This is a genomic window from Mycolicibacterium xanthum, assembly GCF_019710635.1.
Lineage (GTDB): Bacteria > Actinomycetota > Actinomycetes > Mycobacteriales > Mycobacteriaceae > Mycobacterium > Mycobacterium xanthum.
Window position 1 is genome coordinate 1 of sequence record NZ_JAIFZS010000031.1, and the last position, 46,348, is coordinate 46,348.

Annotated in this window: 43 protein-coding genes and 3 pseudogenes; 28 read left to right on the forward strand and 18 right to left on the reverse strand. The window is 67.7% G+C overall.

The annotated features are described in order from the left end of the window. From JDV09_RS13520 to JDV09_RS13545, 6 genes and pseudogenes are all read left to right on the forward strand, one after another. Positions 1-278 (forward strand): annotated as a pseudogene (locus tag JDV09_RS13520) (IS5 family transposase); the annotation flags it as partial. 20 nt (positions 279-298) lie between these two features. Beyond that, positions 299-519, forward strand: a pseudogene (locus JDV09_RS13525) (hypothetical protein); the annotation flags it as partial. A 380-nt stretch (positions 520-899) separates the two neighbouring features. Further along, positions 900-1,148 (forward strand): type II toxin-antitoxin system Phd/YefM family antitoxin, encoded by a 249-nt coding sequence (locus JDV09_RS13530; protein WP_221369655.1) that lies wholly within the window; start codon positions 900-902, stop codon positions 1,146-1,148. Beyond that, positions 1,133-1,525, forward strand: a complete 393-nt coding sequence (locus JDV09_RS13535; RefSeq protein WP_308124121.1) for a type II toxin-antitoxin system VapC family toxin — start codon at positions 1,133-1,135, stop codon at positions 1,523-1,525. The genes JDV09_RS13530 and JDV09_RS13535 overlap by 16 nt, the downstream gene beginning before the upstream one ends. Before the next feature lie 484 nt (positions 1,526-2,009). Continuing rightward, a complete protein-coding gene (locus JDV09_RS13540) occupies positions 2,010-2,399 on the forward strand; it encodes a type II toxin-antitoxin system VapC family toxin (RefSeq protein ID WP_308124122.1) in 390 nt (129 codons plus the stop codon). A gap of 662 nt (positions 2,400-3,061) precedes the next feature. Beyond that, positions 3,062-3,691: a nitroreductase family protein gene (locus JDV09_RS13545; RefSeq protein WP_221369656.1), complete on the forward strand. Its 630-nt coding sequence runs from the start codon at positions 3,062-3,064 to the stop codon at positions 3,689-3,691. Between the two features lie 198 nt (positions 3,692-3,889). On the opposite strand, the gene JDV09_RS13550 is transcribed toward JDV09_RS13545, so the two are convergent. Beyond that, positions 3,890-5,416, reverse strand: a complete 1,527-nt coding sequence (locus tag JDV09_RS13550; RefSeq protein WP_255605322.1) for an LLM class flavin-dependent oxidoreductase — start codon at positions 5,414-5,416, stop codon at positions 3,890-3,892. 1,022 nt (positions 5,417-6,438) lie between these two features. On the opposite strand from JDV09_RS13550, the gene JDV09_RS13555 reads away from it, so the two are divergent. Then, positions 6,439-7,134 (forward strand): cutinase family protein, encoded by a 696-nt coding sequence (locus JDV09_RS13555; RefSeq protein WP_221369657.1) that lies wholly within the window; start codon positions 6,439-6,441, stop codon positions 7,132-7,134. A gap of 217 nt (positions 7,135-7,351) precedes the next feature. On the opposite strand, the gene JDV09_RS13560 is transcribed toward JDV09_RS13555, so the two are convergent. Further along, positions 7,352-8,620: a cytochrome P450 gene (locus tag JDV09_RS13560; RefSeq protein ID WP_372452912.1), complete on the reverse strand. Its 1,269-nt coding sequence runs from the start codon at positions 8,618-8,620 to the stop codon at positions 7,352-7,354. A gap of 357 nt (positions 8,621-8,977) precedes the next feature. On the opposite strand from JDV09_RS13560, the gene JDV09_RS13565 reads away from it, so the two are divergent. From JDV09_RS13565 to JDV09_RS13575, 3 genes are all read left to right on the forward strand, one after another. After that, a complete protein-coding gene (locus JDV09_RS13565) occupies positions 8,978-12,277 on the forward strand; it encodes a helix-turn-helix transcriptional regulator (protein WP_221369695.1) in 3,300 nt (1,099 codons plus the stop codon). A 399-nt stretch (positions 12,278-12,676) separates the two neighbouring features. Beyond that, positions 12,677-13,861 (forward strand): alpha/beta hydrolase family protein, encoded by a 1,185-nt coding sequence (locus JDV09_RS13570; protein WP_221369659.1) that lies wholly within the window; start codon positions 12,677-12,679, stop codon positions 13,859-13,861. Between the two features lie 29 nt (positions 13,862-13,890). Continuing rightward, the gene (locus JDV09_RS13575; RefSeq protein WP_221369660.1) at positions 13,891-15,405 is read left to right on the forward strand and encodes a wax ester/triacylglycerol synthase family O-acyltransferase; all 1,515 of its coding nucleotides are present in this window, start codon (positions 13,891-13,893) and stop codon (positions 15,403-15,405) included. A 56-nt stretch (positions 15,406-15,461) separates the two neighbouring features. On the opposite strand, the gene JDV09_RS13580 is transcribed toward JDV09_RS13575, so the two are convergent. Next, positions 15,462-16,481 (reverse strand): zinc-dependent alcohol dehydrogenase, encoded by a 1,020-nt coding sequence (locus JDV09_RS13580; RefSeq protein ID WP_221369661.1) that lies wholly within the window; start codon positions 16,479-16,481, stop codon positions 15,462-15,464. A gap of 117 nt (positions 16,482-16,598) precedes the next feature. Between JDV09_RS13580 and JDV09_RS13585 the strand changes: the two genes are divergently transcribed. The 7 genes from JDV09_RS13585 (at position 16,599) to JDV09_RS13615 (ending at position 20,626) form a co-directional block, all read left to right on the forward strand. Continuing rightward, entirely contained in the window at positions 16,599-17,234 is a 636-nt protein-coding gene (locus JDV09_RS13585; protein ID WP_221369662.1) for a TetR/AcrR family transcriptional regulator, read from the forward strand. Positions 17,235-17,351: 117 nt separating this feature from the next. Then, positions 17,352-17,579, forward strand: coding sequence for a type II toxin-antitoxin system VapB family antitoxin (gene vapB, locus JDV09_RS13590; RefSeq protein WP_221369663.1), 228 nt, complete (start codon positions 17,352-17,354; stop codon positions 17,577-17,579). Continuing rightward, on the forward strand, positions 17,570-17,983 hold the full coding sequence (locus JDV09_RS13595; protein ID WP_221369664.1) for a PIN domain nuclease: 414 nt from the start codon (positions 17,570-17,572) through the stop codon (positions 17,981-17,983). The genes vapB and JDV09_RS13595 overlap by 10 nt, the downstream gene beginning before the upstream one ends. Positions 17,984-18,055: 72 nt before the next feature. Then, the gene (locus JDV09_RS13600) at positions 18,056-18,424 is read left to right on the forward strand and encodes an ArsR/SmtB family transcription factor (protein WP_221369665.1); all 369 of its coding nucleotides are present in this window, start codon (positions 18,056-18,058) and stop codon (positions 18,422-18,424) included. Then, positions 18,421-19,530: an ACR3 family arsenite efflux transporter gene (gene arsB / locus JDV09_RS13605; protein ID WP_221369666.1), complete on the forward strand. Its 1,110-nt coding sequence runs from the start codon at positions 18,421-18,423 to the stop codon at positions 19,528-19,530. The genes JDV09_RS13600 and arsB overlap by 4 nt, the downstream gene beginning before the upstream one ends. A gap of 5 nt (positions 19,531-19,535) precedes the next feature. Then, positions 19,536-20,204, forward strand: a complete 669-nt coding sequence (locus JDV09_RS13610) for an arsenate reductase ArsC (RefSeq protein ID WP_221369667.1) — start codon at positions 19,536-19,538, stop codon at positions 20,202-20,204. A gap of 2 nt (positions 20,205-20,206) precedes the next feature. Beyond that, on the forward strand, positions 20,207-20,626 hold the full coding sequence (locus tag JDV09_RS13615) for an arsenate-mycothiol transferase ArsC (RefSeq protein WP_308124123.1): 420 nt from the start codon (positions 20,207-20,209) through the stop codon (positions 20,624-20,626). Positions 20,627-21,105: 479 nt separating this feature from the next. On the opposite strand, the gene JDV09_RS13620 is transcribed toward JDV09_RS13615, so the two are convergent. Then, on the reverse strand, positions 21,106-22,764 hold the full coding sequence (locus JDV09_RS13620) for a cation:proton antiporter domain-containing protein (protein ID WP_221369668.1): 1,659 nt from the start codon (positions 22,762-22,764) through the stop codon (positions 21,106-21,108). A 191-nt stretch (positions 22,765-22,955) separates the two neighbouring features. On the opposite strand from JDV09_RS13620, the gene JDV09_RS13625 reads away from it, so the two are divergent. Continuing rightward, positions 22,956-24,230: an MFS transporter gene (locus tag JDV09_RS13625; RefSeq protein WP_308124124.1), complete on the forward strand. Its 1,275-nt coding sequence runs from the start codon at positions 22,956-22,958 to the stop codon at positions 24,228-24,230. Positions 24,231-24,248: 18 nt separating this feature from the next. Here the strand turns inward: JDV09_RS13625 and JDV09_RS13630 are convergent, their stop codons facing one another. Beyond that, positions 24,249-24,461: a BBE domain-containing protein gene (locus JDV09_RS13630; protein WP_308124125.1), complete on the reverse strand. Its 213-nt coding sequence runs from the start codon at positions 24,459-24,461 to the stop codon at positions 24,249-24,251. A 406-nt stretch (positions 24,462-24,867) separates the two neighbouring features. Here JDV09_RS13630 and JDV09_RS13635 point away from each other — a divergent pair. Next, a pseudogene (locus tag JDV09_RS13635) lies at positions 24,868-25,052 on the forward strand (MFS transporter); the annotation flags it as partial. A gap of 21 nt (positions 25,053-25,073) precedes the next feature. Here the strand turns inward: JDV09_RS13635 and JDV09_RS13640 are convergent. The 4 genes from JDV09_RS13640 to JDV09_RS27490 form a co-directional block, all read right to left on the reverse strand. After that, positions 25,074-26,147 (reverse strand): MBL fold metallo-hydrolase, encoded by a 1,074-nt coding sequence (locus tag JDV09_RS13640; protein ID WP_255605324.1) that lies wholly within the window; start codon positions 26,145-26,147, stop codon positions 25,074-25,076. A 58-nt stretch (positions 26,148-26,205) separates the two neighbouring features. Further along, positions 26,206-27,033: an adenylate/guanylate cyclase domain-containing protein gene (locus tag JDV09_RS13645; RefSeq protein WP_221369670.1), complete on the reverse strand. Its 828-nt coding sequence runs from the start codon at positions 27,031-27,033 to the stop codon at positions 26,206-26,208. Positions 27,034-27,719: 686 nt separating this feature from the next. Next, a complete protein-coding gene (locus JDV09_RS13650) occupies positions 27,720-29,717 on the reverse strand; it encodes a DUF7064 domain-containing protein (protein WP_221369671.1) in 1,998 nt (665 codons plus the stop codon). Beyond that, positions 29,669-30,055, reverse strand: coding sequence for a hypothetical protein (locus tag JDV09_RS27490; protein WP_372452914.1), 387 nt, complete (start codon positions 30,053-30,055; stop codon positions 29,669-29,671). The genes JDV09_RS13650 and JDV09_RS27490 overlap by 49 nt, the downstream gene beginning before the upstream one ends. Before the next feature lie 359 nt (positions 30,056-30,414). On the opposite strand from JDV09_RS27490, the gene JDV09_RS13660 reads away from it, so the two are divergent. Together JDV09_RS13660 and JDV09_RS13665 are read left to right on the forward strand one after the other, a co-directional pair. Then, positions 30,415-30,666 carry a hypothetical protein gene (locus JDV09_RS13660; RefSeq protein WP_255605332.1) on the forward strand — a complete coding sequence of 84 codons (252 nt, stop codon included), beginning with the start codon at positions 30,415-30,417 and terminating at the stop codon, positions 30,664-30,666. Positions 30,667-30,680: 14 nt separating this feature from the next. Beyond that, positions 30,681-31,493, forward strand: a complete 813-nt coding sequence (locus tag JDV09_RS13665) for a siderophore-interacting protein (protein ID WP_221369674.1) — start codon at positions 30,681-30,683, stop codon at positions 31,491-31,493. A gap of 4 nt (positions 31,494-31,497) precedes the next feature. Here the strand turns inward: JDV09_RS13665 and JDV09_RS13670 are convergent, their stop codons facing one another. From JDV09_RS13670 to JDV09_RS13690, 5 genes are all read right to left on the reverse strand, one after another. Next, positions 31,498-32,316, reverse strand: coding sequence for an acyl-CoA thioesterase domain-containing protein (locus JDV09_RS13670; protein ID WP_221369675.1), 819 nt, complete (start codon positions 32,314-32,316; stop codon positions 31,498-31,500). Next, entirely contained in the window at positions 32,317-33,015 is a 699-nt protein-coding gene (locus JDV09_RS13675; RefSeq protein ID WP_221369676.1) for an SDR family NAD(P)-dependent oxidoreductase, read from the reverse strand. After that, on the reverse strand, positions 33,012-33,593 hold the full coding sequence (locus JDV09_RS13680) for a TetR/AcrR family transcriptional regulator (protein ID WP_221369677.1): 582 nt from the start codon (positions 33,591-33,593) through the stop codon (positions 33,012-33,014). The genes JDV09_RS13675 and JDV09_RS13680 overlap by 4 nt, the downstream gene beginning before the upstream one ends. Positions 33,594-33,697: 104 nt before the next feature. Then, positions 33,698-34,180, reverse strand: coding sequence for a TspO/MBR family protein (locus tag JDV09_RS13685; RefSeq protein ID WP_221369678.1), 483 nt, complete (start codon positions 34,178-34,180; stop codon positions 33,698-33,700). A gap of 68 nt (positions 34,181-34,248) precedes the next feature. Further along, a complete protein-coding gene (locus JDV09_RS13690) occupies positions 34,249-35,649 on the reverse strand; it encodes a purine-cytosine permease family protein (RefSeq protein WP_221369679.1) in 1,401 nt (466 codons plus the stop codon). A 172-nt stretch (positions 35,650-35,821) separates the two neighbouring features. On the opposite strand from JDV09_RS13690, the gene JDV09_RS13695 reads away from it, so the two are divergent. The 5 genes from JDV09_RS13695 to JDV09_RS13715 all read left to right on the forward strand — a co-directional run bounded on the left by JDV09_RS13695 (position 35,822) and on the right by JDV09_RS13715 (position 41,783). Then, on the forward strand, positions 35,822-37,294 hold the full coding sequence (locus tag JDV09_RS13695; protein ID WP_221369680.1) for an MFS transporter: 1,473 nt from the start codon (positions 35,822-35,824) through the stop codon (positions 37,292-37,294). 386 nt (positions 37,295-37,680) lie between these two features. Then, positions 37,681-38,769: an ABC transporter ATP-binding protein gene (locus tag JDV09_RS13700; protein ID WP_372452915.1), complete on the forward strand. Its 1,089-nt coding sequence runs from the start codon at positions 37,681-37,683 to the stop codon at positions 38,767-38,769. 59 nt (positions 38,770-38,828) lie between these two features. Beyond that, positions 38,829-40,010: a polyamine ABC transporter substrate-binding protein gene (locus tag JDV09_RS13705; protein ID WP_221369682.1), complete on the forward strand. Its 1,182-nt coding sequence runs from the start codon at positions 38,829-38,831 to the stop codon at positions 40,008-40,010. Between the two features lie 55 nt (positions 40,011-40,065). After that, complete coding sequence (locus tag JDV09_RS13710; RefSeq protein WP_221369683.1) at positions 40,066-40,941, forward strand: ABC transporter permease; 876 nt, start codon at positions 40,066-40,068, stop codon at positions 40,939-40,941. After that, positions 40,938-41,783 carry an ABC transporter permease gene (locus JDV09_RS13715; protein WP_221369684.1) on the forward strand — a complete coding sequence of 282 codons (846 nt, stop codon included), beginning with the start codon at positions 40,938-40,940 and terminating at the stop codon, positions 41,781-41,783. The genes JDV09_RS13710 and JDV09_RS13715 overlap by 4 nt, the downstream gene beginning before the upstream one ends. A 7-nt stretch (positions 41,784-41,790) precedes the next feature. Here JDV09_RS13715 and JDV09_RS13720 read toward each other — a convergent pair whose 3' ends face one another. The 3 genes from JDV09_RS13720 to JDV09_RS13730 all read right to left on the reverse strand — a co-directional run bounded on the left by JDV09_RS13720 (position 41,791) and on the right by JDV09_RS13730 (position 43,962). After that, positions 41,791-42,147 carry a hypothetical protein gene (locus tag JDV09_RS13720; RefSeq protein WP_221369685.1) on the reverse strand — a complete coding sequence of 119 codons (357 nt, stop codon included), beginning with the start codon at positions 42,145-42,147 and terminating at the stop codon, positions 41,791-41,793. 33 nt (positions 42,148-42,180) lie between these two features. Further along, complete coding sequence (locus JDV09_RS13725; RefSeq protein WP_221369686.1) at positions 42,181-43,047, reverse strand: EamA family transporter; 867 nt, start codon at positions 43,045-43,047, stop codon at positions 42,181-42,183. A gap of 99 nt (positions 43,048-43,146) precedes the next feature. Continuing rightward, positions 43,147-43,962 (reverse strand): enoyl-CoA hydratase-related protein, encoded by an 816-nt coding sequence (locus JDV09_RS13730; RefSeq protein ID WP_221369687.1) that lies wholly within the window; start codon positions 43,960-43,962, stop codon positions 43,147-43,149. A gap of 48 nt (positions 43,963-44,010) precedes the next feature. Between JDV09_RS13730 and JDV09_RS13735 the strand changes: the two genes are divergently transcribed. Beyond that, on the forward strand, positions 44,011-44,934 hold the full coding sequence (locus JDV09_RS13735) for a LysR family transcriptional regulator (RefSeq protein WP_221369688.1): 924 nt from the start codon (positions 44,011-44,013) through the stop codon (positions 44,932-44,934). A gap of 16 nt (positions 44,935-44,950) precedes the next feature. Here the strand turns inward: JDV09_RS13735 and JDV09_RS13740 are convergent, their stop codons facing one another. Next, entirely contained in the window at positions 44,951-45,655 is a 705-nt protein-coding gene (locus JDV09_RS13740) for an MBL fold metallo-hydrolase (RefSeq protein ID WP_221369689.1), read from the reverse strand. 69 nt (positions 45,656-45,724) lie between these two features. On the opposite strand from JDV09_RS13740, the gene JDV09_RS13745 reads away from it, so the two are divergent. Beyond that, positions 45,725-46,348, forward strand: a 624-nt coding sequence (locus JDV09_RS13745; protein ID WP_221369690.1) for a DoxX family protein, incomplete at its 3' end; no start/stop codon positions are given.

Genomic DNA, 46,348 nt, shown 5'->3' on the forward strand with positions numbered 1-46,348 from the left:
TACGTTCTCGCAAGATCAAACACACTATTCCTGAACGATCCGACCAGATCGCTCGACGTAGGGCCAAAGGACCCGACGGTGGGCGACCGCCCACGTTCGACCCCGCGCGCTACGCATTGCGCAACACCGTCGAACGAGGCTTCAACCGACTCAAGCAGTGGCGCGGCATCGCCACCCGCTACGACAAGTACGCCCTGACCTACCTCGGCGGCGTTCTGCTGGCCTGCGCCGTCATCCATGCCCGCGTCGGCACCCCACAATCGGGAGACACGCCCTAGCCTCTCGACGATGATCTTGAACCTTCCGACCGGACGAAGACACACGTCTAAGGCGCTGGAGGTCCTGACCAAAGGCGGTACGGCCGTGTCAGCCGCCGTGCGATCCGCTCTCATCGATGCCGCACGACGGAAAGCCGGCGCAGCCATTCGCGCCGACGCGGAAAGGCTCGCCAACGACGAGTCCGATCGCACTGAAGCCATGCAGGTGCTGCGCGACATGGAGACGCTGCGTGCGTGGTGAGGTCTTTCGCTTACATGCCCCGCGGGGGAGTCACGGCCACGAGCAGCCCGGTACCCGATACGCCCTAGCGATCCTTGGTCGCTAGGACTGGCGTCGCGAATGAGGACGCAGGGGCGCACGCAGGCTGAGCTGGTCCGCACAGCGCCGGCGCCCGCATGCTCACTGACTGGGAAAATGACAAACTTCACCGATGTCGTGATAGCTGTCGCCGCCGCGATCGCGACGCAGGCGACAGGCTCACTCGTGGCGAAGATCGAGGGCTGACCACCGTGATCACCGTCCGGATGCACACCCATAGCCCGACTCGGGGTTACGTCACCCGGTGGCGAGACCAAGCACCGTCGCAAGCACCGGTGTAGCATATGTGCTACATTCAGGGTATGGAGACTGTCGGACTACGCGAATTGCGCCAAGACGCCTCAGATCTTGTGCGCCGCGTCCAGGCGGGAGCAGAAATCGCCATCACCGTGGCGGGTAGGCCTGCCGCCCGGCTGGTTCCCGCCGCACCGCGGACCTGGCGGAAGTGGCCCGAGGTGGCTGAGCTGTTCGCTGGGTCCGCCGATACCGCCTGGACTACGGATCGCGATGAGGTCGTTCACGAGGTACAGGACCCGTGGGGGAGTCGGTGAGGGCGCTACTGGACACCAGCGTAGTCATTGCCTCCGACCTCGATCCCTTGGCCGGTGAGTTGGCGATCAGCAGCATCACGCTGGCCGAGATGCATTTCGGTGTCTTGGTGGCCAAGGACGGGGGCGTACGCGCCGAGCGGCTGCGACGCCTGCTGATATTGCAGCGCACCTTCGATGCGTTGCCGATCGATGATGCAGTGGCGGCCAGTTATGGCCGGGTGGCCGCCGCCGTAGTCGAGGCCGGTCGTCGGCCAAGGGCGCGATCGATGGACCTGCTCATCGCCGCAACTGCGCACGCACACTCGGCCCGGCTCTACACCCGCAATGTCGACGACTTTCGTGGCCTCGACGGTCTCGTCGACGTCGTCGAGGTATAGCTGCACCGCCACTCGACTGGTATTCGGACTCCAATCCACACCCCGCCAGCCCTATTGCGATAGCCGCCACAAATAGACCGAACAGAGAACATCCGGACATCCTGAATCACCAGGTGAGGACGGTATCGCTTTTTGGTAACCCGCCATATTCGATTCCTGCATATTCCCACCCGTAGCCGATCAACTCGGTGTACCACTTTAATATTGGGTGGTACACTTGCGGCGTGCCGACAACTCGTCCCCGATATCAGGTAACAGAGACACCGGCCGTTGCCCGCGCCTTGGATAGGGCGGCGAAACGATGGCCCGGAGAGCCTCGATCACGCCTGCTCGTACGACTTGTCGAAGCGGGCGGCGACATGCTCGCGAATGACGACTCCGCCGACAAACAAGATCATCGATCTGCGGTACTGGCCAGCGCGGGCCGTTACGCCGAGGCATTCGGACCTGACTATCTCGCCGAGCTGAGAGCGGACTGGCCGGCGTGATTGCAGTGGATGCGAGTGTGCTCATCGCTCATTTCAATCCAGCCGATCCGCATCATCGAGCAGCCACCGAAGTTCTTCTGGCCGGCACGCCCGGGGAGATGCTCGTGCACATGATCACAATGGCGGAAGTGTTGGTCGGCGGCGTCCGGATAGGACAGGGCGCCTCGATGCGCGATGACATCCACGCCGCCGGAATGACGGTCGCGCCTCACGACAACGGGGAGCCATTACGACTTGCCGAACTGCGTGCCAGCAGTGGGCTGAAGTTGCCCGACTGTTGCGTTCTTGACGTCGCGATACGACACCAAGCAAGCCTGGCAACCTTCGACCACGCACTGGCCGCAGAAGCTGCAAAACGCGGCGTACCTGCTGCCCCCAATGCGTGAATGCGAAACCCGTTGGGCGGCAAGCCGATATGCAGTGGTTTAACTTGACATAATGTGGCTTATCGGCAATAAATGGTGACGCGTTGCCTTAGATCAAGAGACTCGCGCCCCTGACGATTGGGTGAATTTGTCAGCGGATCCAGCGCCGCCGCGACCCCCTGAACAGCGCGGAACACATTTGCCGAGGAGGGATGCTGCCGAATCCGTTGTGCGTCGGCAAAGATTGTCGTATAGCTCAACCCCCGCCGGCCGGCCACGGAGTCGGTGACCGATCAGCCCCCCTCCCTCTTTCCCACACCGCTAGCAATACGTCACTGTGACGGATTGCGCTGGGGCGCTTGGGCGTTCCGATCAATGCGTTGAATGCTCTTTGGGTGGCCGCCGACATGGCTGATGAGCTTCCCGGTAATCCCGGCGCTACCTTGAGGAAACCCCGCGGCGCTGACCGCCAGAACAATCACGACGAAGAATCACACGACGACGTCGTACACCACGCGCCCGGACTTGCCCCCGTCACCGGCCATCCGTCCGTGACCACCGTGCAATCCCTTCCGCGATCTTCAGTCACGCCTCGCCGCGATTAGCTGCAAAACCATCGTGACGCCGGGTGGCGATACTATGCGGTCGTACAGTCCTGATGTCCCGATGAGGAGGTTGATGCCATGCACCTCGATCTCACTGTCGACGAGCTGCTGTCGACCACTCGATCAGTCCGGCGGCGACTGGACTTCGACAAGCCAGTGCCCCGAGAGGTGTTGACGGAGTGCTTGCGGCTCGCGTTGCAGGCGCCCAGCGCCGCCGACGCCCAGGGGTGGCGGTGGGTGTTCATCGACGAACCACAGAAGAAGGCTGCGCTTGCCGACATCTACCGATCCAATCTCCGCAGCTATCAGTCTGTTTCAGCGCTGCACGCTGGTGAACCGTCCGCTCGGATGGCGGCGTCGGGTTCCTATCTCGTCGAACACCTACAAGATGCACCCGTGTTGCTGATCCCCTGCCTGCGCGGGCGCGTTGAGAATGGCCCGCCGGGGCTGAGTGCGACCCATTGGGCGTCGGTGATGCCGGCGGCGTGGAGCTTCTGTCTGGCGCTTCGCTCCAGGGGACTGGGCAGCTGCTGGACCACGCTGCACTTGTTCGGCAACGGCGAGAAGGCCGCCGCGGAGTTGCTCGGAGTTCCGTATGACGAATACAGCCAGGTGGGGCTGTTTCCCATTGCCTACACCAAAGGCACCGACTTCACACCCGCCCGCCGGTTGGCGCCCGAACAGGTGACGCACTGGAACGGGTGGTAGCGCGGCCTCCGAGGAGCCCTGGACACGGCACCCGAAAGCGACGCCTGCTGTTAGGGCCCGGGTACGAACCCGCGGGGCACGATCAGCGGCAGATCGCAGATCGCTTGATTGAAGCGTCGGCCCCTGAGCCCGTCGCTTCCTCGGCGATCGCCTGAGAACCAGATCTAGCTCGCCTGCTGCAGAATGCGGGCGCCGCCGTCAGCAGAACATCCCTCGGTAGCCACGCGCGGGATGACGTTCCGAGATATGTGGGTCGTTGGTATCAAATAGCTTCTCCCGCAGGGTGCCCGGTCGATACTCACGCTGCATGAGGCCCTGTTCCTGCAGCACTGGCACCACGTGATCGAAGAAATCTTCGTAGGTCTCGGGAAGCAAGGCGTTCATCAGCTGAACTCCGTCTACCCCCGCGGCCTGCAGCTCGACGAGTCGCTTGGCGATCCGTTCTGGCGAGCCCGCCACCGTTTGCATGCGGGGCAGCGACGTCAGGAAGTCGCGCACGGTGGGTTTGCGTCCGGCGGGCCAGCCGTTGATCAGCGCGCCGAATGCACCCCTGATGCCAGGAAGGTGCTCCACCAGGTCTTCGAGAGGCGTCTCCGGATCGTAGAGCCCGAGATCGAGCCCGCTCAGACTGGAGAAGTATGCGGTCTGCGCCTCAACGCTCCGATACTCCTCGAGGTCGGCCCACTTGCGCTTCGCCTCTTCGTCGGTCGAGCCGACGATCACCATCATGCCGAGGAGGAACTTGATGTCCTCGTCCCACCGTCCCCGCTCGTTCGCCTTGCTACGCACAGTCCTAACCTGTGCCGCAATCGATTCCGGCGTCGAGGCCGACAGGAACATCAGTTCGGCGTTGCCACCGGCGAAGTCCAGTCCTGCCGGCGAGCCGCCCGCTTGTGCCAGTACTGGAACGCGTTGCGGCGACGGCTGCATCAAGTTGAAGCCCTCTACGTCGTACCACTTGCCGACGTGATTGATGTCGTGAACCTTGCGCGGGTCCGCGTAGACACCCCGGTCAGGGTCATTGACGATGGCGTCGACGTCCCAGGAGCCCTCCCACAACTTGTACACCACCTCGGCGTACTCTTCGGCCCAGGCGTACCGCTCCTCGTGCGACGGGCTGCCTGGCAAGCCGAGGTTGCGGAAGGCCCGCTCGTTGGCCGAGGTGACGATGTTCCAGCCGATGCGTCCCTTGCTGAGAGCGTCGAGCGTGGATGCCATACGCGCAAAAACAAAGGGGTGGTGCTGAATCACGGAACTCGTGTATAGAAAACCTATGTCGTTGGTCTCTCGCGCCAGCGCAGGTATCAGCATCGTGCAGTCGCCGACCGGAACGTTCATCGCCTGTTCGAAGATGACGTCACGGGAGCCATTGAACTCCCCCTGAACACCCATGATGTCGGTGAAGAAGAATGCGTCGATCTTGGCCTGCTCAGCCTTCCGCGCAAGATCGACCCACATGTCGAACGAGTCGAACTCAAGGTTACGGGCACGCGGGTGGCGCCAGATACCGTGAAAGTTGTGGCCGATCGACATGTTGACCAGCAGAGTGAAGATCATCCGTTTGGGCACTGAACTACTTCCTGTTCGACGTTTGTGCTGACCTGAAATCCAGTATTCAGAGAGGGCTATGCCGATGCCGCCGCCAAGCACGGTGACGCCTCGTTCGCCCCTGCCCATCGGCTCCCCGGCGACTTCGCCAAGGACCGTGGCACCGCGCGGCGACATCACCCTTTGCGCCGAGCGAGCCCAACTCCCGAGCTGTTTCGCGCCGCAGTCCTCGGCTTGCGTCGCCGGTGACTACTACAGGTCGCGACGCCTGGGTGGCGCTGATCGCGCGGGTCTTCATGCCCGCGGGCTCACTGCAGGCCGCGTCTTAGGTCCGCGCATTCCACTGCGGCGAGCCGGTCGGCATCCTGGCTGTACATTTCTTGCTGCACATTCGTACAGTGTCGCACGCTCGCCTGACCGGGCCTCGTGAACTGGTCCACTAGATCTGCACCCGTGTTATTGGTGCACGTGATCTGCGGTCGCCTTGAATCGGCGAGAAAGGAAACGACACGCTCGATTTTCCCTCCAGGAGACCATGGCGCACGACCAGTGGCGGGCGGCGGCGCCACTACGGTCTGTAGTATCTCGGCGGGCGAAACCCGAACGTCTGATTTTTCAGAAGGTGCGAAGCCCCCGCCCAAACCGGGCGGTGAGTGCCAACAACATGGACGCGACAAGGCGGAATCGGCCCCGCGCGGAGATGCGGAGCGACTCGCACCTGATAAACACGCACCGGTACCAACAGGTCAATGTCGGCTCCGCCTTGCTGTACCGCGCCTAATGGCGATCGACGACGAGGAAGGCCTTGTCGTTTTCCCATTGATCCTTGATTTTTCACTTGGCCCGCTGGTCCGCAAAATAGAGTTTTCAGTCATTCGCCTTCGAGGCTCGCCCGACTTGCGACACTTCCTCACCTCCCAAACAGCGATGTCCGGACTGCAGCGGAAGCGTTCACAAACCGTCGGGTCGTCGGATTCGCGCATCGCCCCCCGCGCAACCCGGGTAATACGTCACTGTGACCAAATGGCCGGACGGAGAAAAACCTGGGTGAATCGACGACTTTGGGCTTGCCTGCTCACGTCGGTGACTACGCTCTCGAATCGAGGGAACGCGCCTGCATCGTCGCCGCCAAATGATTTCAGGGGGAACGTCTGACCAGAAGGATGCGAGTCGCCTGGTCTCTGTTCGTGGCGACCGTCATGACATTCACGGCATGGAACTTCCCGAGTCCTCACGCATCGGCGCAACCATGTCCGGACATCGGGGTGGCCTTCGCGCGGGGCACGTCGGAGCCACCGGGCGTCGGCATCATCGGACAGGCCTTCGTCGAATCATTGCGCACCCAGGCGTTTCCACGCACCGTCGGAGTGCACGGCGTGAACTATCCGGCGAGCAACGACTTCTTCGGCCCGGGCTTCACGCTGAACGTCGTCGACGGCAGCCGCGACGTCCTCGACCACATCCGCGGCGTGGTGTCCGTGTGCCCGCACACACAGATGATCATCGGCGGTTACTCGCAAGGCGCGATGGTCAGCGCATTCGCGACGTCGGACGTCCTGCCGGGCGATGTAGCGCCGGAATCGGCACCCATTCCGCTCCCGGCCGATGTCGCCGACCATGTCGCCGCGGTCGTGCTCTTCGGCAAGCCCACCGGCGTGTCACTGGCCAAGTACAAAGCGCCCGCGGTCGGCGCCAGCCCGATCTACGCCTCGAAGCTCCTCGAGCTGTGTGCACCCGGCGACTCGGTCTGCTCCACCGACCCCTCCGCGCCGGTCGATCTCGTCGCACACGGAGAATATGCGCAAAACGGGATGGTCGGCACCGGGGCCACCTTCGCTGTCAGCAGGTTACCTGTGCCGCCACCCCCTCCCGGTCCGCCGCTGTCGCTCCCCTGATCTCCCACCATCCCAACGTATTTCGTCACCGTGACGCATTGCCGCCTGGTGTGGGCTCGGCAATTCGGGTGATCCGGCGTCGCGTCAGTCGATCCGAGGATCTGGCGCACTTCGCCTGTGGCGGCTGAGGGTTTGAAGCTTCCGCTTCACAATCGCCCAACCGTCGCCCATCATCGATTCGACGAGGCAGATAGGCCGAACAGCTTCGGTTGTCGAACTACCGCCCACACTCCTCTGCGTCTCTGGGACGCATCCGAGCCGGGATGGGTTCGGCGGCGATGGTGGTGAACGGCACTGCGATCGGGAAATCCGTTTTCTCGGAATGGATTTCAGCGCGTCGGATGATGGTGGCCAGCGCGAGTGTCGCTTCCAGCATGGCGAAGTGGTCGCCGATACAGGAGCGAGGTCCCGCACCGAACGGCAGGTACTGCCAGCGGTCGCGTCCCGCGGATTTGGCCGGGCTGAACCGGTCGGGATCGAAGGTCAACGGATGCTCCCACAGGGCGAGATCGCGCTGCACGGCGTAGATGCCGAACGACAGGATCGTTCCGGCTGTGACGCGGTAGCCGTCGACTTCGATGTCTTTGAGTGCCAGCCGGCTGGTCGCCGCGGCGGGCGGGCACAACCGCAGCGCTTCGTGCAGTACCTGCACCGTGTAGCCCAATCGGGGCACGTCTTCGGAAGTGAGCTCCCGGCTACCGATTGCAGCGGCCTCTGCCGCAACGCGTTGTTGCAGGTCGGGGTGGCGCCCGAGCGCCCACATGGCGTATGCCAGGGCGGTGGCGGTGGTGTCGTGGCCAGCGAACATGAACACAATGAGTTCGTTGCAGATGTCGTCATCGCTGAGTCCTTGCCCGGTAGCGGGGTCGCGGGCGGCGATCAGCGCATGCACCAGGGGGGCGTCGCGGCCCGGATCGGCCCGGCAGGCCTGCAGCACCTCGTAGGCGAGACGGCGCAGGTCGGCGGTGGCAGCGCGGGCGCGCCGGCGGGCCGGGGTGGGCAGCCAGCGCGGTGCGCGCACCGGTCGTGTGCTTCGGTTGGCGACATATCTCAGCGCCACCCGCATCGGTGCGGCTATCTCCTCGGCGCGCTCGTCGAGATTCAAACCGAGCACCGACCGGCCCAGCGCCCGCAGCGTCAACCGTCGGCATTCGGCATCGAGATCCACCAGCGTCCCGTCCGTCCACGCACCGGCGACCGCTTCGGCGGCGTGGACCATGTGTCCGGCGAACTCCCGCACACGCTGCTTGGTGAAGACCGGTTGCAACACCCGCCGGCGCGGTATCCAACGGTCATTGGGCAGGTCAAACAAGTTGCATCCGAACAGATGACGCATCTGGTCGTGAACCACGGTCCGTTCGGCGGACCCGTCTGTGCGGCCCAGGATGTCTCGGCCCGCCTGCGGGGAGGATGCCACCACGACGTCGGGAAACAGTCCCCCCGTCACAAGCTTCAGCCACTTCGGGACGAGGTCGAGCCGAGTCACGGGTCCTCCAGCGTCGCGCAGGTCCTCGATGCCGGTGTGAAACACGCGGATCGCCCGTCGCTGCCGGGCAGGCGGCAATGGGTTGATCGGTGCCAGTGGCAACTGCGCGACGTCAACTGGCCGGGCTACCCGCGAAGAGTCAGGCTCTCGGCCCTCGGCAGTCCGGCGTTGCGGACGCTGCAGGCGGTCCTGCTGAGTGGTGATCATGGGCCTCTCCTCGGCTGTGCGTGATTCGACTATCCGTCGGTCGGCGGTCCAGACCATCGGTCGTAGCGCGTAGATCGGCACGGTGGGGGGTCGTATATCTGTGCGGCCCCGGCCGCGGTTTCCTGGTATCGGATGCGGCTGCTGACTACCATGGGGCTATTGGGGCAGATGCCGCTGAACTGGGGCGATCTAGTTGTGAGCGAGCTACCGACGGGAACCGTGACGTTGCTTTTGGCCGACGTCGAGGCGTCTACGCGGTTGTGGGAGAGCCAACCCGACGAGATGACTGCCGCGATAGCCCGGTTCAACCAGACGGTGGATGACACGATCGCCGCACACCGTGGTGTGCGGCCGGTGGAGCAGGGTGAGGGCGACAGTTTCGTGGCCGCCTTCTCCCGGGCCAGCGATGCGGTGGCCTGTGCGCTGGATCTGCAGTGCGCGCCGTTGGCGCCGATCCGGGTACGCATCGGCCTGCACACCGGCGAGGTGCAGCTGCGCGACGGCAGAAACTACGCCGGACCGACGATCAACCGCACCGCCCGGCTGCGGGATCTGGCCCATGGCGGGCAGACGGTGCTCTCGGGTGCCACTGAGTCGCTGGTTGCCGATCAACTGCCCGACGGGGCGTGGTTGATCGATCTAGGCAGTCACCGGTTGCGCGATCTACCGCGTCCCGAACGGGTCTTACAGCTGTGCCATCCCGATGTGCGCACTGAGTTCCCAAACCTGCGGGTCGCTGGTTCGGCTGCCGCGCAAAACCTTCCGGTCCGGTTGACCAGATTTGTGGGGCGTCAAGACGAGATTGCGCAATTGCGCGAGCTCGTCATTGAGAACCGGCTGGTCACCTTGACCGGCGCCGGGGGTGCTGGCAAGACACGGTTGGCGTTGGAGGTCGCGGCGCAGTTGGCAGACGAGCTCCCGGATGGGGTGTGCTACGTCGACCTCGCGCCCCTCACGAACCCGCTGTTGGTACCCGTGACCGTCGCGCGCGCGCTGGGGCTGCCCGATCAGCCGGGCCGCTCCACCGTGGACACCGTTTTGGGGTTCGTCGGGCAGAAGGCGATGCTGCTGGTGGTCGACAACTGTGAACACCTGCTCGACGAATGCGGGTGTCTGGTGGTGGACCTCCTACAGGCATGCCCGCGGGTAGGGGTGCTGGCCACCAGCCGTGAGTCACTCGGAGTGGCAGGTGAGCTGAGTTGGCGGGTGCCGTCGTTGTCGGTGGTCGATGAGGCGGTCGAGCTGTTCGCCGACCGGGCCCGCCATGTGCGGCCCGACTTCGATGTCGACGAGGACGACGCCGCGCTGGTGGCCGAGATCTGTCAGCGGCTTGACGGGATGCCGCTGGCGATCGAGTTGGCCGCGGCGCGGGTGCGGGCGTTGTCGGTGTCCCAGATCGCGGACGGTCTGCATGACCGGTTCCGGTTGTTGACCGGGGGTGCGCGGGGCGCGGTGCGCCGCCAGCAGACGCTGCGCGCCTCGATGGACTGGTCGCATGCGTTGTTGACCGAGCCGGAGCGGGCGGTGTTTCGGCGGCTGGCGGTGTTCGCGGGTGGGTTCGATCTCGATGCCGTCCACGCCGTCGGCGCGGCGAGCGACTCCGAGCGCTATCAACTGCTGGATCAACTCAGCCTGTTGGTCGACAAGTCGCTCGTACTCGCCGAGCAGGGCCCCGGCGGGCCGATGCGGTATCGGTTGTTGGAAACGGTGCGCCAGTTCGCGATGGAGAAACTCGGCGAATCCGGTGAGGCAGACGAGGTGCGATCTCGTCACCGGGACCACTACACGACCACGGCTCTGACGCTGGAATCGGACGTGCAGGCCGACCAGAAGTCCAAGGCGCTGCTGCATTGGGCCGATCTCGAGACGGACAATTTGCGGACCGCACTCACCTCGAGCCGGGAGACTGGCGACCACGAGAGCGCCCTGCGGCTGGTGTCCTTACTGCAGCCGTATTGGATAAGGCGCGGCCGATTCCGGGAGGGGCTGGCGGGCTTCGAGGCGGTGTTGACCGACCGGCCCCCGCCCGATGTCGCGCCGGATGTGTGGGTCCGCGCGGTCGCCGACCACAGCGTCTTCGCGGCGTCGACGGGCCTTCCGGCGAGCCGGGACCGGGCACGCGTGGCGTTGGCCACCGCCCGTGAGCTCGACGACCCGGCACTGATCACAAGAGCCCTCACAGCGTGCGGGTTGCTCGCCGTGAACAGCGCCGAGGTGGCCGGGCCCTACTTCGTCGAGGCGAGCGGCCTGGCCCGCACGATCGGCGATCGGCGAAGTCTGTGCCATCTCCTCTCCTATCAGGCGGCCATGCGTGTCTACGCCGGTGAACCGATCGGAGCGCGCGCTGCCGCCGCGGAAGGAGAAGGTCTCGCCGACGCGCTGGGCGACCGGGGCCCGTCCAGAATCTGCCGGTACTGGCTGGGCACAGCGCTGTGGATGCAGGGAGAACTCGCCCCCGCCGGAAGCGTTTTCGGATCCCTGGCCGAGGAGTCCGAAGCGACCCGGGACCTCGTCATGACGGTCTATGGGCACGTCGGCCACGGCTTGGTGCTCGCTCACCAGGGGCAGGTCGCTGCGGCGCACGCCGCTGCGGAATCCGTGCTGGAGGCCGCTGAGGCGCTGGGCGGGGTTTACTCATCGATGGTGTACTGGGTGATCGCCTATGCTGCGCTGGCCGGTGGCGACGCTGCTGCGGCGCGGCAGGCGTCGGAGGAGGCCCGCAGACGCAGCACTCCCCAGATCGAGGGTTTGATCGGAAGCATGAGTCCGATGGCTGAGGCTGCGCTGGCTGATGACGATGTGGCCGCCGCCCGCCGCTGGGCCGACGGCACCGCGGCGGTAGCGCCGGGGTGGTACCAGATGGTTCTCCTGTCCGTGCGAGCACAGGTCACGCTGGCGCAGGGTGAGCCCGACCAGGCCGTGCGCGACGCCCACGACGCGCTGGGGATCGCCGCCCGCACGGGAGGATATCTGCGGGTGCCTGACACGCTGGAATGCCTGGTGCGGCTGGCCGCCGACGGTGGTGGCCACCAATACGCTGCGCGCCTGCTCGGCGCCGCGCAGGCGATCCGGCAACGATCCGGGGAAGTTCGTTTCCCGATGTATCAGGCGGGCCACGGCGCCGCGGTCGCCGCGGTACGAGATACCTTGGGAAAGGAAGACTTCGACACTGCCTGGGCTGAGGGTGCCGCGCTGTCCACCGAGGATGCCATCGCCTATGCCCAACGCGGTCGCGGCGAACGCAAGCGCCCCGACAGCGGTTGGAAGTCGTTGACCCCTACCGAGCGTGATGTGGTGTGCCTGGTCAGCGATGGGTTGGCCAACAAGGACATCGCCGCGCGCTTGTTTGTCTCGCCGCGCACTGTGCAGACCCATCTGACCCATGTCTACGCCAAGCTCGGGCTGACCTCGCGGGTTCAACTCGCCCAGGAAGGGGCGCGTCACACCTGAGGTGGGTTCGTGACAACCATCGTCGGCCGGGCTGCGTAGATCAGCGCGGTCTGGGCGTAGATCAGCGCGGTCTGGGCGTAGATCAGCACCTGGCAACCTCGACAATCTGAACGAAACCGTCCGCCGCTCAACAATTCTGAGTGCTCACCGACCAACTCGCCGACATCACTGCGCTCAAAGCCGACGCCGGGACCCGTGGCTGAGCGACGAAGCAGCCCGCCACGAGCACGTCACCCCACGCCCTCGCCGACCATCTCCAACGTCTCGACAGATGCATCTTCCCCCGATATCGCGTTCGCTCACACAGCCCACGTGATAAATCTGATGCCGAGCAATAAGGAAATCTGCTCTTGCCGGGCGGGCGTCACGGCAGGGAGGACCGACGACGGGGGCGCAGCGGTGAGACTCGCGACCCGGCTGGGTCTGGCCGTCGTGGCCACCCCCGTGGCAGCGGCAGGCGTTGCCGGCGCCCGCGAGGTCGCGCGGGCGGCGACGGCGCTCCGTCGAGGCGTCACCGAGCGTGAGGGTGTGCCGGTGCCGGCGCCGTCGGTCGGCCTCGGTGTGGCGGCCGCTCTCGACGGGCTGGTCGCCGGCCCGATGCCGCTGCTGTCGTCGCTGGGGTCACGGGAGCACTATGCGTCGGCGTCCGCCGAGCTCGATGCCGCTGTCCGTTATTACCGCGACGCCGGATGGCTCGATGACCCAGGACTGCGGCACCGGCGTCCGGATGCACCCGATGACGTGGCCGTCGAAGCCGTGCCACACGGGGTCGAGATCGCCAGGTTCGACAGCGGGTGGCGGCCCGAGAAGGGCGAGCCGGGTGCCGAGCGTTGGCTGTCCCTCGGCGCCAACGAACAGGTACCGGTACGGCTGCTGCGCCACCCCGGCGCGCCTCGGCCGTGGCTCGTCGCCGTCCATGGCCAGGGGATGGGCCGGCCGGGCGACGTCGAGATGCTGCGCGTGCGCCACCTGCATGAGGAGCTCGGCATCAACGTCGCGCTCCCCGTGCTCCCGCTGCACGGTCCGCGCGCCTGCGGCTTGTCCCCCTACCGCCAGTTCGCCTCCAATGTCTTCGCGGCGAACAATGTGCTGGGGCTCACCCAGTCGGTGTGGGACGTCCGACGGCTGCTGCGGTGGCTGCGTGACGACCAGCACGCACCCGCGGTGGGCCTGCTCGGCGTGTCGCTGGGCGCATACGTCATCAACCTGCTCTCGACACTCGAGGGCGATATCGACTGCCTGATCGCGGTCGTGCCGACCAGCGACCTGGCCGCGTCGATGCGCGACGCCACGCCGGTCACACCGACGAAACGGCGGCTACACCGCGAGGTGCACGATCATCGCTCGGTGCTCGTACACCAGGTCGTCTCACCGCTTGCCAGGCCTTGCCTCGTCGCCCACCAGCAGCGCCACATCGTCGCCGGGCAGGTCGACCGGATCGCCCCGCCCCGCGGGGCTGCCGAACTCTGGCGCCACTGGGACGAGCCATCGATCGCCTGGTACCCCCGCGGCCACGTCACCGCGTGGCGCGGGTCGAACTACGACAACCACATCGCCTCGGTCCTCACCGCATCTGGGCTGTGACACTGTTCGTGACGAACTGAGGAGGAACCTTGCGCCAGCTTTCCAGCGCAGACTGGACGATGTTGTCGCTCGACACTGCGACCGCACACAACACCATCGGCATCGTCGGCATCTACGACCCTGCGGCGCGCCCGGAGTCGGGCGGCCCAATCACCTACGAGGAGGTGCTCAAGTACATCGAAGCGCGCCTCCACGTCGCCGAGAGTTTCCGGGAACGGCTCGTCAACGTGCCGTTCGGACTAGACCGCCCCTGGTGGATTCGGGACGGCGACTTCGACCTCGAATACCACGTTCGGCACATCGCACTACCCCAGCCCGGAAGCTGGCGGCAGCTGTGCACCCAGATCGCACGCATCCACGCGCGGCCCCTCGACCTCACCAGGCCGCCCTGGGAGCTGTACCTCATCGACGGACTCAACGGCGTCGAGCACCTGCCCGAGGGCGCCTTTGCCGTGTTCCTGCGGGTGCACCACGCCGCCATCGACGGTGTCGCCGGCGCCGAGATCCTCACCGCGATCCATACCCGCGAGCCCGATGAGGCACCGCCGCCGGCGCCCGAGGCCTACCACTGGGAGCCAGACGCCATCCCGGGCGACATCGACCTGCTGGGCCGGGCCGCGCTGCACGGCGCCATCCGGCCGTTTGACGTGCTGCGCCGGGTCCGCAAGATGGTGCCCGAACTGCCCTCGCTCGTAACCGACACCCGCGACCCCGACGTCACATCACCGGCGTCGCTGCCCAAGGCGACCCGCTTCAACCAGATCGTCTCGCCCCACCGCGTATTCGGCACCGCCTACACCACGCTGGACGTCCTCAAGGAGATCCGCACGGCGGTGCCGGAAGCAACGATCAACGACGTCGGTGTCGCGATCGTCGGCGGTGCCATCCGCCGCTACCTCCTCGACAAGGGCGAGTTGCCCGACGAGGCCATGGTCGCGATGATGCCGATCTCGATCCGGCCGACGACCACCCGCGCCAGTGGCACTGCGACCTCGGCGACCAGCACCGGGACCAGCGGCAATGAGTACTCGATCGCGCCCATCACGATGGCGACCGACGAGACCGATCCCCTCGAGCGGCTGACCCGCATCGTGACGTCCACCGCGCACGTCAAGGAGTCCGGCGCCCACCCCGTCCGCTCGCTCATCGCGATGTCCGAGGAGGCGTTCGGCGGCCTGATGGGCACCGTGCAGCGGGCGGCCGTGCGCGCACTGAGCCGCAGCGGCCGCACCGTCGCCGCCCACACCCTGGTGAGCAACGTCCCCGGACCTCTGACCCCGATGTACTTCTGCGGCGCACAGATGGTCGACACCACCGGCCTCGGCCCGGTGCTCGACGGCATGGGCCTCAACAACGGCATCGGCAGCTACGGCAACCGGGTGACGTTCTGCTTCACCGCCGACCGCGCCGCCCTCCCGGACCCCGAGGTTTACGAGCAGTGCCTGAGCGGTGCCGTCGACGAGCTGCTCGACGCCGCCCGCGCTCGCACCAAGTCCGACGGCGAACCCCGCAAGAGGTCATCCTCACGCGACACGCCCTCATGACGGTCTGCTGACTCGACGGTCCAGTGGCAGAGGCCTGGCACTTCGCCCTCAGTCGCTCAGGCGTCGAGGACGAAGATCGGCTTGTGCCCGGGCCGCTCTGAGGTCAGGACGTCGGGGATCTCGTCCCATTCGTAGATGCCGCTGGTGACGAGTTCGGGATGGAGAACACCCGCAGCGACGGCGTCCAGCGTGGGGGTCATGCTCGCCCTCGCGTGGCCCTTGCCGTTGTGGAAGTTCACTCCACGTAGGTAGAGCTGCAACATCGGCACCGCAACGTCCTGGAAGTAGATGCCGACGCTGTTGACGTATCCCTCCGGAACCACTGAAAGCAAGGCTTTCTTGAGCTTTTCGGGGTCGCACGAGGCATCCACGGCGAGATCGAAGTCCTTCTCCCGCTTGCCGTCGATATCGGCGACTTCGGCCCCGAGTTTCTCTGCGACCGCCATCCGGACCGGGTCGTCGTCGTAGTAGACCGTGCGCGCGCCGGCACAGTGCACGGCGGCGTCGACACAGTACAGCCCGATCGACCCTGTGCCGCCGAACACCGCCACCTGGGGATCGGAGATCTGAGACACAATGGGCACCACAGTTTCCCAGCCGAGGCCCAGGTTGTCACCGATCGAGGCCAGGTGTACGGGATCGACACCGGTCGGCAGTAGCGCCAGGTTGTAGTCGGCGAACGGCACGCGGATCAACTCCGAGAAGGTGCCGCCCCAGACCCCGTTCACGGGCAGTCCGTACTGGGCATCACCGTGGCGCAGGCACCGCGCGGGATGGCCCTTGAGGCATTGCGCACATGTCCCGCAGGCGATGTGCCAGGCCACCCCGACGACATCACCGACCGTGATGCTGGTGCACCCGGGGCCGACTTCGACGACGGTGCCCACGCATTCGTGGCCGAGGGCGAACGGGGCAGCCGGGGAGAAAGACGTCTTGTCGGCGATGACATGGTGGTCGAGGTCGCAAGTGGTGGCGGCCAGCGGTCGCACCAGGGCGTCGGTCGGATCGACGATGGTGGGGGCGTCCACCTCGTCGAAACGCAGCTTCCCGGGTCCGACGAAGGTCAGACTTCTCATTGGTTCTCCTTTGGCTGAGGGTCAGGACGTGACATCCCGGAAAACCTTGCTATAACGATCGTCATAGTCTGCCCTTGACGCTAGACTATAACGACCGTCATAGCAAGGAGTGCTGTCGTGGCCGAAGATCCGTCCGGACGTCAACGCATGGTCGCGGGCGCGGCCGACATGATCAGCCGCCGCGGCCTCAACGCGACGAGCGTGCGCGAACTGGCCAAACACACCAAGGCGCCGCTGGGCTCGACCTATCACTACTTCCCCGGCGGCAAGTACGATCTCGCGACCGAAGCAGTGCGCTGGGCCGACGACCTCACCATGGGCGTGCTGACCGAGGAACTTGCCGCGGGCCCGCAGGCCGGACTCTCCGCTTTTCTGTCCCTATGGCGAAACATCGTTCTCAACAGCGATTTTCACGCCGGATGTCCGGTCTTGGCGGTATCGGTGGAAGACCTGCCCGAGGAACACGACACACCTCGGAAAGCCGCCGCAGAAGCGTTTCAGCGGTGGACGTCGCTGCTGGCCGATTCCCTGCGCGACGCAGGAGCGCCCGCGGATGACGCCGAACAAGGAGCCACGCTCATCGTCGCCGCCGTCGAAGGCACCGTGGCAATGTGTCGCGCCCAACGCAGCATCACTCCCCTCGACCACGTCACCGCCCAACTCACCCAGATGATCGAGAAGATGCTGCCCGAACTGCCGCCGGCAGCCCGCCCTGCCACTGCACGGCGCCGCAAGAAGACGCCGAGGCGATGACATGACAACCACCGCCCGAACGGGCGCCGGGGCACCGCTTGCGCCGGCCGCAGAGACCCGCGGTCGGCGCGGCCGTCCCTATCGTATTGATATCATTGATATCGGGAGGTAGATCGCATGGCTGATGTGTTGATCAGAGGACTGTCCGACGCAGCGGTGGCGCACATCGACGCCGCCGCGGCGGCGCGGGGACTGTCGCGGCAGGAGTATCTGCGCCGACGGTTCGAGGCGGAGCGATCAGAGGCGCAACCCCAGAGCAAGCTCACGCTCGAGGACATGCGTCGCGCAGCCGACGCCGCTGCGGATCTCGACGATCCAGCGGTGATGGAGCGCGCGTGGCGGTGACCACGTGGCTCATCGACAAGTCGGCCTACACCCGCATCGGAAGTTCACCGGACGCCGATCTCTGGATAGACCGGATCGAACGTGGGCTGGTACGAATCAGCACCGTGACCCGCCTCGAGATCGGCTACTCGTTTCGCACGGCGGCGCAAGCGCGCCTCGAGGTCGTATCGCCACCACTCTCGCTCATGCCGGTCGAGTACCTGACGCCCGCAGTAGAAGACCGAGCCGTCGAGGTGCAGCTGATGCTGTCCGATCGCGGCCAGCACCGTGCGCCGTCGATTCCCGACCTCCTCGTGGCCGCCACCGCCGAAATCGCGGCACACACAGTTCTCGCTCATGACAAGGACTTCGAAGTGATCGCACAGGTTTCCGGACAGCCCGTCGAACGCCTCCGCATGCTCTGAAGGTGTCGCGCAAGTACGCGTAGCGGCGACTGCCGCCTTGCCATCTGATTCGATGACTGTCAATATCGATGCATGTCGAAATCAGGTGGGCTGGACCCCGACGCCGAGGTGTGCTGCCCGCCGGGAGCCTTGCTGCACGAACCGCTCTCGGCAACGGCGGCCGCCGACATGGCGGTCAAGCTCAAAGCGCTGGCCGATCCGGTACGCCTGCAGTTGTTCTCGGCGATCGCCAGCCACGCCGGCGGCGAGGCCTGCGTCTGCGACATCTCGGCCGGCGTCGAGGTCTCTCAGCCCACGGTGTCCCACCACCTCAAGGTGCTGCGCGATGCCGGGCTGCTGACCTCCCAGCGGCGGGCCTCCTGGGTCTACTACGCCGTGGTCCCCGACGCGCTGGCCAGCCTGACCGCCCTGCTCGATGCCACGGCCGGAGCCCCCTCATGACCGACAGCACCGCCACGACGGCGCCACCGGTCGTCGGCAAGCTCTCCACCCTCGACCGCTTCCTGCCCGTCTGGATCGGGGCGGCCATGGTGGCCGGCCTGCTGCTGGGCCGCTGGATCCCCGGCCTGAACATCGCGCTGGAAAAGGTTCAGATCGACGGCATTTCGCTGCCCATCGCGCTGGGCCTGTTGATCATGATGTACCCGGTCCTGGCCAAGGTGCGCTACGACCGACTCGACTCGGTCACCGGTGACCGCAGGCTGCTGATCTCCTCGCTGGTGCTCAACTGGCTGCTCGGTCCGGCGCTGATGTTCGCCCTGGCCTGGATGCTGCTGCCCGATCTGCCCGAGTACCGCACCGGGCTGATCATCGTCGGGCTGGCCCGCTGCATCGCCATGGTCATCATCTGGAACGACCTGGCCTGCGGTGACCGTGAGGCCGCTGCCGTGCTGGTCGCGCTGAACTCGATCTTCCAGGTCGCGATGTTCGCGGTGCTGGGCTGGTTCTATCTGTCGGTGCTGCCCGGCTGGCTGGGGCTCGAGCAGACGACGATCGACACCTCCCCCTGGCAGATCGCCAAGTCGGTGCTCATCTTCCTGGGCATCCCGCTGCTGGCCGGCTACCTGTCGCGCCGCATCGGCGAACGCACCAAGGGTCGCGAGTGGTACGAGACGAAGTTCCTGCCGCGGGTGGGGCCGTGGGCGCTCTACGGGCTGCTGTTCACCATCGTGATTCTCTTTGCCCTGCAGGGTGATCAGATCACCAACCACCCGTGGGACGTCGCGCGCATCGCGCTGCCGCTGCTGGCCTACTTCGCCATCATGTGGGGCGGGGGCTACCTGCTGGGCACGGCACTGGACTTGGGCTACGAACGCACCACCACGCTGGCCTTCACCGCCGCAGGCAACAACTTCGAGCTCGCCATCGCCGTCGCGATCGCCACCTACGGTGCCACCTCCGGACAGGCGCTGGCCGGCGTCGTCGGTCCGCTCATCGAGGTTCCGGTCCTCGTCGCGCTGGTGTACGTCTCGCTCGCGCTGCGGAAACGCTTCACCCACCACACCTCCCAACACCTGCCCGAGAACTCGACGACGAGAACGGAGTAACCCCGATGACCGAAACGCCTGTCACCCACCAACTGCGCTCAGACCTGTCCATCGACCAGAAACTGGCGCTCAAGACCGCCTCGACCCGGTTGCACACCGAGTTCGACCAAACCTTCGGCGCCGAGACCATCGAGCGTTTCCTGCACTCCTCCTACGACCAGTTCGCCGGCCGCGCCACCGTCCCCAACTTCCTGCCGCTGCTGGCCGAGCGGTTCGCCCGCCAGCGGCTGCACGCGCTGGCGCGGGTCGAGGGCAAGATCAGCGACGGCAGGCCCATCGTGCTGTTCCTGTGCACCCACAACGCCGGCCGCTCCCAGATGGCCCTCGGGTTCTTCACCCACCTCGCCGGCGACCGGGCCGTCGCCTGGTCGGGCGGCTCGGAACCCGGCACCGAGATCAACCCGTCGGCGATCGCGGCGATGGCCGAGGTCGGTGTCGACATCACCGGCGAGTACCCCAAACCCTGGACCGACGAGATCGTCCAGGCCGCGGACGTCGTCGTCACGATGGGGTGCGGGGACGCCTGCCCGATCTTCCCCGGCAAACGCTATGAGAACTGGGAACTCGCGGATCCGGCTGGCCAGGACGTCGACGCGGTGCGGCCCATCCGCGACGACATCGAGGAACGCATCCGTCGGTTGCTCGACGAACTGAACGTCGCCGTCGCACGCTAGCCGTGAACCACGGTGAAGGTGCGCGCGGCACGTCGGTGCTGTTCGTCTGCGTGAGCAACGCCGGCAAGTCGGTGATGGCCGCCGGGCTCATGCGGCAGATCGCCGGCCCGAACATCCGCGTCACCTCGGCCGGCACCCACGCCAAGACCGCCGTCAACGGCCTGTCGGCCCGGGTGCTCGCCGAGGTCGGCGTCGATATCAGCGATCACCGGCCCACCCGACTCACCCCGCAGATGCTCGACGACGCCGACCTCGTCGTCCTCGTCGGCAAGCAGGCCGACCTCGACCAGTTCCCGGGCGTCGCCTTCGAGAGGTGGGACACCGACGAGCCGTCGGAGCGCGGCATCGACGGCATCGAACGGATGCGCCTGATCCGCGACGACATCGCAGATCGGGCGCGCCTGCTGGCGTCCAGCCTGTGACAACCTGGACACCCGCCGCCCGGGGGTGTCAGGTCGCGGCGTTGGAGATCTTCGCGGTCATCCCGCCCGGAGGCGCAACCGGCGCGGCGACGATATGCTGGCACGATCGGCACCGCCGCCGCCCCGTGTGGCGCCGAGTGCCGAGAAGAGCCAATTGTCCAGGCAGATATACCGATTCGAAATCCGATGCGACAGCTGTCAGACCGTCGTCGTGCTGTCGTCCGCCCCTGCCAGGCAGACAACGCGCGATGAGCTGGTCGCGCGACGGCTGCTCAACGAGGTGCTCGTCGACCTGGGTTGGCTACCGACCACGGCGGGGGCGTTCTGCCGGGAACATGCGCCGTCGGCGCGACAGCGTTTTCACCGCCCGGGAAGACCGTACTGACCTACGTTGTCGAACCAGGACGCCCCGGGGTCTGCGAGAGCCTTGCGGAACAGCACCCGGTGCATCGCCGTGTCGCGTTTGACACAATCCGACGCTACGGGCCACCCGACTGGTCGTTGTCCGCCCTCGAGCCGATCGGGGTGTCCGCATCGGCGTCCCTCGCCTCTGCTTCCGAGCGGGCGTCGTCGCCGCTGGCCACCTGATCGGCCAGCTCCAGCCCCGCACCGGCGTAGACGTTGAACGCGATGTCCACCCCGTGATCCTTGGCCCACTGCACCTCGTCGTCATAGCGGGCCACGGCGGCCACCTGGCCGCTGAACCCGGACACCCGCAGACACTCCAGCGCGGTGACGTTGGCGCCGTGACGCGGCATCGCCAGCACGGCGATGCGCACCGAGTCCGACCGTTGCATCCGGTTCCAGAAGTCCAGGTCGGTGGCGTCGCCCTCGATCACGTTGAGGCCCGACTCCTTGAGCCGCCCGATCCGGGGACCGTCGTAGTCGACGCCGACCACCCGCAGGCCGTAGTGGTCGGTCATCCGCTGGTAGGCCGCGAACCCGACCCGGCCCATGCCGATCACCACCACCTCGGCGTCGCCGGCGTCCAGCGGACGTTCCTCGGGATGCAGCGTGGCCAGGTTCTGGGCGGGCAGGCGCGCCGCGATCTTCTCCACCATCAGATGCCCGCGACCGTTGACCAAAGCCGAGGCCACGAAGCTCAACGCGACGGCGATCGATATCTCCACCAGCCACGCCGGCGCCAGCATCCCGGCCGAGACCCCGACCGACACCACGATCAGGCCGAACTCGGAGTAGTTCATCAGGCTCAGCCCGGCCAGCAGCGCGGTGCGGTAGCGCAGCTTCATCAGCGCCAGCAACACCACATACCCGGCCGCCTTGAACGGCAGCAGCGCCACCATCAGCACCGCGATCACGATGGTGGGCAGGTCCGGTAGCCCGGTCAGCCCGATCGACACGAAGAACCCGACCAGCAGCAGCTCCTTGATGTGGAACAGCGAGCGCGCCAGCTCCGAGGACGCCGGATGCGACGCCAGCAGCACACCGATGACCAGCGCGCCGAGATCCCCCTTGAGCCCGACCGCGGAGAACAGCGCGTAGCCGGGCACCAGCGCCATCACGATGCCGAACAGCGACTGCATCTCGCCGTGGCCCAGCTTGCTCCAGATCCTGCGCAGCACCCGGGTCAGCGGCCACAGGCCCACCAGCGCCAGCGCCCACGGGCTGGGCAGGTGGCCGCTGGTGGCGGTCAGGAACACCACCGCGACGATGTCCTGCATGACCAGGATGCCGATGGCGACGCGCCCGTAGAGGGCATGCGATTCGCCACGCTCCTCGAGCACCTTGACGACGAACACCGTGCTGGAGAACGACAGCGCGAAGGCCAGCAGGGCGATGGTCTGCATGCTCTGCCCGACGAGCATCGCCAGCCCCGCCACCGCGGCCAGCCACAGCACCACACCGCCCAGGACCACGCTGATGACCATGTGCGCCGATGTGGTCAGCCACACCTCGCGGCGCAGCAGGATGCGGACGTCGAGCTTCAGGCCGATCGCGAAGAGCAACAGCGTGACGCCCAGATCCGCCAGGATCTCCAGTTGCGGGACGTGCTCGACGTTGAGCGCGTTGATGACGAAACCCGCCGCCAGAAAACCCACCAACGGCGGCAGGCGCAACGCCAGGGCAAGGCCGCCGAGACCGAAGGTGATGACCAGATAGATGGCGACAACCGTCACGCGCTGCTCCCCTTGCTCATCCGGTGTGGGCGGCGACCGGCTTCATCGACGTCCCCGCAGTGCTGCTGGATTCATACCAAACACCGGGGTCTTGTGCGGGCCGCCGACCGGCCGCACGCAGAGCTATCAGTGTGACGCCTTCCTCCAATGGATGGGGCGCCTCACCGATGGCTCGCACGTACTGTCAGACCGTGCGCGATGCCAATGACACAGCATCGGCCCCGGTCGGCGATGAGGAACGGCGCAGGGTACAGAAGCGCACCCTGACCGTGGTGGTGGCCAGCCAGATCCTCGGCGGCGCCGGACTGGCGGCCGGTATCGCGGTGGGTGCATTGCTGGCCGAAGACCTGCTCGGAACCGACAGCTTGTCCGGTGTCCCCACGGCGTTGTTCACGCTGGGCGCGGCGACGGCGGCGTTCCTGATCGGCCGGCTCACCCAGCGTTGGGGGCGCCGCCTCGGCCTGGGTCTGGGTTTCGCCGCCGGCGGCGTCGGAGCGATCGGGGTCGTGATCGCCGCGGCCACCGACAACGCGCCACTACTGTTCGTGTCGCTGTTCGTGTACGGCGCGGGGACGGCGACCAATCTGCAGGCCCGGTATGCCGGAACCGACCTTGCCGATCCATCCCGGCGCGGGACGGCGATCAGCGTGGCCTTGGTGGCCACCACCTTCGGGGCTGTCGCCGGACCCAATCTGATCACCCCACTGGGCTCGCTGGCGACCGCGCTGGGACTGCCGGTGCTGTCCGGTCCGTTCCTGCTGGCCGCCGTCGCTTATCTGGCCGCGGGGATCGTGTTGATGATGCTGCTGCGCCCCGACCCCTACCTGCTGGCCCGCAGGATCGCCGACGAGATGAGCACCCGTGCGTCCGGCGGCGAACCCGTCGCCGTGCCCCCTCCCGGAAAGGGCGCCTACCTGGGCGCCGCGGTGATGGTCGTGACCCAGATCGCGATGATCGCGATCATGACCATGACCCCGGTCCACATGCGGGCTCACCATCACGACCTGGCCGCCGTCGGGTTCGTGATCGGTGCGCACGTCGCCGCGATGTACCTGCCGTCGCCGATCACCGGAATCCTGGTCGATCGGATCGGGCGGGCCGCGATGACCGTCGCCTCGGGTGTGACGCTGCTGGCCGCCGGTCTTGTTGCGGCCCTCAGCCCAGGCAGTTCCCTCCCATACCTGACCCTGGCGTTGGTGCTGCTCGGACTGGGGTGGAACTTCGGGCTCATCGCCGGCACTGCACTGGTGGTGGACGCGACGGTGCCCGACAACCGACCCAGAACCCAGGGCGTCATCGACGTCGGGATCGCACTGTCCGGCGCCGCCGGCGGAGGCATGTCCGGCGTCGTCATGGCGACCGCCGGATATCCGGTCCTGTCCAGCGCGGGCGGCTTACTCGCGCTGCTGCTCGTTCCCGCCCTGCTGTTGACGCACCGCCCCGCCGGCGTCCGAGCCAAGGTGTGATCGACGGCGGAGCACACGTCAGCGGTGTCGGCTCGGGAGGATGTTGTGGTTGATCCGGAACACGTTGTCGGGATCGCACTGCGCCTTCACCTCAGTCAGCCGGCCGTAGTTCGGACCGCAGGTGGCTTTCACCCGGTCTCGGCCCTCGTCCCTCATGAAGCCCTCGTCCCTCATGAAGTTGGTATACGCCCCGCCCGCCGAGTACGGATGGGTGGTGTCCCGGTAGTCCACCGTCCAGCGCTTCAGCGCTGGCGCATTCGCCGGATCCGGGTCGACCCCGACGATGACCTGGGTGGGTGCCCAGCTTGCTCGCCCTGTACACCGAGCTCAACTGCGATCATGGTATGACCAGCGCCCTCAACCACCCGCTACGAGAGCAAGAACCTGATGTCCGGCCAGTTCGTCGCGCTGTTCGGCAGCGCCGACCGCTACCTCGCGCGGATCGCGGCACTGAGCGGTGAAAATGCCCTGGCCGAGCGTTATTTCGGCACGGCACTCGACATGGATCGGCGCACGGGATCACTCGCGCATGTCGCCGAGACGCTGGCCAGGCAGGCGGTCTTCTTGGCCGGTTGCGGTCGCGCCGAGGAGGCCCGGCGATTTGCCGATGAGGCAGCTGCCATCGCCGAACCGATTCACCGCACTCCTCGACGCAGGCACCGCGATGGTCTACCCCACCCTGCTCGCCGCCATCGGCGATGTCGCCACCCGCTGTGGTGGGTCCGCGCGGTGTGGGCCGCCGCCGCGATCTCGGTCATCTCGGGTATCACAGTCGCCGCCTGCATGTACGAGACACACCCGAGGCCCAGCCTCCCGCGGTGACACGGGTAAGCAGCGGGCGGGCTAAACCGGCTCTCGAAGTTCCAGGCGAGACCCAATGCTGTTGGGGATGTACGCGTCCGGCATGGCCGCGGCGATGGCGTGGGCGGCGCGCCACCCCGTGCAGTGCGCCGGGATGATCGCCTCGGCGCCGAGTTCGGCCAGAGCGTCGACCGTGGGTCCGATGAGGGGTTCGAATGCGGGACCGCTCAGGTGGAACCCGCCGACAACGGCGGCGACCCGCTCCACGCCGGTCAGGCGCGTCGCATGGCGAACGATGTTGACGATCCCGGAATGTCCGCACCCGGTCAGCACCACGAGCCCGTGGCCTGCAACGTTCACGATCAGCGCCTGGTCGTCGAGGATCAGCGGATCCGGTGTCCACGCTCCGTCGGTGAACGCCTCGTGGAACGGCATACCGCGTTCGAACTCCGTGGTGCGGTCGATCTCGCCGGTGATGAGCACCGAATCGTCGATCAGCAGCGAGGACTGCCGTCGTTCGATCACGTCGATTCCGGCTTCGCGCAGGGCGGTGCAGCTGGGCGCAGGAAGTTCGAGTTCGAGCAGACCCGGAATGGCGATGCGCCGCTTGGTGAACGCTCCCGGATGGATCACCAGCGGCAGGTTCGACGGGCCGACGCTTCGGATCAACCCGTCCAGTCCGGTGACATGATCGAAATGCCCATGGCTGAGGACGACGAGCTCGATGTCAGACGGTGACAGCCCGAGGCGCCGCATGTTCTGCACCAGACCGTCGGGGGTCATCCCGGCGTCGAACAGCAGATGATGGTCATGACCGGCTCGGCTCACCGTCACCAGCATCGAGAAGCCGTGCTCCGCCAACGGGATATCGAATGTCTCGCCGGTGTCGAGCACATTGGTCGCCAGCCTCGGCGCCGCAGCTGCGGCCACCAGACTGTGACGATGCACCGGTCCCTGGTCGGTCAGCAGCAGGTCGGTGCTGTTGTCGACCAGCGTGGTCAAGGTGACCGCGTCCACTGGGGCCAACGCGACCAGATCGGTCATCGTTGCAACCGGCTCGGCCGGAATCACCGGGAAGGCAGCCGCACCGGGATGAACATGGGGTTCGAAGCACATGCCGGCCTCCTTCATCGGGTCGCCGCCATCATGGTAAACGCCCATCGCGCTGCGGAATTCAGGATCCGGCGGCCTGACCTTTCGGCGATACGGAGAGTCGGCGGGCCGTCAGCGGCTCTGCCTTGCCCTTGAGGTCGAGCGCGACGGCATCGCCCCCGCTGACCCCGCCGAGCCGCGCCACCGTGTCCGACATGACGATCTGACCGCCCGCGGCGACATGCTGAAGCCGCGACGCGGTGTTGACGACGTCGCCGATCGCGGTGAAGTCGCGGACCTCCCCATCACCGACGATCCCGACGTAGGCCGGGCCCACGTCGAGACCGATACCGACCTCCAATTGCGGACCGGTGGGCGACCCGTACCCCAGATCGCGCAGGATCTTGTGTGCGTCGGTGACCATGGATTCGATGTATCGGCCGTCCCTGCTCAGCGGCGCGAAATACAGGCCCAACACGGCGTCACCGATCAGTTTGTCGACGATGCCGTGTTGCACGATGACCTGTGTCAGCGCCGCGTAGAAGTGGTTGAGGCGCGCCGCCATATCGGCGGGGGCGATCCGTTCGGCAAGTGCGGTCGAGTTGCGGACATCGGCGAACAGCACGCCGATCGTCAGTGTCACGCCCCCGGCCGGGGCGGACTCGAAACACATCTGGCACCAACGCGGGTTCTTGCGCGACGGGCTCTTGCCCACCCGGGCCATTAGCCAGCCTCCGACACCCCCGAACGGGTTGCCGCACGCCTCGCACCGCGGCTCGGATGGAAGCCTGGACAGAACGCCGATCGCACGGCGGACCCTGGCGTGGCCGAAGTACTCGTAGAACCGCGCCCACTCCTCCGCGCTGACCTGTGCGCCGCCCGGTCGCTGCGGCACGCGCCGCCTGGCCATGACATCGATTTTCCCACGGTCTGGCCACCGGTCGGAGCCGTTTCGGCCGATCGGTGTCGGCTCCGTCAGGACGGCACCCGCCGCGCGGCGGTATACCGCCGTGATCGGCAGCGGCGCCCGCTTCTGCTTCCAGCTGCCGAAAGAGATGATTTGTCAAGGCGCATATACGAATTCGAGATCCGACGCGGCAGCTGCAACGGCCTCGTGGTGTTGCCCTGCAAACACCGAGCGGACAAACACCGCGCGACGAGTTGATCGCGAGCCGGTTGCTCAATGAAGTCCTCGTCGATTTAGGTTGGCTGCCAACGACGTCAGGCGCGTTCTGCCGAGAGCATGCCGCGTCGGCGTTGCGCTTTTGCCAGCCGAAACGACCATTCTGACCGCGGTCGGCAAGCCGGCCGGCCAGTAGTACAGCCATTCACGCTGCCGGCCTGACCGGTTCGATCGTGCCTGCGTCCAGTGACGGCCCGAGTTCGATGGTAGGCACACCGCCAAGAGTCCGCTGAACGCTCCGAGCCGGTGGTCTCCGTGTGGCGGGTTGTGGATCCTCACCCTGGGAGCTCGCTCTCAGCGCGCCGCTCAGGCAGATCGCCGAGCGTTGGCCCAGCACCGAGCGGGAGCCGGTGACCATTGCGGTGTTCGATGACACCTGCGGCAACCTGATCCAGACCCGGAACAACCGACGGTCAGGACTGGCTGCGGTTCCATTCGATCCACCCCACCCCGGTGCGGCCGTCGGCGGTGCGCACGGTGCCCCAGGCCCGCGGGAAGCGACTGAGCCGACCGTCAGTCGAGGTCAGCAGCACGGGCGCGTGCCCGCGTACATCGATGGTCGCGGCGATGTCCCCCGGGGCGAAATCCAACTCTGCGGACACCGGTAAACCGTTGTCGGAGAACGTCTCCCGAGCAGCCACCCGCTCGAGCTCGACGAGGGGTTCGCCGGGACGCTGCAGGTAACCGACCGACATCGGCGGTATCCCCGGGATGCGGATCTCCACGCCGTGCAGGTGCGTGCCGTCGTCGAGGTGCAGCGCGCTCCACACCCAGTCCATGCTCCACCAGTCGCGCGGCGCCCACGAGTGGTCGCGCTGGCCGGCGACGTCGGCGAACTCGTAGGTCTGCCCGTCCGCGGTCACCGAACCCGAGACCGTGCAGGGAATCTCATAGCGGGGCGACAGCCGGTACTGGTACGGGGTTCCCACCGTCGTCCAGGTCAGATCCACTGTCACCTCGACCGGGCGGCCCGGCTCGCCGCGCAGCAGCGCCGACGGGTCGTCGTAGGCCTGCCCGCGGCCGCGCATCGTGACGCCGAACGCCTGCAACGGGTCGAGCACCGCCATGCCGAACTCCAGGTCCCCGGTGCGGACCAGGGTGTGGTCCTCGGGCAGTGGCGCCTCGAAGTCCAGGGCCGCGATCGTCGGCATCCCGGGTCCGCACAGCAGCCCGTTGATCCACCCGTGTCCCTGGTTGGCGATCAGTCCGAGTCGGAACCAGCCGCCGACCTGCTGGCCCGGATCGGCGAAGTCGAAGTACCAGCTCTCACTCCACAGCGCCTCGTCACCGGCCTGGTGGCGGCCCTCGTCGGCGGGCTCCGGCTGCAGGGGCTCCGGGGTGGCGGGCGGCGGCAGGATCGCCATCGCCCCGGTGTCGATCACCTGCTGGCAGTGCCGCGCCAGCATCGCCATGAACATCTCGTCGCCGCGCGGGGTGCGTTCGACGACCATCGAGGACACGATCGCCATCAACACCCCGAGGAAGCTCTGGTGGCGCACCCCCTCGCGAACGTCCGCCAGGCTGACCGGCGTTTCCGGGCCCAGGGCGCGGTGATAGGCCTCGAGCAACTCGTCGTAGTGTTCGCGGCGCTGCTCGATCGGCAGGGCACACCCGAGGAAGTACGCGACGTCGCTGAACGCCGGCCCCCACGTGACCGTCTGCCAGTCGACGACCGTCAGCGGCCGGTCCGCCCCGGGCTCACCGAACAGCATGTTGTCCAGGCGGAAGTCGCCGTGCACGAGCCCGCGGGGGGCCTCCGATACCGTTTCGGCGGCCATGTAGGCGTCGAACACCGTGACGAAGTGGTCGCACACCTCGCGGTGCGACGGGTCGATCCGGTCGCCGTAGCGGTCGATGAAGCCCGCGTACAGGGCAGCGACCAGATCCTGGTTGACCGGGGACTCGCGGGTGAGCCACTTCGCCCCGGCCAGCGAGTCGTTGCCCAGCAGCGGTCCGTGCACGAGCCCCAACTGCGTCATCGCCAGCAGCGCCTGCTCGGCCGTGGCGCCACGGATCTCGTCGCCGACGACAGCGGGCGCGGCGTCGCCGAGCAGCAGGTCGAACGCCCCGGTCGCCGGGTCGTAGGCCGCATGCAGGCACGGCGCGATGGGCCCGTCCAGCCCGGGGGCGACGTCGGTGTAGAAGTTGACCTCGCCCTCGTAGAGACCCATGGCCAAGCCGGTCTGCCGGCTGCTGGGGTCGGCGGCGGCGACCTTGAGGACCATCGAGTCCGGTCCGTGTTCGGCCTCGGCATAGCTCAGCGTCACCCGGTAGCACTCGCTCATCTGACCGGTGCCGATGCGCTCGACGGTGAACTCCGTGACGGTCCCCTTCCCGATCACGCTGGTCAGCCAGTCGGCGGTCAGGTCGGAGGCTCGCTCGATGATGCGGGGACGCAGTGACGACGACACCGGGCCAACGTATAGCAACCGTCCTGAGCCGAACGGTGCATCCGCGAAATCAATTGACGGCCGTCAAACCAGGACGGCGCAGGGTCACCGAACGCGCTTTCTGGCGGACCTGACCGGGTCAGGACCGGATGAACTGCAACAGGTCGGCGCACGACCTCGCCGCCCCCGGTGGAGTGCCCGACGTGCACGCGTCGCGCAGATCCAGGTGCTCGACCACCGCGGCCAGATCGTCGGCGTGGTGATCCATCTCGTGGCCGTCGGCAATCTAGGCTGGACCGGCCCTGCCCGCGCCGGTCGTGGGCGATCACCCGATAACCGTGGCCCAAGAAGAACATCATCTGGGCGTCCCAGTCGTCGCCGGACAGCGGCCATCCGTGGCTGAACACGATCGGCTGGCATCGCGTGTCCTGACAAGCGGCGGAAGGGAATCCACGAGACGCCGGCGGCTCGCGACCGACAGCACTCCCGATCCCCGGTGCGTTCGCATCAGAGCGGTGACGGCCGGCGCCCAACTGCTGGGTCCGAGAATGCCTGGTGCCCGGTGGTTTCGGAATACCTGCCAGACCCCTGATCGCACGAATCCGTACCGGTGTCCCGGATTCCCACAGCGATCGGCGGTAGGATTCGCGGCGTGCTGGTTAAACGCCTCGCCGCGCTGCTTGGCCTGTGCTGGGTGGGCCTCGGCCTGGGCTTGACGATGCTTCCCGCCCAGGCTTCGGCGGATGTCTGCGGGTCCGTCGGTGGCCGCCACGTCTCGGTGAGCGGCTGCGGCAACGTCGCCGATGCGGTCGCGCCGTGGGTCCCGCCACCGTCCTATTACGCGCCGATGCCCGAGGACTTCAACGCGGCACCGCCGCCACCACCACCTCCGCCTCCCCCGCCGCCGCCGCCGAACGTGAACGTCTGCGCGAACTTCGGACGGCGGGTCAGCGTGAGCGGCTGCATCTAAAGCCGCCCGCCCGAGTGCCGTTCACGCTGGCCGGCGTCGTTGGGACGGTCGCCCTCGGCCCGCGCATGCAGCGGATCGAGGTCGAGGCCGAGGACCCCGGAACCCTCGCCGTCCCGGTCGCGGCCGACGCGGCGGTCGGGGTCTATTTCGGCGGCGGCGACCCGTCGGGCACCGACGCGCGGACCTACTCGGTGCGCCATCACGACGGTGCGCGACTGACGCTGGACGTCGTGCTGCACACCCATGGGCCGGGCACCGGCTGGGCGTCGACGGCCCGGCCCGGACAGCGGGTGGGTCTCGACCACGCCCGGTCCTGGTACCGGCCGCCGCCCGAGACCCGGTGGCAGTTGCTGGTCGGCGACCTGGCCGGGTTACCCGCATGCGCGCGGATCCTCGACGAACTCCCCGCGGACGTTCCCGTCACGCTGGTCGTCGAGGTCCCCGACGACGCTGACCTGGACTATCTCCCCGGTCATCCGAATCTGACGATCGTCGCGGCGACCGGGACCGGCAACGGCTTGGGCCCGAGCCGATTGGGCGGGCTGGTCGCCGGGCTGGCGCTGCCCGACGGGCCGGGCTACTGCTGGTTGGGCGCAGAGGCAACCCAGTCCCGGGCGGTCCGCAAGCACCTTCGCGCGCTGGGCTGGACCACCGACCGATACGACGTCACCGGATACTGGCGCCACGACTCCGAACGCTGGGACGCCCGGTTCGCGCAGGTATCCGGCGACGCACTGGCCGTCTACCAACGGGCGCTGGCCGACGGCAAGGGCGACAAGCTGGCCCTCGAGGAGTTCGACGAGGCGCTGGAACGGGTCGGCCTGTGAGCGCTTACTCGTAGTTGATCTCACCCGGCCGGAACCGGCCCTTGGAGAAGTCGATCTGGGCCGCCGGGTTGGCCACCGCGGTGGTCATCCCCGACCCGAAGGCACCGAGACGGTCGAACAGCGTCGCGGTGCCCACCGCGATCCCGTCCGTGGCGTGATGGGAGTCGGCCTGGACGCCGATCCAGCGATCAACGGGCAGGCGTGACAGCGCCACCGTCAGGTCGCCGTTGATGTATCCGATCCCAGCGCTGCCCAGGTTGGTCACCAGGCTGGTGGCCTCGGCCAGCTGGGCCGCCCGCACGAACCCGGAGCTGTCCTGCCCGGCCACCACGTTGATGCTGTTGTGGAAGAACCGCTTTCGCGCGTCGTTCTGGTGGTCGGCGGGCGACCGGGTCCATCCGGCACCCTCGCTGGTCACGTACGGCAGCAGATCGTCGTCGGGCACCGGAGCTACCGGAAACGCCGTGCCGGCCGTCCACAGCTCTCCGGGCGGGGCCTCGGACCTGCGGTACTGCACCAGCGTCGCCCGGGCCACCACCCGGCCCTCCTGCACCACGTCGCATTCGGCGCTGCGGACCCGGCGCCCGTCACGCACCACCCGAAGGTCGAGCGTTGTGTGCCGGTTGCGTCCCGCCCGCACCAGATCCACGGTCAGCCTGGTCGGCATGAACTCGGGCGAGCCGAACCGCTTCTCCAGCGTCCAGGCGGCCAGCCCGACGATGGCCGGGCCGTTCAGATGGTCCGGCCCCCAGTGGCTGTGCGCGAACCTGGTCGGCGCGAACCCGTCGCCGTCGGCGGTGAAGTAGGCCGCGTCGTCGGTCACTCAGGTGTTCCTGCCTCCATTGACACCGAGGATCTGTCCGGTGATGTAGCCGGCGTCCTCGGAGATCAGGAACGAGCAGGCCGCGGCGATGTCCTCGGGGCGGCCCATCCGGCGCACCGGGGTCGCTTCGATCGTGGCCTGCACGCCCACAAAGCCGCGTGCCTCGGCGCTCCGCAGCATCGGGGTGTCGATGAACCCCGGCGGAACCGCGTTGACCGTGATGCCGGCAGGCCCGTACTCCAGTGCCAGACACTTGGTCAGCCCGTTGACCGCGGACTTCGCCGCGACGTAGTGCGACATGTAGGGCGTCCCGGAGTGGGTGCTGGACGAGGAGATGTTCACGATGCGCCCCCAGCCGGCCTCGATCATGTCGGGCAGGACCGCCTGGGTGCAGTGGAAGACGCCGTTGAGGTTGACGTTCACGACGCGCTGCCACTCGTCGAATCCGATGTCGGTGAACTTCTTGAACCCGTCCAGGCCCGCGGCGTTGACCAGGATCGCGATCGGTCCCAGCCGCGTGCGGACGGCGTCCAGCGCGGCATCGACCTGCTGCCGGTCGGTGACGTCGGCGACTTGGGAGAAATCGTCCTGGCCGGGCTGCAGATCGAGGGTCGCGACCTGGTGGCCGTCGGCACGCAACCGCTCGGCCACCGCGCGGCCGATCCCCGACCCGCCTCCCGTCACTACCGCAGTCTTCATTCGGTGTCCTTTCTGCGCTTCCGCGGTGCCCGTATCCCGAGCGTTTTCCGTCCCGCGTCGATCAGGTGGGCGCTGAGTTCGTCGTCACTCAGCCCTGCAGGCAGCGGGCCCGCGGCCGCCGCCATTCCGGCGAAAACCATCGCCGCGCGCACCCGGCCCGCGGGGCCGGGGTCCACGTCGGCCAGCAGCGCCATCTGCCGGCGGATGAGCGCCACCCACTCGGCACGCTGCTCGAGCGCCGTGGCCACGCCGGGATCGGCCGCGAGCACCGCCACCAGTCCGCGGTTTCGCACCGCCAGCTCGGCGTAGCCGGTGAGCATCCCGTCCGCCCTGGCCGACGGCGAGCGTTTCAGGCTCGCGGCCTCGACCACCTGCCCCAACTCGGCCAGCAGCGGCTCGAGCACGGCGATCAGCAGCTGCTCACGGGTCCGAAAATGGTGGTAGATGGCGGCTTTGGTGAAACCCATCTCGTCGGCGATCATCTGCAACGAGGTGCCGGCGTAGCTGTGCCTGGTGAACAGGTCGATCGCCACACCGATCACCCGGTCGCGGGTGTGCGTCGCGGAAGAACGGTCCACAGCGGCGATGCCCACAACCGACCTCCCATCACAGACCCAGCCAACTCCTAGCCGATCGTAAAGTAGACCACTAGCCGTTCGGCAAGCAAATGGCGCCGCGAAGGTCAGCGATTCAGCTGCCAGATCCGGCCCGACAACGCGGTGGCGAACGCACACCACAGCGGGTAGACGGACAGCGCCGCACCGGCGCGAGGGTTGACCGCACCCGCCCGGCGGGCCAGGTCGGCGCTGCTCGCGGTCAGCGCGCCGGCCAGCACCGTGGCCGCACCGAGCCGTCGCCGGTTGAAGAACACCCAGCTCCAGCCGGCGTTGAGGACCAGGTTGGCCGCCAACGCCCGGCTGTAGGCGCGGGCCCGCTCGGTCTCACCGCGCTCGTTCAGCGTGTCGATCGTCGACGCCGACACGACGGCGATGTCGGCGTAGAGGATGTTCCACGCGATCGGGAACGCGGCCCGCGGCGGCTGGAAGCCGGGTTTCCTCAGCCGTTGGTACCAGGGCGAACCGACGGCCGGCCCGGTCGCCAGACCACCGGCCGCACCGGCCGCGAACGAGGCACCGGCGGTTTTGGCAAGGGTCAAGGCGCGCATCGTGGTTCCTTTCTTACGGACTTGCATTAACGGTCCCACATACCCCGATTGCAGGGCCGCGAACCGGACTAACCCGACCTGGCGACGACCGCGCGGTAGGAGCCGTAGAGCACCGCAGCCACCGCCATGTTGACGAAGTAGGCGATGTCGGCGCCGTGCCAGGCGACCGCGACCGGCCCCTGGATCAGCGTGGTGTTCATGAACGGGATCGCCGCGGCGTAGGACAGCACGAACACGATCAGCGCCGCCACGGCGTGGCGGCGCTCGGTGGTCTCCAGCGCCGGGTTGAGGGTGGCGCGGTCCCGCGAGCGGATCCGCCAGTCGATCACCACCACCGAGACGAACGCCGGAATCCAGTAGCTCACCAGCAGCAGCACATCGGTGAACCGGGTCGCCGTGTCGGCCGCGTGCAGCCACAGGATCAGCACGAAGGCCAGCGCGGTGACGATGACCGCCGACAACGGCCTGCGCACCCGCACGCCCACGGTCTGCAGCGCCAGCGAGCCGCTGTAGTCGTTCATCACCCCCGATCCGATCGAGGCGACCGCGATGATCAACAGGGCGAGCCCGCCGAGCAGCCCGCCGCCCATCACCGAGCGGACCCCCTCGGCGGTGTGCTCGGCCACCACTCCCGCCGCGGCGATGCCGAGCCCCTGGACGAAGACATACGCCGCCAACAGGCCCGCGACGGTGTAGCCGAACACCCTGATCCGGGACACGTCGGCGGGCAGGTAGCGGCTGAAATCGGCCGCGTAGGTCGCCCAGGAGACCGCGAGGCTGAACGCGATGGTCACCTCCAGCACGAATGCGCCGGCCAGGTCGGCACCCGCGACCGAGGCCGGGGTGACGATCTCGTGGCCGGCGACCAGCTTGACGGCGAACACCACGAACGTCGTGAACAACACCACCGTCAGCACGGCCTGCAGCCGGTGGATCAGCTCGTAGCCGAAGAAACCGACCACGCCCTGCACCCCGAGCACGATCAGCACCGCCGACCAGAACGGGATCCCGAGCAGCACCGCCAGCGCCTCACCGCCGAACAGCCCCACCAGGGCGTCCCACGCGATCGACGAAAGCCACTGCAGGACAGCGGGAACCGCGACCGTCGGCCCGAACGCCATCCGCGCGTTGGGCAGCTGCCCGGCTCCGGTGCGCGGCCCCCAGGTGGACAGGTAGCCGACCACCAGCGATCCCAGCACGGTCCCGATGACCATCGCCAACAGACCCAGCCAGAAACCGAGGCCCAGCAGGATGGCCAGCGTGCCGGTGAACACTCCGGTCATGTTGACCTGCGGGGCGAACCACACGGTGAACAGTCGCGCCGGCCTGCCGTAGCGCTGGTCTTCGGGCACCGGGGCGATGCCGTGTGTCTCCACCGCCAGATCCCCGGCCGCCGACGGCCGCCTGCCGGTGAACGCCGCCCCCGTCAGCGCGCCGGATCCGAGCTGGGGCGAGGTTCCCTGAGCCATGGCCTTATTCGACCACGCCCCGCACGGCTGGCCCCGGCCACCCCGCGCGGCGATGATTCACCGGTCACCGCGGCTGCCCCTCGACCGGTTGTCGGAGTCGCTGCGCACGGCGCGATAATCGGGAGAAGCCGAGACTGGCTGATCACAGGACCGACTGACCCAGGGAGGCGGCGTGCACGAGACCGGGATCGACCGATCCGGCTCTGCGCTCGCCTCCCCCGCCCGGCCCCGGGTGCTGATCGCCGGGCTGGGCCTGGTGGTGCTCACCGTCGCGGTGCTGCAGACCGCCGTCGTTCCGGTGCTCGGCGTCATCGCCGAACAGCTCGACGCATCGATGGTCTCGGTCAGCTGGGCGGTGACGGCCAACCTGCTGGCCGCGGCGGCCGCGACACCGCTGATCGGGCGCCTTGCCGATCTGCACCGCAAGAAACGGGTACTGCTCGGGGTCCTGGTCGTGGTGCTGGCCGGCTCGGTGCTGGCCGCGACGACGTCCTCGCTGGCGCTGCTGATCGTCGCGCGGGTACTGCAGGCGGCCTCGTTCGCGCTCTACCCGGTCGGCATCGCCATCCTGCGCGAGGAGTTGCCCGCCGACCGGATGGTGTCGGCGATGGCGGTGCTGTCCGGCACCCTCGGCTTCGGCGGCGGCACCGGCCTGGTGGTGGTGGGGTTGCTGATGAACGGTGACGCGGACTATCACCGGGTGTTCTGGCTGACCACCGCCTTCACGGTGCTGGTCATCGCCGTCGTGGTGGTCGTCGTGCCCGACCGGCCCCGGTCGGCCGCCGGTTCCATCGACTGGCTGGGTGCGGCCGGCCTGGCGGTGGGCCTGGCCTCGGTGCTGCTGGCGATCACCCAGGGCAACACCTGGGGCTGGGGTTCACCGCGCACGATCGGCGCGCTGGCCGGCGGGTTCGGCGTGCTGATCGCCTGGTGGATCTGGGAACGACGGGCTCCGCGACCGCTGGTGTCGACGCGGATGCTGACCCAACGATCGATGCTGTTCACCAACCTGGCCACCGTCAGCGTCGGCATGGGACTCTACTTCGCGTTCCTGGGACTGACCCAGTTCGTCCAGATGCCCAGCGACACCGCCGGTTACGGCTTCGGCGCCACCGTGCTGCAGGCCAGCGTCGTCTACCTGCTGCCGGGAGCGCTGACCGGGTTCCTCATCGCACTGGTGTCCGGGCGCTTCATCGATCGCTTCGGTGCGCGTCCGGTGCTGACGGTGGCCGCGCTGGCGGGCATCGCCGGGTTCCTGCTGATCGCGTTCGCGCACACCGCACCGTGGCAGGTGATCGTCGCCAGCATCCTGGCCAATGCGTACATCAGCCTGGGTTACGGCGCGCTGCCCGCCCTGGTGGTCGCCGAGGTCAGCAGCGCCGACACCGGTGTCGCCACCGGAGTGAACGCGATCGCGCGCACGATCGGCAGCTCGGTGGCCGCCGCCGTGGTTGCCGTGCTGCTGGCCCGCACGACCGCCACGGGGATGCCCGCCGAGAGCAGCTTCGTGGCGATATTCGTGGGCGGGGCCGCCACGGCCGGGCTGGCGATCGTGCTCATCGCCGGATCCCGGCCCCGGCCGGGCGCCACCGAATCCGCCGAGGCGCGCTACGAAACACGCGCCATGAACCACGAGTGGGGCTGAGCCGCCGAAGATCGTCCGACACTCCCCGAAACGGCCGACACCGACGAGCCCGGGCTGCGAAACTTGACGTCGGCGACGACTCCCTGCCGGCCGGCTTCGGTCAGGCACCACTCGTTTGCGTCTTCGATGCGCGGATTCTCCCGCGATGAGCCAGAATCCCCAAGGAAATCCATTGTAGAAGTGTAAATTCGTTGCGGAATCGCTTGCGAAGGTCAGCGCTATCCGCGAAGGTTTATCCACAGCTCGCTGGCTGCACCCGAGGAGGACTCGCCCTGTCCGGCACAGACACAACCGCTGTAGATCAGACGGCGGGACACGAGGCCACCCCCGGCAAGGGCGGCCCGGTCATCGAGATCGACCATGTCACCAAGCGCTTCGGCGACTACATCGCGGTGGCCGACGCAGACTTCTCCATTGCGCAGGGCGAGTTCTTCTCGATGCTGGGGCCCTCGGGCTGTGGCAAGACGACCACGCTGCGGATGATCGCCGGATTCGAGACCCCGACCGAGGGCGCCATCCGCCTCGAGGGCGCCGACGTGTCCAGGACGCCGCCCAACAAGCGCAACGTCAACACCGTGTTCCAGCACTACGCGCTGTTTCCGCACATGTCGGTATGGGACAACGTGGCGTACGGGCCGCGCAGCGCGAAGAAGAGCAAGGCCGAGGTGCACAAGCGGGTCGACGAACTGCTCGAGGTCGTGCGCCTGGCCGACTTCGCCGAGCGCAAACCCGCCCAACTCTCGGGCGGTCAGCAGCAGCGCGTCGCGCTGGCGCGGGCCCTGGTGAACTACCCCAGCGCGCTGTTGCTCGACGAGCCGCTCGGCGCGCTGGACCTCAAGCTGCGCCACGTCATGCAGTTCGAGCTCAAACGCATCCAGCGCGAGATCGGGATCACGTTCATCTACGTGACCCACGATCAGGAGGAAGCGCTGACGATGAGCGACCGCATCGCGGTCATGAACGCCGGCAACGTCGAGCAGATCGGCACCCCGACCGAGATCTACGACCGGCCCTCGACGGTGTTCGTCGCCAGCTTCATCGGCCAGGCCAACCTGTGGCACGGCCGTCAGACCGGCCGCGTGAACCGGGATTTCGTCGAGGTCGAGGTGCTCGGTTCGACGCTGAAGGCGCGCCCCGGTGACACCCACATCGAGCCGGGCGGCAATGCCACGCTGATGGTGCGCCCGGAGCGGCTGCGGGTCACCCCGGGAGCGCAGGACGTCCCCGCCGGCGATGTCGCCACCGTCCGGGCCACCGTGACCGACCTGACGTTCCAGGGTCCGGTCGTGCGGCTGTCGATGGCCGCCCCCGACGATTCGACCATCGTCGCCCACGTCGGGCCGGAGCAGGAGCTTCCGATGCTGCGTCCGGGCGATGAGGTGCACGTGTCCTGGTCACCCAGTGCCTCGCTGGTGCTGCCCGGCGCCGACGTCCCCACCGCCGAGAACCTCGAGGAAATGCTCGACGACTCCTGATCCCGATCCCGCTTGCCGACCCCATCCCCTCCCTGGAGCCGACGAAAGGCACAGTCGCCATGTCCCGTGAGATCGATCCCACCCTGTTCGCCCGCCTGACCGCGAACCGCACGTCGCGGCGCCGGTTCATCGGCGGCAGCGCAGCGGCCGCCGCCGGGCTGACCCTCGGCTCGTCGTTCCTGGCCGCCTGTGGGTCGGACAGCAGCACCTCCACCACGACCACCGACGACGGTGGCCCGGCCGGCGGCACCCTGCGGATCTCGAACTGGCCGCTGTACATGGCCGACGGGTTCGTCGCGGCGTTCCAGACCGCGTCGGGCATCACGGTGGACTACAAAGAGGACTTCAACGACAACGAGCAGTGGTTCGCCAAGGTCAAGGAGCCGCTGTCGCGCAAGCAGGACATTGGCGCCGACCTGGCCGTACCCACCACCTTCATGGCGGTGCGACTGCACCAACTCGGCTGGCTGAACAACATCAATCACGACGCCGTGCCGAACATGAAGAACATCCGCACCGACCTGCTCGAGGCCAGCGTGGACCCGGGCCGCGAGTTCAGCGCCCCCTACATGTCGGGTCTGGTCGGTGTCGCCTACAACCGGGCGGCCACCGGCCGCGACCTGAGCACCATCGACGATATGTGGGATCCCGCGTTCAAGGGCCGGGTCAGCCTGTTCTCCGATGCCCAGGACGCCCTCGGCATGATCATGCTCTCGCAGGGCAACACGCCCGAAGACCCGACCACCGAGAGCGTCCAGAAGGCGATCGACCTGGTGCGCGAGCAGAACGACAAGGGCCAGATCCGCAAGTTCACCGGCAACGACTACGCCGATGACCTCGCCGCCGGCAACATCGCTGTCGCCCAGGCGTATTCGGGCGACATCGTGCAGCTGCAGGCCGACAACCCGGATCTGCAGTTCGTCGTGCCCGAATCGGGTGCCACGACGTTCGTCGACACCATGGTGATCCCGTACACCACACAGAATCAGAAGGCCGCCGAGGCGTGGATCGACTACGTCTACGACCGGGCGAACTACGCCAAGCTGGTGTCCTACGTCCAGTACATCCCGGTGTTGTCGGACATGACCGCCGAACTCGAGAAGATCGATCCCGAGTCGGCCAGCAACCCGCTGATCAACCCTCCGCAGGAGGTGCTGGACAAGTCCAAGGGCTGGGCCGCGCTCACCGACGAGCAGACGCAGGAGTACAACACCGCCTACGCGGCCGTCACCGGTGGCTGAGGTGGCTCTGCGCACGCGAGGAGCACAAATGGCCCCGCGCACGCGAGGAGCATAAGTGGCAGGCGTAGCGAGCAGCAGTCGGCAGCGGAGCAAGATCGCTCCATACCTGATGGTGGCGCCGGCCCTGGTGTACCTGGGCGTCTTCTTCGTGGTGCCGTTCTTCTCGCTGGCGCGCACCTCGCTGTCGGAGACCAGCGGGTCGATCTACCTGCCGACCCTGACGTTCGCCTGGGACTTCAGCAACTACACCGACGCGTTCAGCGAGTACCGCGAACAGATACTGCGCTCGTTCGGGTACGCGTTCGTGGCCACCGTGCTGTGCGTGCTGCTGGCGTTCCCGCTTGCCTACGTGATCGCGTTCAAGGCCGGCAGGTTCAAGAACCTGATCCTCGGCCTGGTCATCCTGCCGTTCTTCGTGACCTTCCTGATCCGCACCCTCGCGTGGAAGACGATCCTGGCCGACGACGGCTGGGTGGTCAGTGCGCTGGGCACGATCGGCCTGCTGCCCGAGGAGGGCCGGCTGCTGTCGACCAGCTGGGCGGTCATCGGCGGGTTGACCTACAACTGGATCATCTTCATGATCCTGCCGCTGTACGTCAGCCTGGAGAAGATCGATCCCCGGCTGCTGGAGGCGTCCAAGGACCTCTACTCGTCGGCCCCGCGCAGCTTCCGCAAGGTGATCCTGCCGTTGTCGATGCCGGGCGTGCTGGCCGGCAGCATGCTGGTCTTCATCCCGTCGGTGGGTGACTTCATCAACGCCGACTACCTGGGCAGCACCCAGACGACCATGATCGGCAACGTCATCCAGAAGCAGTTCCTCATCGTCAAGGACTATCCGGCGGCGGCCGCGCTGTCACTGGTGCTGATGCTGATCATCCTGGTCGGGGTGCTGCTCTACACCAGGGCACTGGGAACCGAGGACCTGGTATGACCGCCACTCACCCCCCAGTCGCGCGGCACAGCTCGGTGCCCAAGAAGGTCAGGGCACGGTACAGCTGGGGCGATCTGCTGCTGCGCATCGTCGCCGTCCTGGTGCTGCTGTTCCTGTTCCTGCCGATCTTCGTGATCATCCTGTTCTCGTTCAACAAGCCGCTCGGCAAGTTCAACTACGCATGGCAGGGCTTCACGTTCGAGAACTGGCTGCATCCGTTCAAGTACCCCGCGTTGACCGATGCCCTCAAGCTCAGCCTCAACGTCGCCGCGGTGTCCACCGCCATCGCGCTGGTGCTGGGCACCCTCGTCGCGATCGCGCTGGTCCGGCAGCGGTGGCGCGGCCAGCGCGCGGTCGACACGTTCCTGGTGCTGCCGCTGACCGCGCCCGAGGTGGTGATCGGCGCCGCGCTGCTGACGTTGTTCCTCGACTTCGGTTGGGCCGCCGGCTATGTGACGATCCTGATCGCTCACGTCGCGTTCGAGGTGAGCTTCATCGCGATGACGGTGCGCGCCCGGGTGCGTGGCTTCGACTGGACCCTCGAGGATGCGTCCCTGGACCTGGGCGCCGGCCCGGTGCGGACGTTCTTCAAGGTGACGCTGCCGCTGATCGTCCCCGGCATCGTCGCCGCCGCGATGTTGTCGTTCGCGCTGTCGCTGGACGACTTCATCATCACCTACTTCGTCAGCGGTTCGACCGTGACCTACCCGCTGTATGTGAACGCCGCGGTCAAGGCCGCGGTGCCCCCGCAGATCAACGTGCTGGCCACCGCGATCCTGCTGATCAGCCTGCTGCTGTTGGCGGCGGGAACGCTGCTGCGGCGCAAGCAGACCGAGAACTGATCGGTCACTAGGCCGAATCGACGGTGACGTTCACCGTCACCCGGCCGCTGTCGTCGCGGCGGGCGACGGCGTGGCCGGTCCGGTCGGCGCCGTCGAAGCCGAGCAACGTGATCGGTCCTCCCGCGCCGGTGAAGTTGCGCCACCAGTTCTTCGCGTCCGGCGCCATCACGTGGATGACGATCCCGCCGTCGCAGCGCCGGTAGTTGACCGGGGTCTGGAACGTCGCCCCGGACCGTCGTCCCACGTAGCTGATCACCACCATGCTGCGGCGCGCCAGCGAGCCGATGCCGGGGACGTCGAGCAGCCGGGCCGCACCGGAGTTGAACAGGCCCACCATCGGCGAGCCGAAGATTCCACGAGCCATAGGCAACGGTATCGCCGGTGGGTGTCCGGCGGCTCAACCGAGTTCGACCGGAACGGAAACGGTGCGCGCGCCGGTGCGGGCGGCACCGATTCCGGCGCTGACCACCAGGCAGATCCCGAGCATCCCGAAGGCCCCTGGAACCTGGTGCAGCACCACGAAACCGACGACCATCGCGAACGCCGGTTCCAGGCTCATCAGGGTGCCGAACGCGGCGGTGGTCAGCCGGCGCAGTGCCATGAGCTCCAGCGCGAACGGCACCATCGGCAGCAGCACCGCGAGGCCGAGCCCGATCAGCAGGATCTGCGGGGTCATCCGCTCGATGACCGCGGGGCCCACCGCCAAGGTGGCGACCAGTCCCGCGACCGGCATCGACACCGCCAGGCCGTTGATGCCCGCGACCTGGTCCCCCACCCGCTGGGTCAGCAGGATGTAGCCGCCCCAACAGACCGCCGCACCCAGGGCGTAGGCGACGCCGACCGGGTCGACCGCGCCGCTCCACGGCTGGGTCAGCAGGACCACGCCGACCGCCGCCAGCCCGGGCCACACCAGCCGGTCCCTGCCCTGACCGCGTGCCACGGCCACGGCCAGCGGGCCGAGGAACTCCAGCGCACTGGCCGTCCCCAGCGGGATGCGGTCGAGCGCAGCCATGAACAACAACGTGATCGCGGCGGTCACCCCACCCAGCAGCACGCAGGTCAGGAAGCTGGTCCGGGTGAAGGCCGCCCGGCGGGGCCGGACGATGACCAGGAACAGCAGACCCGCCCAGGCCAACCGCAACCACGCCGCACCCTCGACGCCGATGTCGGCGATCAGCGTGACCGCGATCGCGAGCCCGAGCTGGACGGACGCCATCGATCCGACCGCCATGAGGGCACCCGAGCGGGCCTGGTTGGTACTCACCCCTGTATTGAACGGGACCAGAACCGTTGCGGTCCACGTGATTTTCCTGGATATACCGTTCATGATCCATGAACGGTGAGGTGAGGTCGGGCCAGCCGCTCAGGTAGCCGGGTCGCCCAATGGTTGCCACCCTCGCGAGACCGAGTTACTCCAGCGCGGCGGCCGACGCTCCAGGAACGCCGCCACGCCTTCGCGCGCGTCGTCGGTTCCCATCACGCGCCGGTGCAGATCGGTCTCCAGCGCCGCGACCTCGCGGGGCCGGTAGCCGTTGGCCAGCGTGTCCCAGAGCAGCCGTTTGCTCAGCGCCGCCGACATCGGCGCGACGTTGACCACGATGTCGCGGGCGATCGTCAGCGCGGTGTCGAGCACCTCGGCACCGGGCACCGCGCGGGTGGCGATCCCCATCGCGGCGGCCTCGGCTCCGTCGAACGCCCGTCCGGTCAGCAGCAGGTCGGCGGCCACCGTGGCCCCGGCCAGGTGCGGCAGCGTCCAGTGCGACATGCAGTCGCCGATCACCCCCCTGCGCGCCTGTGCCACAGCGTATTTGGCTTGGGTGGCCATGATCCGGATGTCGGCCTGCAGCGCGATCGTCAGGCCGATGCCGATCGCGTGCCCGTTGACCGCCGCGATCACCGGGGTCCGCAGTTCGAAGGCGGCGGGGTCGGTCGGGGTGGCGCTGAAACCCTCCGGCGCCACGTCGAACGGGCCGGTGGGCGCGGCGAAGTCGGCGCCGGCACAGAACGCGCTGCCGGCGCCGGTGACCACGATCACCCGCACCGAGTCGTCCTCGTCGCAGCTCCGGTAGGCGACGTTGAGCAGCTCACCCATCTGCGCGGTGTAGGCGTTGCGCCGCTCGGGCCGGTTGAGCACCAGCACGGCAACGCCGTCGTCGACGGCGACGGTGAGCTCGGTCATGCGGCGAACTTACCGACCCACCGGGCGTCTTCTGGGGACAATCCGAGGGTGGACACCCGCCGACTCGAACTGCTGCTGGCCCTGTCGCGTCTCGGTTCGATGCGCGCCGTCGCCGAGGCACACCACCTGACCACCTCGACGGTGTCCCAGCAGATCGCGGCGCTGGCCCGGGAAACCGGTGCGCCGCTGATCGAACCCGAGGGCCGCCGGGTCCGACTGACCCCCGCCGGTCGCCGGCTCGCCGATCACGCGGTGACCATCCTCGCCGCGGTGGACGCCGCCCGGCTCGACCTGGACCCCGAAGCCGAGCCGGCCGGCACGGTCCGCATCGGCGGCTTCGCCACCGGAATCCGGGTCTCGCTGCTGCCGATCGTGGCCGAGTTGTTCACGCGCTACCCCGACGTGGACTTCGTGATCAGCGAGTACGAGCCGATCGAGGCGTTCGCGCTGCTCACCGCAGATGATCTGGACCTCGCACTGGCTTACGACTACAACCTGGCACCCGCATCGCCCGGCGCGGCGCTCGAGGCGATGCCGCTGTGGTCGACCGGCTGGGGGCTCGGCGTGCCGACCGAGGCCGCCGGGGACACCACCGGTATCGCCGCGTTCGCCGACGCCACCTGGATCGTGAACTCGCGCAACACCGCCGACGAGACCGCAGTGCGCACGCTGGCCTCGCTGGCCGGCATCACGCCGCGCATCGCCCACCAGATCGACAGCCTCGATCTGGTGGAGGATCTGATCGTGGCCGGATTCGGTGTCGGCCTGCTCCCTCTTGACCGCCCTACCGGGGCGGGGGTGACGGTGTTGCCGCTGACCGATCCCGAGGTGATCCTCACCGCCTACGCGGTCACCAGGCGCGGTCGCTCGGACTGGCCGCCGCTGAGGGCGATCCTCGACCGGATGCGAACGCCCGCCGGCGAGCTGCCACGCCCACGGTGGCCACGACCCGAAGCCGCCCGGCCCCGCTGACCGCCGCAGGTGTCGCTCAGCTCCGCCCGGCCAGCCACATCGCCTGCCGCCGAACGAAATCGGCGTCGACCACCGCGCCGTGTCCCGGAACGTAGAGCGCCGACTCACCGCCGATCTCGATCACCCGCCGCAGCGTCGAGGGCCACTGCGCGGGATCGGACTGCTCGTCGAAGCACGGATCGCCGGATTCCTCGACCAGATCACCGCAGAACACCACCGTCGGCCCGGCGCCGGCGACCGCGACGATCAGGTCGTGGTCGGTGTGCCCGCGGCCCGGGTGGGAGATCGCCACGTCGAGCGCACCGAGCCGCAGCGTCGCCTCCCCGACGGCATCGCGGGGCGGTGCCAGCGCGGCGACGGCACGGTCCACTTCGGCGGCATCGGCGCCGTAGCGAACCGCCTCGGCGCGCAGGCCTGGACCCGCGGTCGCCATCGTCGCCAGCACCGCCGTAGCGCAGTAGAAACGCGCACCGGCAAACACCGAGCTGCCGAGGATGTGGTCAAAGTGGTTGTGGGTCAGCACCACATGACCGACCTCGTGGCCGGTGAGCGAGCGAACGTCGGCGGCCACGGCCTCCGCCTCGGCCAGCGTGGTCCCGGTGTCGATCAGCAGCGCCTGCCCGCCACCGGCCACCAGGCCGACGGTCACATCGCAAAACGCCAGCCGGCATCGGAACACCTGCGGCGTGAGCTGTTCCCACGCCAACCCCGCATCGGCCACGTCGCCAAACTACCCCGGCTGCGTCAAGATACGGGTTTGCGCCGGAGCCGGCCGGGGCATACTCGATCCATGTTGATCCGCCGTGTCGCGCGCCCCATGCTTTCCGCCGTGTTCATCTCGCGTGGGATCGAGGCCCTGCGCAGCCCGAAACCCGCCGCCGATGCCACCCGACAAACCCTCGAGGGCCTGAGCAAGCTGCCCGACCCGGTGGGCGCCAACGTCCCGTCGAACGCCGAGACGGTGGCCCGGGTGAATGCGGCGGTGCAGATCGGCGGCGGGCTGCTGCTGGCCACCGGCAGGCTCCCGCGGGTGGCCTCAGCCGCACTCGCGCTCAGCGTGGTGCCGGGTTCGCTTGGCGGGCATGCCTTCTGGAACGAGGTCGATCCCCAGCGCAAGGCCGACGAGCGGCGCGCATTCGTCACCGACATCAGCCTGATCGGCGGGCTGATCATCGCGGCGGTGGACACCGAGGGCAAACCATCGCTGGGCTGGCGCGGACGGCGCGCCGCGCGCAAGGTGTCGGAGGCGGTGCACTCCGCGCTGCCCGCCGGCGCGGACGCGAACCCGTCGTTGACCGACAGCGCACTCGGCGAGAAGGTGGGCCAGGGCCTGCATGTCGGAGCCGAGCGGAGCCGAGAGCTTGCCCACATCGCCCGCGAACGCGGCGGTGAGCTCGCCGGCGAGCTGGCCGTT

Excerpts from the sequence above, each read along its gene's own strand:
- JDV09_RS13530 (WP_221369655.1), top strand. The coding sequence starts at position 900 with ATGGAGACTGTCGGACTACGCGAATTGCGCCAAGACGCCTCAGATCTT.
- JDV09_RS13545 (WP_221369656.1), top strand. The coding sequence starts at position 3,062 with ATGCACCTCGATCTCACTGTCGACGAGCTGCTGTCGACCACTCGATCA.
- JDV09_RS13550 (WP_255605322.1), bottom strand. The coding sequence starts at position 5,416 with ATGTCGCCGCGCGGTGCCACGGTCCTTGGCGAAGTCGCCGGGGAGCCG.
- JDV09_RS13555 (WP_221369657.1), top strand. The coding sequence starts at position 6,439 with ATGACATTCACGGCATGGAACTTCCCGAGTCCTCACGCATCGGCGCAA.
- JDV09_RS13565 (WP_221369695.1), top strand. The coding sequence starts at position 8,978 with ATGGGGCTATTGGGGCAGATGCCGCTGAACTGGGGCGATCTAGTTGTG.
- JDV09_RS13580 (WP_221369661.1), bottom strand. The coding sequence starts at position 16,481 with ATGAGAAGTCTGACCTTCGTCGGACCCGGGAAGCTGCGTTTCGACGAG.
- vapB (WP_221369663.1), top strand. The coding sequence starts at position 17,352 with ATGGCTGATGTGTTGATCAGAGGACTGTCCGACGCAGCGGTGGCGCAC.
- JDV09_RS13600 (WP_221369665.1), top strand. The coding sequence starts at position 18,056 with ATGTCGAAATCAGGTGGGCTGGACCCCGACGCCGAGGTGTGCTGCCCG.
- arsB (WP_221369666.1), top strand. The coding sequence starts at position 18,421 with ATGACCGACAGCACCGCCACGACGGCGCCACCGGTCGTCGGCAAGCTC.
- JDV09_RS13610 (WP_221369667.1), top strand. The coding sequence starts at position 19,536 with ATGACCGAAACGCCTGTCACCCACCAACTGCGCTCAGACCTGTCCATC.
- JDV09_RS13640 (WP_255605324.1), bottom strand. The coding sequence starts at position 26,147 with ATGTGCTTCGAACCCCATGTTCATCCCGGTGCGGCTGCCTTCCCGGTG.
- JDV09_RS13645 (WP_221369670.1), bottom strand. The coding sequence starts at position 27,033 with ATGGCCAGGCGGCGCGTGCCGCAGCGACCGGGCGGCGCACAGGTCAGC.
- JDV09_RS27490 (WP_372452914.1), bottom strand. The coding sequence starts at position 30,055 with ATGATGTTCTTCTTGGGCCACGGTTATCGGGTGATCGCCCACGACCGG.
- JDV09_RS13660 (WP_255605332.1), top strand. The coding sequence starts at position 30,415 with ATGCTTCCCGCCCAGGCTTCGGCGGATGTCTGCGGGTCCGTCGGTGGC.
- JDV09_RS13675 (WP_221369676.1), bottom strand. The coding sequence starts at position 33,015 with ATGAAGACTGCGGTAGTGACGGGAGGCGGGTCGGGGATCGGCCGCGCG.
- JDV09_RS13685 (WP_221369678.1), bottom strand. The coding sequence starts at position 34,180 with ATGCGCGCCTTGACCCTTGCCAAAACCGCCGGTGCCTCGTTCGCGGCC.
- JDV09_RS13690 (WP_221369679.1), bottom strand. The coding sequence starts at position 35,649 with ATGGCTCAGGGAACCTCGCCCCAGCTCGGATCCGGCGCGCTGACGGGG.
- JDV09_RS13705 (WP_221369682.1), top strand. The coding sequence starts at position 38,829 with ATGTCCCGTGAGATCGATCCCACCCTGTTCGCCCGCCTGACCGCGAAC.
- JDV09_RS13715 (WP_221369684.1), top strand. The coding sequence starts at position 40,938 with ATGACCGCCACTCACCCCCCAGTCGCGCGGCACAGCTCGGTGCCCAAG.
- JDV09_RS13720 (WP_221369685.1), bottom strand. The coding sequence starts at position 42,147 with ATGGCTCGTGGAATCTTCGGCTCGCCGATGGTGGGCCTGTTCAACTCC.
- JDV09_RS13730 (WP_221369687.1), bottom strand. The coding sequence starts at position 43,962 with ATGACCGAGCTCACCGTCGCCGTCGACGACGGCGTTGCCGTGCTGGTG.